We start from the raw sequence: 57,671 nt of genomic DNA, 5'->3' as shown, positions 1-57,671 counted from the left end.
GGGTTTCTTGATCATGAGGAGCCCGTAGACGTTGCAGGCGCGCTGGTCGGCACCCATGGGCACGTACGCCGCCCAGAGGCTGAAGACGGGCTGATCAGCACCTTCCGGTACGAGATCGAGGGTCTGGTACGGATACTCGGTGCGGATGGTCATCACGTCGCTGGAGCCGCCTGCGATGCCTTCGGCCGCCAGCATGCTGGCGCCGGCATTGCGCTTCCCGCCGGTGTGGGTGAACAGGTACCTGGCCTCCACCGAACGGGCACCGCTCCGGTGGCCGAGGAGTTCGGGACGGAGCCGCCCGACGACACCCTGGTGCAGGAACTGGTGGTTCATGTCCAGCAGGTTCTCGTGCATGAACGAGTAGTGGCAGCGAACCATCCGCGAGTACGTCAGCGTCTTGTAGCCGGGCGAGCCGTAGGCGGGCAACTCCGGCAACGCTGTGGCATGCGCCCTGTCCGGGTCGCCGGGGAAGAGGAAGACCAAGCCGTACGCCTCACGCACGGGATAGCTGCGAACGCCCCGGGGAGGCCTGCGGTCGTCCTTGGACAGGTACGGAATCTGCGAGATGCGGCCGTCGCCCCGGTAGGCCCACGCGTGATAGCGGCAGCGCAGGACCTCGCCTTCCACGACGCCCATGCTCAGCGGGACCTGCCGGTGCGCACACCGGTCCTCGAGGGCGTGTACGGCGCCGCTCTTCCCGCGGTAGAGCGCGAGGCGCTCCCCGGCGAACGCGGCCGCGACCGCCTTCCCGGCGCGCACATCCTTGGCCCGCGCCACGGGGTACCAGTAGTTTGGATCCGCGCCGACACGGCGCAGATCCACCGCCTCGGAGGGGTCCTGGCTGATCGGCGCCCGATCGGTCCCGACCGTGCCCGCATCGGTCTCGTTCATGCTTCTCCCTCACAGATGAGCCGCCCCCTCATCCTGGCCGTGCTCGCTCGGGCTGCCCTTTCAAGCGCGTCCGGTCAAGTGAACGGTCCGGGGCGAGCCGTCGCCGCGGGCCTGCGCGCCTCGCAGCCGCATCAGCCGGACGTTGACGGTGTCCGTCCGCGGCTTCGTCCAGTCGCCCGGGTCACCGGCCATGACGCACCCGGCGCTCGCCGGAGGTCCCCGTACCTCCGCGTCAGAGACGCCGGGCCCTCGCGACGGACAGGGCGTCCACGACCTCCCCGACGACGCGCTCCGCGTCCTCGGGACTGTTCACGACATCGGTTCTGTTCATGTCGATCACGAGGACGTCGCTGGCGGAATAGTGCTCGCGCACCCAGTCGTCGTATCCGGACCACAGTGTCCGGTAGTACTCGACGAGACCCTCGTCCTGCTCGAAGTCGCGCCCTCGCAGACCGATGCGGCGCAGCACCGTCTCGAAGTCCGCCCTGAGATACACCATGAGATCCGGCGCCTTGCGGTACGGCAGGCCGTCGATCTCTCGCATCATCTCCGCGAGCAGCCCCTCGTACACCTGCATCTCCAGGGAACTGATCCTGCCGAGGTCGTGGTTGACCTTGGCGAAGTACCAGTCCTCGTAGATCGACCGGTCAAGGACGTTGTCGTCCTGCCGGTACGCCTCCTTGATCGCTGCGAATCGTGTCTGCAGGAAGTAGAGCTGCAGCAGGAAGGGATAGCGCCTCGCCTCTATCTCCTCGGGGGCGGCCGTGTAGAAGAGCGGCAGGATCGGGTTGTCCTCCACGCTCTCGTAGAAGACCTTGCTCCCCAGCTCTTTGGCGATCAGCTCGGCCACACTCGTCTTGCCGATACCGATCATGCCGCCGACGCAGATCACTGCCATACCTCGCTTCTTTCCCGGGCGCCGTCAGCGGGGCGCGAGGCGATCTGGCACTCCTCTCCCGGGACGTCCGAAGGGATCATATCGGCGGGCGGCGGCAGCCGGATCCAGGCATTTGTGCCGACCGTCCGGCCTACGGGCTTGATCCCGCGCAGGCCGCCCGGGAAGCCCGGTGAGCCTGCCGGGTTCGTGCTGCTTCCGTTTGCCCACCGGCTTCCGCGGCAAGGCGATGACCGGCAAGGAGAAACAGCGCCCTTCGGGGCATGGGAGGACTTTTCCATGGACGCCGACATCAGCCCGGACGGGGCAGGTCCGCAGATCACCTCGGAGCCCGTACCGCCCTATCCCGAGCAGGGCCAACAGCCCCCCCCCGGCCTCGAACGGGACATGGATCCGGCGCCCCGCTACCGGGCGACGCGATACCGGGCGGCCGGCAAGCTGAGCGGCAAGGTGGCGTTGATCACGGGCGGGGACTCGGGCATCGGCCGGGCCGTCGCCGTGCTGTACGCGCGTGAGGGCGCGGACGTCGCCGTGGTCCACCTGCCGCGGGAACGGTCCGACGCGGAGGAGACCCGCCGTGCCGTGACGCAGGAAGGCCGTAGGTGTTTGCTGCTCTCCGGTGACCTGGCCGAACCGTCGTTCTGCCGGGAGGTGGTAGAGCAGACGGTGCGCGAGCTGGGCGGCCTGAACATCCTCGTGAACAACGCCGCTCACCTGAACAGCCAACTGGATCTGACGCAGCTTTCGTACGAGGACTGGGACCGGTCCTTCAAGGTCAACGTGTACGCCTACTTCCATCTGGTGCAGGCCGCGCGTCCGCATCTCAAAGCCGGGGACGCCATCATCGCCACCGCTTCGGAAGAAGCCCTCAAGGGCAGCGACACCATGATCGACTACGCCGCCTCCAAGGCGGCCCTGGTCAACTTCACCAAGTCGATCGCCTCCCACCTGGTCAAGGACGGCATCCGAGCGAACGTGGTGGCACCCGGCCCCACCTGGACGGTGCTCAATGTGGCCGACCCCAACATGCCCACGGACGATCTCGCCCGACTGGGCAGCGAGGACCCCCTGGGACGCGTGGCACAGCCCGAGGAGATCGCGCCCGCGTACGTCTATCTGGCCTCGGACGCCGACTCCAGCTACACCGTCGGCGAGGTCATCGCCGTCACAGGCGGCCTGACCAACACCCGTTGATGCGGCGGCCTGATAACGACGGCGGCCTGGACTGCGGAACGCTCCGCCCGGTGACCGGCGTGATCCGGTCCGTGCGGCAGGGCTGTGCCGGGCCGGCTACCAGCCGCGGCTCGGCTGCACCGGGCCGAGCTTCGCGGTGAGCGCCGCGAAGAAGGCCGGGATTCTGTCGACCATCGCCTTGGGGACCGGCGTGGACCGGACGGTGCCCGTACTCACGTCCTCCACGACGAGGGAGTACGTGCCGTTGTCCTCGATGAGTTCGGCAGCGAACAGCAGCGTCTGCGTGGAGGTTTCCATCAGCGCTCCTGCGAGGGTTCGTTGAGCCACGCCGACCATACTTCGGTGGCGTGCTGTTCGTCGGCGTCCTCGGCGAACAGATGGTGTCCGAGCCAGATCGGTACGTTCCAGGTGCTGCCGTTGAAGAACCGGTACAGCGCCTCCGGGCCGCGCAGGCCGACGAAGTCGGTGCTGAGCCAGTCGACGGTCACCTCCACCGGCTCGGGGGCCAGGAGCGTGAACCGGTCGCCGACTGCCGCGTCATCGGCGAGACCGAGGCGTCGGCGCACGGCGGCGAAGTCGGCCGGATCGGCGGTCGGTTCGGGGCGGTGGGCCGGTACGTACACGGCGCGGCGCCCGGCGAAATGGCGGAGGTATTCCGTCAGGGCGTGCTGGTGGAAGTCGACGTACTTTTCGGCCACGTCCGTCTTGGCGTCCCAGTTCCAGGCGTCGTCCACGACGCCCGTGTGCACCCAGTGGATGCCCATGCGCAGGTGGCTCGTGCCGCCGTCGCCCGGTTCGACGCGGTAGCTGAGCGTGTTGGAGAACCCGCCGTCCTGCGTGGCCCGGAGCGCGAGGTGGTGCGGCGGCTCCCAGGTCATGACGGTGGCATCGCCCCGGGTGACCTTTCCGCCGACGCGCGGTTCGATCTCCATCGGGTAGAGCCAGCCGAGGTTCCCGGCGGCGGTGGCGACCGCGTCCCACACCTGCTCGGGTGCGACGGGCAGGTCCTGCTCCCTGCGGACTCGGAATTCTCGGGCCATCGTCGGTGCTGCTCCTTCGTCGTCGTTCATGGTCAGTAGGTGAGCGGGAGGGCGTTCAGCCTTCGTTGCAGCGGGTTGGACCGCCAGGCCGGCTCCGCTCCCTCGGCCAGCCGCAGCCCCGGTAGCCGGCGGACCAGCGTGCCGACGGCCACCTCCGTCTGGAGCCGGGCGAGCGGCCCGCCGAGGCAGAAGTGCGGGCCGTGGCCGAAGCTGAGGTGACGGTTGCCGGGGCGGGTCAGGTCGAGCCGGTCGGGGTCCTCGAAGCGTTCGGGGTCGCGGTTGGTGGCGCCGAGGAAGAGGTACACCAACTCGCTCTCGCGCAGGGTCCGTCCGCCGATCTCCAGGTCCTGCGCGACGACCCTGACGATCGCCTGGGTCACCGTGTCGTAGCGGGCCAGCTCCTCGACGGCGCCGCGCATGAGTCCCGGGTCCTCGCGCAGCCGGGCCAGCTGGTCCGGGTGGCGAAGCAGGGCGAGCACGCCGTTGGTGATGAGGTGCGTGGTGGTCTCGTCGCCCGCGGTGATGAGGACGAAGCAGGTGGAGAGCAGTTCGGAGTCGGTGAGGCGGTCGTCCTGCGTCTGGGTGGCGACCAGGGCGCTGATCAGGTCGTCGCCCGGTTCGCGCCGGCGCTGCCGGATGAGCCCGGACAGGTAGTCCTCGTACTGGTCGATCGCCGTCTCGGACTTCGCGATGTCCTCGCTGAGCCGGCCGAAGCGGCGGAACCAGTCCTTGACCCGCGGCCGGTCCTCTTCGGGGATGCCGAAGAGCTCGCAGACGACGGACATGGGCAGCGGGGAGGCGACCGCCTCGATCAGCTCCATCTCCGGTCCGGCGGCGACCGCCGCGTCGACGAGCCGGTCCACGAGGTGCTGGACGCGGTCGCGCAGGGCCTCGACGCGGCGGGCGGTGAACGCCCGGTTGGCGAGTTTGCGCAGCCGGGCGTGGTCCGGCGGATCGGTGTTGCTCATCACCCGGCCGAGTCGGTCGGTGAGCCGGCTGAAGGCCTTGAGGTCGCCGCCGAGCGCGGTGTAGGCCCGGGTCATCCTGTCCCGGTCGTTGGACAGCCGCAGGTCGCCCAGCGCCGCCTCGACGTCGGCGTACCGGGTGAGGTACCAGACGCCCTGGGGGCTGCGGTGGACCGGGTCCTCGCGCCGCATGCGGGCGTAGAGCGGGTAGGGGTCGCGCCGGGCCTCGGGGGTGAGCAGGGCGGCGCCGAGGTCGTGGACCGGGGCGGGGCCCACGGTGTCGCGGGCCCCGGCCAGGGTGTCGGTGGAGGTCATGTCGCCGCGCTACCGCTGGGCGTCCATGGCATCGGCGAGGCTCTTGGGCCGCATGTCGGTCCAGTTCCGCTCGATGTGCTCCAGGCAGGCGGCGTGGGTGTCCGGACCGTGGGCGACGGTCCAGCCGGCGGGAACGTCGGCGAACTGCGGCCAGAGCGAGTGCTGGTTCTCGTCGTTGACGAGGACGAGGAAGGTGCCGTCCTGGTCGTCGAAGGGGTTGGTCATGGTCAGTCCTCCTGAGGGGAAAGGGTGATGTCACCGGTGTCACCGGTGGCCTCGGCGATCCTGGCAGCCAGGACCGGTCCGATCTGGGCCAGCGAACCGGCCCGGGTCATCTGGTCGTGCCGGGTGGTGATGTCGTGGGACTCGATCCGGCCCGTGATGTACGGGCGCCAGACGTCCGGTCCGGCGTCGTCCTGGCCCCGGTCGATGGTGGAGTTGAACAGCAGCAGGTCGCCGTCGTGGCTGCCGGGGACGAAGTCGACCGCCAGCTTCGCGTTGTTGATCATGATGTCCACGATGACCTCGACCTGCCGCTCGTCGAGCCCGGCGAGGGCGCTGCCGCGCCGGTTCAGCACCTCGGCGACCTCGGCGTAGGTGATGTCGCGGTCGCCCAGCTCGGACGGGTCGACGTCGAGCACACCGACGAGCACGTCCCGCACGGTGGGCACGGGCTCGTCCTCGAACCGGACGTCCTTCACCGGGTAGGCGTCGAGGACGGCCAGCAGCGCGGTCCGTTCGCCCCGCGACTTGAGTTCGCAGGCGAGCGCGTGGGCGATCAGTCCGCCCGCGGACCAGCCGAGCAACAGGTACGGCCCCTGCGGCTGGATCTTCTGGATGTGGTCGGCGTAGTCGGCCGCCATTTCCTCGTACGACTCCGGCAGCGGTTCGGGGCGTCCGAGGCCCCGCGCCTGGATGGCGTAGACCGGGTGCTGCGGGCCGATGTGGTTGAGCAGTCCGCTGTACGACCAGCTGATGCCGCCGCCGGGGTGGACGCAGAACAGTGGTGTCTCCGTCCCGGTCGAACGCAGCGGAAGCAGTACGTCGAGCGCGTCGTGCGGGTTGTTCATGGCGAGGCGTTCGGTGAGGCCGGCGACGGTCGGCGCCTCGAACAGCATGCGCAGCCCCAGTTCCAGGCCCAGGGTCTCGCGGACCCGGGCCGCCAGCCGGGCGGCCAGCAGCGAGTGTCCGCCCAGGTCGAAGAAGCCGTCGTCGATGTCCACCTGTTCGCGTCCGAGCACTTCGGCGAAGAGCCCGCACAGCAGTTGCTCCTGCGGGGTCCGGGGACCGCGCCCCCCGCCCGACGCCCCGTAGTCCGGAGCGGGCAGGGAGGCCCGGTCCAGCTTGCCGTTGGCGGTCAGCGGCAGCGCGTCCACGGTGACGAACGCCGCCGGGACCATGAAGTCGGGCAGTTCGCGGCGCAGCCGGCCGGACAGCTCGGCGGTCTCAAGCACGGTGTCGGGGGCGGGCACCAGGTAGGCGACGAGGCGTTTGTCCCCGGGCCGGTCCTCACGGGCGACGACGGCCGCCTGGGCGACGCCGGGGCAGCCCGCCAGGACGGCTTCGACCTCCCCGGGCTCGATGCGCTGGCCGCGCAGCTTGACCTGGTGGTCGACGCGTCCGGCGAACTCCAGCGTGCCGTCGGGGCGCCACCGGGCGAGGTCGCCGGTGCGGTACATGCGGCTCCCGGCGGGGCCGTACGGGTCGGCGGTGAAGCGCTCCGCGGTCAGGCCGGGCCGGCCCAGGTAACCGCGGGCGACGCCCGTACCCGCGAGGTACAGCTCGCCGACCAGGCCGGCCGGCAGCGGGAGCAGCCGGTCGTCCAGCACGTAGGCGCGCATGTTCGCCATCGGTCCGCCGATCGGCACGGTCGCGGCGTTCTCGGGGAGGCCGCGCACCGGGTGGCGGGTGGCCAGGGTGGTGGCCTCGGTGGGCCCGTAGCCGTTGACGACCTCGATGCCGGGGCAGGCGGCGAGCACCCGGGCGGCGGCGGCCGGCGAGACCACGTCACCGCCGGTCCACACCTCGCGCACCCCGGTGAGCAGCGCCGGGCGTTCCTCGGCGACGAGCCGGAACAGCCCGGCGGTCAGCCAGAGTCCGGTCACCCCGTGCGCGTCGAGGGTGTGCTGGAGCAGGTCGAGGTCGAGCTGTCCGGGCGGTGCGACCACGATCCGGCCGCCGCTGAGCAGCGGCACCCACAGTTCGTAGGTGGAGAGGTCGAAGGCGGTCGGGGAGTGCATCAGCACCCGCTCGTGTCCGCCGCCGCGCCACTCCGGGGTCAGTGCGAGGCCCACCACGTCCCGGTGGGTGACGGCCACGCCCTTCGGCCGCCCGGTCGAACCGGAGGTGTACATGATGTACGCCACCTGCCCGGGTTCGCACGGCACTTCCACGGCGTCCACCTCGTCCTGCCCGGACCGCTCCAACGCGGCCAGGACCTCCTGGGTGAGCACCAGGGCGGCGCCGCTCTCCCGCAGGATCAGGTCGATCCGGGAGGACGGGAAGCGCGGGTCCAGCGGGACGTAGGCGCCGCCAGCCTTGATGACGGCCAGGATCGCCACGACCAGTTCGGCCGAGCGGTCGAGCATGACGGCGACCGGGGTCTCGGGCCGCACGCCCTGGCGGATCAGGGCCCGGGCCAGCATGTCGGCCCGCCGGTCGAGCTCTGCGTACGTCAGCTCGGAGCCGTCCGCGACGACCGCGACGGCGTCCGGGGTAGCCCGCACCTGGTGGGCGAACAGCGCCGGCACCGCGTCCGGGCGCAGCTCCGAGAACGTGTCGTTGAACTCGTACAGCAGCCGGTGGCGTTCGGCGGCGGACATGAGGTCGATCCGGCTGACCGGCCGGTCCGGTTCGGCGACCGCCGCCCGCAGCAGACGGGCCCAGCGCTCGAACAGCAGCTCGACAGTGGCGGCGTCGAACAGGTCGGTGGCGTACTCCACCGCACCGACCAGCCCGTCGGCCCCGCCGTCCGGGCGGAACTGCTCGGCCAGGCTGAAGGTGAGGTCGACGCGGGAGGTCCCGGTCGGTGCCTCCAGGTGGCCCGTTTCCAGCCCGGGCAGTGCGAAGTCGCCCAGCGGCGCGTTCTGCAGGGCCAGCATGACCTGGAACAGCGGGTGGTGGGCCAGGGACCGCACCGGGTTGGCCACCTCCACCAGGTATTCGAACGGCACGTCCTGGTGGTCGTACGCGCCGAGCGCCTTCTGCCGGACCCGGCCGAGGAGTTCGGCGAATCCGGGGTCGCCGCCGGTATCGGTGCGCAGGACGAGGGTGTTGACGAAGAAGCCGACGAGCTCGTCCAGCGCCTGGTCGGTGCGGCCGGCGATCGGGCTGCCGATGGGGATGTCCGTACCGGCGCCGAGCCGGGTGAGCAGCGCGGCAAGCCCGGCCTGAAGCACCATGAACATGCTGGCGCCGCGTTCGGTGGCCAGGTCGCGCAGGGCCTGGTGCAGCTCGGGGTCGAACCGGACGACGACCCGGTCGCCGCGCTGGGAGGCGACGGGCGGCCGGGGCCGGTCGACTGGGAGCGGGAGCTGCTGCGGGATGCCCGCGAGCTCGTCCCGCCAGTAGGCGAGCTGCCGGGCGAACAGGCTGTCCGGGTCGCCGGCGTCGCCGAGCAGGTCGCGCTGCCAGCGGGTGTAGTCGGCGTACTGCACGGGCAGCGGGGCCCAGCCCGGTTCCTCGTCCCGGCAGCGCGTGGCGTACGCCGTCGCGAGGTCGGCGGAGAGCGGGCCCATGGACCAGCCGTCGGCGGCGATGTGGTGCACCACGACGAGCAGCACATGCCGGTCGGGGGCGAGCGCGAACAGCTCGGCCCGGACCGGGGGCTCCGCCGCCAGGTCGAAGCCGCGCTGTGCCGCTTCGGCCAGGCGTCCGGGCAGCGCGCTCTCGTCCAGCTCCACGACGGGCAGCGCGGGGTGCGCCTGCGCCGCGGTCAGCACGACCTGGTGCGGGGTGCCGTCGGTCTCGCGGAACACCGTGCGCAGGCTCTCGTGCCGGGCGATGACGTCCGCGAGCGCGGCCTGCAGCGCGGGCCGGTCGAGGCTGCCGGTCAGGCTCAGCGCGAGCGGCATGTTGTACGTGGCGCTCGGCCCGTCCATCCGGTGCAGGAACCACAGCCGGCGCTGGGCGAAGGACAGCTCCACGCGCTCCGGGCGCGGCCGGGCGGTCAGCGCGGGGCGAGCGGCTCCGGCCCCGTCCAGGCGGGCCGCGAGACCGGCCACGGTCGGGGTCTCGAAGAGGGTGCGGACCTCCAGCTCCGCGCCGAGGGTCGCCCGGACCCGGGCGGCGAGGCGGGTCGCGAGCAGCGAGTGCCCGCCGAGGTCGAAGAAACTGTCGTCGACTCCGACCTGGACGAGTCCCAGGACTTCGGCGTACAGCTCCGCGAGCAGCTGCTCCTGCGGGGTGCGGGGCGCGCGTCCGCCCATCGCGGGGCCGAGGTCGGGCGCGGGCAGTGCGCGCCGGTCCAGCTTGCCGCTGGCCGTCAGCGGCAGGGCGTCCAGCGCCATGAACGCCGACGGGACCAGGTAGTCGGGGAGTCGTTCGCGCAGCCAGTCGCGGAGTTCGCCGAGGAGGGCGCCGGTGCTCCGGCTGCCGGTCGGGCGGTTGGTCAGCGAGGACAGTGCCCGGTCGGCACACCCGGCCGGCCGGTACTGGACCGGGGAGCCGTCCGGGTCGGCGAAGACCACGTCCACGGCGTCGTCCGAGGTTGCCGACCAGGTGACGGACACCGCGCGGCGGTGCTCCCGCCCGAGGGCGTGGAAGTCCTCGGGGTCGGGGAGGCCGTTCTCCTCCTCCGGGGCATGCAGCCGTGCCAGCAGCTCCGCGAGGGCCCCGTCCTCCTCGTGCAGGGCACGGGCCAGGGCGGCTTCCCGCGCGACGCGGCGATTGGGGACTCCGGTGATCCGCAGTACGTCGGCGGGCGGCTCGGCGAGCAGGTCGCGCAGGGCCTCCGGGCCGGCGATGTCCCGTCCCCAGACCAGCTCGGCGGCCGGGGGCGCGGGCTCCGGGGCCACCCGTGCCTTGTGCAGCGTGACGTCGTAGCGGTAGCGGCTCAGTTCGTTGTGGTGGCGGCCGCGCTTGACCTCCACGGCCACCACGCCGATGTCCGTGCCGCGCGCCCGCAGGACGGTGAAGAAGTCCGGGTCGACGAGGAGTTCCTTCTCCACCCTGACCGCCTGCTCCACCGCACGGCGTACGGCGGCGGGGTCGGCGTCGTCGCCCGTCCGGTGCAGCTGGACGGCGGTGGCGAACGGACGCAGCAGCCGCAGGTTGCGTACGTCTCCGATGAACAGGACGCCACCGGGGGCGAGCAGCCCCATGAGCTTGCCGATGACGTCGGCGAGGTAGTCGGCGGAGGGGAAGTACTGCACCACCGAGTTGATGACGATGGTGTCGAACGCCCCGGCCGGCAGCCCGTCGGTGTCGTGCGCCGGACGGGTCTGGAGCACCACCCGGCCGGTGAGCCGTTCCTCCCGGGCCACCTGAGCGGTCAGCGCGTCGATGGCGGTGGCGGAGAAGTCGGTCGCCCAGTAGGTCTCGCAGTGGGGTGCGATCTGTGAGAGCAACAGGCCGGTGCCGACGCCGACTTCGAGCACCCGGCGCGGGCCGAGGTCGAGGATGCGGGCCACGGTGGCGTCCCGCCATTCCCGCATCTGCTCCTCGGGGATGGGTCGCGCGTCGTAACTGCTGTCCCAGCCGACGAAGTTGTCGCCGAAGGGTGCGGTGCCGGGGGCGATGGGCAGGGCGTCGTAGATGTCCTGCCACTCCCCCACCTGAACCGATTCGATCCCGCTGTCCCGGGCCGTGTCCTGGTGCGGGACGACGTAGCCGACGAGGCGGTCGTCCTGGGCGAGGACCGCGGTCTGGGCGACGGCGGGGTGTGCGGCGAGCGCGGCCTCGATCTCGCCGGGCTCGACGCGGAAGCCGCGCACCTTCACCTGGTCGTCGGCGCGGCCGGCGTACTCCAGCTGTCCGTCGCTCAGCCGCCGGACCAGGTCGCCGGTGCGGTACATGCGCTCACCGGGTGCGTACGGGCAGGCGACGAACCTGCCCGCCGTGAGCCCGGGCCGGTCGAGGTAACCGCGGGCGAGGCCCGCGCCCGCCACGTACAGCTCCCCGGTCACGCCGGGCGGCACCGGCCGCAGGCGGTCGTCCAGCACGTACACCCGGGCGTTGGCGATGGGCCGGCCGATCGGCGGCACGCCGGTCGCGGGGGTCAGCGGGTCGCTCATGGTCGCGCAGACCGTGGTCTCGGTCGGGCCGTACGCGTTGATCATCCGGCGACCGGGCGCCCACCTCGCCACCAGCTCCGGCGAGCACGCCTCCCCCGCCACCACCAGCGTCGACGCGGTCACTGCCCCGTCCGGCACGGCGGCCAGGACGGATGGCGGCACCGTGACATGGGTGATGCCGAGGCCCGGATCGGTGAGCGCGGCGAGGGCCCCGGCCGCCGGGGGCAGCACGAGGGCCGCGCCGCTGAGCAGGGCGGTGCAGATCTCCGACACCGAGGCGTCGAAGCTGGGCGAGGCGAACTGAAGGACCCGGCTGTCGGGTTCGACCGCGAAGCGCTCGATCTGCCCGGCGACCAGGCTCGCCACACCACCGTGTTCGACGACGACACCCTTGGGGCGGCCGGTCGAGCCGGAGGTGTAGATCACGTAGGCCGGGTGCCGCACACCGAGCTCGACCTGCGGGTCGGTCTCCGGCCAGTCGCCCTCCGAGACCATCGCGGGGTCGTCCACCACGAGGGCCGGACGCGCGTCGTCGAGCATGTACGCGATCCGCGCCCGCGGATACGCCGGATCCACCGGCAGATACGCCGCCCCCGCCTTCAGCACACCCAGCACCGCGACCACCGACTCCACCGACCTCGGCAGAGCCACCGCCACCACCTGCTCCGGACCCACACCCCGCGCGATCAACGCATGAGCGAACCGGCTGGATCGGCCATCGAGCTGCCGGTAAGTCAGCTCGTCGTCGCCGCAGACGAGCGCGACCGCGTCCGGTGTCGCCGCCACCTGCGCCGCGAAGGCCCGGGGCAGCGGGACCGCGCCGACGTCACGGGCGGTTGCGTTGTCCCGTTCCAGCAGCCGGTGCCGCTCCTCCGCGTCGAGGAGGTCGATCCCGCCGATCGGCTGTTCCGGGTCGGCGGTGACGGCCTTCAGCAGGAGCGTCCAGCGCCGGACCAGCGCCTCCACCGTCGTACGGTCGAACAGGTCCGTCGCGTACTCGACGGCGCCGACGATCCCGGCCGGGGCCCCGTCCGCGTCGAACTGCTCGACCATGCTCACGCCGAGGTCGAACTTCGCGGTGCCGGTCGCGACCGCGTAGGTCGTGACGTCCAGGCCGGGCAGCGAGAACCGGCCGGTCGGGGCGTTCTGCACAGCCAGGATGGTCTGGAACAGCGGGTGGTGGGACAGGGAGCGGGACGGGTTCAGCGCCTCCACCAGATGCTCGAAGGGCACGTCCTGATGCGCGTACGCCGACAACGCCGTCTCCCGCACCCGACCCAGCAGCTCACCGAAACCCGGATCACCACTCGTATCCGTCCGCAACACCAACGTGTTCACGAAGAACCCGACCAGATCGTCCAGCGCCTCATCCGTACGCCCCGCGATCGGACTCCCGATCGCGATATCCGTCCCCGCACCCAACCGCGTGTACAACGCCGCCAGACCCGCCTGCAACACCATGAACAGACTGGTCCCGGTCCGCCTGGCCAGTTCCGCCAGGGCGCTGTGCAGTTCTGCGCCGAGTTCCAGGCCGATGTGAGCGCCCTGCCGGCCGGCGACGGCCGGGCGGGGGCGGTCGGTGGGCAGAGGAAGCAGTTCCGGAAGGTCGGCAAGCTGCCGCTTCCAGTAGTCGAGCTGTTCGGCGAACCGGCTCTCCGGGTCGGCGGCATCACCGAGCAGGTCGCGCTGCCAGAGCGTGTAGTCGGCGTACTGGACCGGCAGTTCCGGCCTGTCCGCCGTCCGGCCTCCGCAGCGTGCCGCGTAGGCCTCGGCGAGGTCTCGGGCCAGCGGCCCGGTGGACCAGCCGTCGGCGGCGATGTGGTGCATGACGAGGAGCAGTACGTGCTCGTCCGGCGCGACCGCGAACAGCTCGGCCCGCAGCGGCGGTTCGGCCGCCAGGTCGAAGGGCTGCCGTGCCGACTCCGCGAGCCGGTGCGGCAGTTCGTCCGCCGGCACCCCGGCAGTGTGGGCCCGGAGTCGTACGGCAGCCGGTTCCAGCAGGCGCTGGCAGGGCACGCCGTCGGCTTCCTGGAACACAGTCCGCAGGCTCTCGTGCCGGGCCACCACATCGGCCAGCGCCTGGTCGAGCGCGCCCCGGTCGAGCGTTCCGGTCAGCTGGAGCGCCAGCGGGATGTGGTACGTGGCGGCGGTGGCGTCCATGCGGTGCAGGAACCACAGGCGGCGCTGCGCGAAGGACAGCGGCACCACGTCGGGCCGCTCGTACGCGGTCAGCGCCGGGCGCACCCCGTCCGCCGCCGCGAGCGCCCCGGCCAGGCCGGCGACGGTGGGCGCCTGGAAGAGGGCGCGCAGCCCGAGCTCCGCCCCGAGCACCGAGCGCACCCGTGCGACGAGCCTGGTGGCGAGCAGGGAGTGCCCACCCAGGTCGAAGAAGTCGTCGTCCACCGAGACCCGTGGCACATCGAGCACCTCGGCGAACAGCTCGACGAGGATCTGCTCCTGCGGCGTACGCGGCGCCCGGCCGCTGCCCGTGGACACGGCGTCGGGCGCGGGCAGCGCCCCCCGGTCCAGCTTCCCGTTCGGCGTCAACGGCAGCCCGTCCAGCAGCACGAACGCGGACGGCACCAGGTAGTCCGGCAGCCGCTCGCGCAGGTGGGCGGCCAGCTCTGCGGGACGTACGGCCGCAGCGGGATGCGGGACCACATAGCCGACGAGCCGGTCGACCCGGGCCACGACGGCGGCCTGGGCGACGCCCGGGTGCGCGGTGAGCGCGGCCTCGACCTCGCCGGGCTCGACACGGAAGCCGCGCACCTTCACCTGCTGGTCGGCGCGGCCGGCGTACTCCAGCTCGCCGTCGGCGCGACGCCGGACCAGGTCGCCGGTGCGGTACATCCGCGCGCCCGCCGGCCCGAACGGGCAGGCCGTGAACCGTGCCGCCGTCAGGCCCGGGCGGCCCAGGTAGCCGCGTGCCAGGCCGGGCCCGGCGACGTACAACTCGCCGGTCACGCCCGGCGGTACGGCGCGCAGCCGCTCGTCCAGTACGTAGGTCCGGAAGTCCGCGACCGGGCGGCCGATCGGCGGCACACCGACCCCCGGGACGAGCGGGTCGCTCATGGTCGCGCAGACCGTGGTCTCGGTCGGGCCGTACGCGTTGATCATCCGGCGACCGGGCGCCCACCGCCCGACCAGCTCCGGCGAGCACGCCTCCCCCGCCACCACCAGGGTGGAGGCCGTGAGGTCCGCGTCGCCCAGCGCGGCGAGGGCCGAGGGCGGCAGCGTCACATGGGTGACTCCGAGCCCCGGGTCCGTCAGGGCGTCCAGCGGGGCGTCGGCGGGGGCGAGGACGAGCGCCGCGCCGGTCAGCAGCGCACTGCACAGGTCCCAGAAGGACGCGTCGAAGCTGGGCGAGGCGAACTGGAGCACCCTGCTTCCCGCCGCCACGCCGAGCCGGTCGGCCTGCACCGCTGCCAGGCGCGACACGCCGCCATGACTCACGACGACACCCTTGGGGCGGCCGGTCGAGCCGGAGGTGTAGATCACGTAGGCCGGGTGCCGCACATCGAGCTCGACCTGCGGGTCGGTCTCCGGCCAGTCGCCCTCCGAGACCATCGCGGGGTCGTCCACCACGAGGGCCGGACGCGCGTCGTCGAGCATGTACGCGATCCGCGCCCACGGATACGCCGGATCCACCGGCAGATACGCCGCCCCCGCCTTCAGCACACCCAGCACCGCGACCACCGACTCCACCGACCTCGGCAGAGCCACCGCCACCACCTGCTCCGGACCCACACCCCGCGCGATCAACGCATGAGCGAACCGGCTGGCAAGGCAGTCAAGTTGCCGGTAAGTCAGTTCATGGTCGTCGCAGACGAGCGCGACCGCTTCCGGCGTCGCCGCCACCCGTGCCGCGAACAGCTCCGGGAAGCTCGCCCCGGCCGCCTCGTCCGCCAGGGCGGGCAGCAGCTCGCCGCGCTCCTCGGCGGACAGCAGGTCGATCGCACCGATCGGGCGCTCCGGCGCGGCGACGACCTCGGCCAGCAGCCTGGTCCACCGGGCGGCCAGCCCCTCGACCGTCGCACGGTCGAACAGGTCCGTGCTGTATTCCACGGCACCGCTGAGGCCGGCGGGCTCGCCGTCGGGGCCGTACTCCTCCGCGAACCCGAAGGTCAGATCGAGCCGCGCGGTCCCCGTGAGCACGGGCATCGCGGAGACCTGGAGGCCGGGGAGGCCGAAGGCGCCGCCGGGCGCGTTCTGCACGACGAGACCGGTCTGGAAGAGGGGGTGGTGGGACAGGGAGCGGGACGGGTTCAGCGCCTCCACCAGATGCTCGAAGGGCACGTCCTGATGCGCGTACGCCGACAACGCCGTCTCCCGCACCCGACCCAGCAGCTCACCGAAACCCGGATCACCACTCGTATCCGTCCGCAACACCAACGTGTTCACGAAGAACCCGACCAGATCGTCCAGCGCCTCATCCGTACGCCCCGCGATCGGACTCCCGATCGCGATATCCGTCCCCGCACCCAACCGCGTGTACAACGCCGCCAGACCCGCCTGCAACACCATGAAGAGGGTGGCTCCGGACCGCCGCGCCAACTCCGTCAACCGGGCGTGCAGTTCGGCATCGATGCGGACTTCCAGCACATCACCGCCGTACGACATGACAGCCGGGCGCGACCGGTCTGCCGGGAGTTGCAGCTGTCCGGGCATGCCCGTCAGCGCCCGCCGCCAGTACGCGACTTGGCGGGAGAAGAGGCTGTCGGCGTCGTTCTCGTCGCCGAGGATCTCGTGCTGCCACAGGGTGTAGTCGGCGTACGTCACCGGCAGCGGCGGCCATTCCGGTGCCCCGCCGCTCCGCCGGGTGGTGTAGGCGGCGGCCAGGTCGCGGGCGAGCGGGCCCATGGACCAGCCGTCGCCGACGATGTGGTGCATGACGAGGAGCAGCACGTGCTCGTCCGGCGCGACCGCGAACAGCTCGGCCCGCAGCGGGATCTCGGTGGTCAGGTCGAAGCCGCGCACGGCCGCGTCCCGCAGCAGCGCGGGCACCTCGGACTCGCCGGCCGTACGCACGGTCAGCGGTACGGGGACCTCGGCGGTGTCCAGCACGCGCTGGTGCGGGATGCCGCCCGTGTGCGGGAACACCGTGCGCAGGGTCTCGTGCCGGGTCATCACGTCCACCAGGGCGGCGCCGAGCGCGTCCCGGTCGAGGTCCCCGGAGAGCCGCAGGGCCAGCGGCATGTGGTAGGTGGCGCTCGGTGCCCCGAACTGCTGGAGGAACCAGAGGCGGCGCTGGGCGAACGACAGCGGCAGCAGTTCGCGGCGGGGCCGGGGCACGAGCGCGCGGCGGGCCGTGCCGGCGTCCTGCAGCCCGGCCGCCAGACCGGCCGGTGTCGGGGTACGGAACAGGGCACGCAGCTCCAGCTCGATCCCGAGGGCCGCCCGGACCCGCGAGACGAGCCGGGTGGCGAGCAGGGAGTGCCCGCCCAGCGCGAAGAAGTCGTCGTCGGCCCCGACCCGGGCGAGGCCGAGGACGTCGGCGAACAGCTCGCACAGGATCTGCTCCTGCGGGGTGCGCGGCGCCCGGCCGCTCCCCGTGGACACGGCGTCGGGCGCGGGCACCGCCCCCCGGTCCAGCTTCCCGTTCGGCGTCAACGGCAACGCGTCCAGCAGCACGAACGCGGACGGCACCAGGTAGTCCGGCAGCCGCTCGCGCAGGTGGGCGGTCAGCTCGGCCGGGGTCGTCGCGGCCGGGGCCGACGGGACGACGTAGGCGACGATCCGGTCCTCCCTGGCGAGCACCGCGACCTGGGAGACGCCCGGGTGCGCGGTGAGCTCGGCCTCGATCTCGCCGGGCTCGACGCGGAAGCCGCGCACCTTGACCTGGTGGTCGACACGGCCGGCGAATTCCAGCTCGCCGTGGATTCCCCAGCGCGCCAGGTCGCCGGTGCGGTACATGCGCGCACCGGCCGGCCCGTACGGGTCGGCGACGAAGCGTCCGGCGCTCAGGCCCGGCCGGTCGAGGTAGCCGCGGGCGAGCCCGGTTCCGGCGAGGTACAGCTCGCCCAGGATGTCGGGGGCGACCGGTCGCAGGGCCTCGTCCAGCACGTACACCCGGCAGTTGTCGACCGGGCGGCCGATCGGCACGGGCAGCGGGCAGTCGGCGGGCTCGGCCGGGAGCGCGTAGGCGGTGATGACGTGGGTCTCGGCGGGGCCGTAGTGGTTGTGCAGCACCCGGCCGGGCCTGGCGGCGAAGCGGCGCACGGCACCGCCCAGGCGCATCGCCTCCCCGGCCTGGGCGACGAGCCGCAGGTGCGGCAGGTCGAGACCGGCCTCCTCGGCGGCCTCGGCCAGCGCCTCGACCACCAGGTTGGGCGCGAACAGCTCCTCGACGCGGTGGCGGTCCAGCCAGTGGGCGAACAGTTCGGCGCTGTGGCGCTGCTCCTCTGTGGGCACCACCAGGGTCTTGCCGTACAGCAGCGCGGACAGCATCTCCTGCACGGAGACGTCGAAGCTGATCGCGGTGAACTGCGCGGTACGTGTGCCGGGATCGCCACCGACGGCGCGGTGGTGCCATGTCAGCAGGTTGAGCAGTGCGGCGGCGGGCATGACGACGGCCTTGGGCCGGCCGGTGGAGCCGGAGGTGTAGATGACGTAGGCCGGGTGGCGCGTGTCCGCGCGCACGCCCGGGTCGTGCTCCGGCAGCTTGCCGGACGGCGTTACGGCGGCGAGGTCGTCGAGCACCACGGCCGGGCGCGCGTCCTCCAGCATGTACGCGATGCGAGCGGCGGGGTAGTCCGGGTCGACCGGCAGGTACGCCGCGCCCGTCTTGAGCACCGCGAGCACGGCGACGACCAGCTCGGCGGAGCGCGGCAGCCGGAGTGCGACGACCTGCTCGGGGCCCGCTCCCCGCGCGATCAGCGCGTGGGCGAGGCGGTTGGCCCGGCGGTTCAGCTCGCCGTACGACAGCACGGTGTCCTCGAACACCACGGCCGGGGCGTCCGGGGTGGCCCGGACCCGCTCCTCGAACAATCCGGGCAGGGTGGCGTCGGCGGTTGGGCGGGCCGTGTCGTTGCGGGCGACCAGCAGCTCATGCCGTTCGCCGGCGGTGAGTACGTCGATCCGGCTCAGCGGAAGCCCCGGCGCGGCGACGACCGCCGTCAGCAGCCGCAGCCACCGGGCGACGAGTACCTCCACGGTGACGGGGTCGAACAGGTCGGTGCTGTACTCGACACGCCCGACGATGCCCTCGGCGGCGCCGGGGCCGCCGCGCTCCAACAGGTGGAAGCCGAGGTCGAACATCGTCGTCGGTGTCCCGACCAGGACGGGTTCGGTGGCCAGACCACTCAGCGCGAAGTCGGTGCGAGGCACGTTCTGGAGCGCCAGCAGCACCTGGAACAGCGGCTGGCGGGTGAGCGACCTGGACGGGTTCAGCGCCTCCACGACCTGCTCGAACGGCAGGTCCTGATGGGCGTACGCGCCGAGCGCGCTCTCCTTGACCCGGCCCAGCAGTTCGGCGAACGTCGGGTCGCCCGAGGTGTCCGTGCGGAGGACCAGGGTGTTGACGAAGAACCCGATGAGGTCGTCAAGGGCCTGGTCGGTGCGGCCGGCGATCAGGCTGCCGACCGGGATGTCCTTGCCCGCACCCAGCTTGTCCAGCAGGGAGGCCAGAGCGGCCTGGAGCACCATGTACACGCTGGCGCCGTGCTCGCGGCCGAGCCGGACCAGTCCGGCGTGGAGTTCCGCGTCCAGCTCGATCGCGAGCCGGCCGCCGGAACTGGAAGGGGCGGCGGGGTGGGGGCGGTCGGCGGGGAGCCGGATCTGTTCCGGCAGGCCGGCGAGCGTCCGGGTCCAGTAGTCGGTCTGCCGGGCGAGGAGGCTGTCCTCGTCGGACGAGTCGCCGAGCAGTTCGTGCTGCCAGAGGGTGTAGTCGGCGTACTGCACGGGAAGCGGCGCCCATTGAGGGGCCTCGCGACGGACGCGTGCCGCGTACGCGGTGGCCAGGTCGGCGGCCAGCGGGCCGAGCGACCAGCCGTCACCGGCGATGTGGTGCATCACCAGGAGCAGCACGTGCTCGTCCGCCGCGACCTCGAACACCTCGGCGCGCAACGGCGGCTCGGAGGCCAGGTCGAAGCCGCGCGCGGCGGCGGCCGTCAGCAGGTCCGGCAGCGCCCGGCCGTCGGCCGGGGTCACCAGCAGGGCCGGCTGCGCCTCTCCGGCGGCCGGCACGTGCTGGTACGGCACCCCGTCCTGGGCCGGGAAGACCGTACGCAGGGTTTCGTGCCGGTCCACGAGATCGCCCAGCGCCGCTTCGAGGGCCGCAGGGTCCAGCGGACCGGTGAGCCGCCAGGCGAGGGGCATGTTGTAGACGGATTCGGCGCCCTCCAGCTGGCGCAGGAACCAGAGGCGACGCTGGGCGGACGACAGCGGCACCCGCTCGGGCCGCTCCGCCCGTTCGAGTGCGGGCCGGGCCCGGCCGGCGTCGCCGAGCCCGGCGGCCAGTCCGGCCACGGTCGGCGTACGGAACAGGGTGGGCAGGGCCAGCTCCACGCCCAGCGTCGTACGGACGCGGGCGACGAGCCGGGTGGCGAGCAGGGAGTGCCCGCCGAGGTCGAAGAAATCGTCGTCGGCACCGACCCCTGGCACCCCCAGCACCTCGGCGAACAGCCCGGCCAGCACGTGTTCCTCGGGCGTACGCGGCGCCCGGCCGGCCGTCATAGTGGTGTCGGGTTCGGGCAGGGCGCGCCGGTCCAGCTTGCCGTTCGGGGTCAGCGGCAGTGCGTCGAGCGGGACGAAGGCGGCCGGCACCATGTACTCCGGCAGCCGCTCACGCAGGTGCGCCCGCAGCTCCTCGGTCTGCGGCGCGGCATCGGCGGCGGGTTGCACGTACGCGACGAGCCTGGGCCCCTGCGCGCCGTCCCGCCGGACGACCACGGCGGTGCGGGCGAGGTCCGGGTGCTCGGCGAGGACGGCCTCGATCTCGCCGAGCTCGATACGGAAACCGCGTACCTTGACCTGGTCGTCCGTACGGCCGAGGAACTCGAGGTTCCCGTCCGCGTTCCAGCGCACCAGGTCACCCGTGCGGTACATCCGCGAGCCTGCCGCACCGAACGGGTCGGCCACGAACCGCCCGGCCGTCAGCCCCGGCCGGTTGAAGTAACCCCGCGCCAGTCCCGTACCCGCGATGTACAGCTCACCCGCCACACCACCCGGCACCGGCCGCAGAGCGCCATCGAGCACGTAGAGCCGGGCACCCCCCATCGGCCGGCCGATCACCTGGCGCGGGCTCGACGCCAGGGGCGCGACGACCGAGTCGACCGTGCACTCGGACGGGCCGTAGTAGTTGAGGGCGCGAACCCCCTCCGCGACCCTCAGCCGCTCCCACAGCTGCTCAGGCACGGCTTCCCCGCCCAGGGCGACCAGCGCGGGGCGCCACCGGGGGTGGTCGAGCAGGCCGTGCTCGACCAGGACGTGCAGGTAGGACGGGGTGCCGCCGATGGTGTCCAGCCCGTTCCGCACGGCGTACGCGAGGTAGGCCGCCGGGTCGGTCCAGGTCGCCTCGTCCAGGACGTGCAGCTCATGCCCGGCGAACACGGCGAACAGCTGGTCGCAGGAGGCGTCGAACGACACGGACGTGGTCAGCCCGACGCGCAGCCGCTCCCCCGTCGGGGAGACCAGCGGGCCCTGGTTGGCGTACAGGTTGACCAGGCTGCTGTGCGTGACGACGACGCCCTTGGGGCGGCCGGTGGACCCGGAGGTGTAGATGACGTAGACCGGCTGGGCCGGATCGACCGGCACCATCGGGTCGGTGACGGGGCAGCTTTCGATCAGCCCGGACGTATCCGGGTCGTCGAGTACCAACCGGTCGCCAGCCCCATCCGGCAGTTGGGCAAGGGTGCGGGTGTCGGTCACCGTCAGGACCGGCCGGGCATCGTCCAGGAGATACGCGATCCGGGCGGCCGGATACTCCGGATCCACCGGCACGTACGCCGCACCGGACTTCAGCACCGCGAGAATCGCGACCACCAGCTCCGCCGACCTCGGCAACGCCACCGCGACCAGCCGCTCCGGACCCGCGCCCCGCGCCATCAGCGCATGAGCCAACCGGTTCGCCCGCGCATCCAACTCCGCGTACGGCAAAGACACCTCGCCACACACAAGCGCCGTCGCATCCGGAGCCCTCCGCAGCTGCTCCCGGAACAGCTCCGGCAGCGTCCCGGTACGGACCGGGGCCGCCGGGCCGGTGCCCAGCGCCGCAAGCGCGTCGTGCTCGTCGGCGGTGAGCAGGTCGAGCCGGCTGAGCCGCTGCCGGGGGTCGGTGACAGCGATGCGGAGCAGCCGCTCCCACCGGGCGAGCATCGTCTCGACGGTGGCCGGGTCGTAGAGGTCGTCGGCGTACTCGACGGACCCGTCGAGCCCGTCCGGGGAACCGTCCTCCGCGTGCCGCTCGGCCATGGTGAAGATCAGGTCCAGCTTGGCCGTGGCCGACGCGGACGGCACGTCCTCGACGCGCAGCCCGGGCGGAGCGAAGTCGGCCCGGGGCGCGTTCTGGAGCACCAGCATGACCTGGAAGAGCGGGTGGTGCGCGAGTGACCGGGACGGGTTCAGCGTCTCGACCAGGTATTCGAACGGCACGTCCTGGTGGGCGTACCCGGCGAGCGCGGTGTCCCGGACCCGGTCCAGCAGCTCGGCGAACGTCGGGTCGCCCGAGGTGTTGGTGCGGAAGACAAGGGTGTTGACGAAGTAGCCGACCAGCTCGTCCTGCGCCTGGTCGGTCCGGCCGGCGACCGGGCTGCCGACCGGGATGTCGTCGCCGGCCCCCAGCTTGCTCAGCAGGGCGGCCAGTCCTGCCTGGAGCACCATGAAGAGGCTCGTCCCATGGGCACGGGCCAGTTCACGGAGCCCTCGGTGCAGCTCGGCGTCCAGGCCGGCGCGCACGGAGCCGCCCCGGTGCGAGGCGACCACCGGGCGGGGCCGGTCGGCGGGCAGCTCGATCAGCTCGGGGAGCCCGGCGAGCCGGCGGGTCCAGTAGTCGGCCTGGGCGGCGAGCAGGCTGCTCCGGTCGGTGGAGTCGCCGAGGAGTCCGTGCTGCCACAGGGTGTAGTCGGCGTACTGGACGGGAAGCGGCGCCCACTGCGGGGCCTCGCCGCCGAGGCGCGCCGTGTAGGCGTCGGTCAGGCCCTGCGCGAGGGGGCTCAGCGACCAGCCGTCGCCCGCGATGTGGTGGAGCACCAGGTGGAGGACGTGCTCGTCCGGGGCGAGTGCGAACAGCTCGGCGCGCAGGGGCATGTCGGCGGCTAGGTCGAACCGGCGGTCCCGCGCCGCCGCCATCAGGGCCGGAAGCCCGGCCTCGGTGGTCCGGTGCACGGGCAGGCGCGGGCGGGCGTCGTCCACGTCCAGCACACGCTGGTGCGGGACGCCGTCCACCGCCGGGAACACGGTGCGCAGGCTCTCGTGCCGGGCGACGACGTCCGCGACGGCGCACTCCAGGGCCCGCCGGTCCAGGTCGCCGGACAGCCGCCAGGCGAGGGAGATGTGGTAGTTCGCGCCCGCACCTTCCATCTGGTGCAGGAACCACAGCCGGCGCTGCGCGAACGACAGCGGGATCATCTCGGGGCGCTCACGGCGAGCCAGGGCGGTCTGCGCCGGGCCGGCGGCGCACAGGGCGGCGGCCAGGGCCGCCGGGGTCGGAGCCTCGAACAGCGTGCGCAGCGGCATCTCCACGCCGAGCGTCACGCGGATCCGGGCGGCGAGGCGGGTGGCGAGCAGGGAGTGCCCGCCGAGGTCGAAGAAGCCGTCGTCCACGCCGGCCGAAGGGGCGCCCAGGACCTCGGCGAACAGCTCGCACAGGATCTGTTCCTGGGCGGTGCGCGGGGCGCGGGACGTGGTTGCCGGCGTGAGGTCGGGGGCGGGCAGGGCGCGGTGGTCCAGCTTGCCGTTGACGGTCAGCGGCAGGGCGTCCAGCGTGATGAACGCCGAGGGCACCATGTGCTCCGGCAGCCGCTCGCGCAGGTGCGCGCGCAGACCGGCGGGGCCCGGTGCGGCGTCGGCGGCCGGTACGAGGTACGCGGCGAGCCGGGTGTCGTCGGCGCGGTCCTGGCGGGCGAGCACGGCGACCTGCGCGATGTCCGGGTGTGCGGCCAGGGCCGCTTCGATCTCGCCGAGCTCGATGCGGAAGCCGCGCACCTTCACCTGCTGGTCGGCCCGGCCGACGTAGCGCAGGGTGCCGTCCGCGGCGCGGCGGACCACGTCGCCGCTGCGGTACATGCGTGAGCCCGCGGGCCCGTACGGGTCGGCCACGAAGCGCCCCGCGGTGAGCCCGGGACGGTTGAGGTAGCCGCGCGCCAGGCCGGCGCCCGCGACGTACAGCTCGCCGGGGACGCCCGGGGCGACCGGGCGCAGGCCGGCGTCGAGGACGTACGCCCGGAGGTCGGGGAGGGCGGTGCCGATGTCGCCGGGGGCGGTGGAGGTCCGGCCGAGTTCCGTGTGTGTGACGTGCACCGTGGTCTCGGTGATGCCGTACATGTTGACCAGGCGCGGCGCGTCCTCCGGGTGGCGCTCGTACCAGCTGGCCAGCCGGGCGTGTTCCAGCGCCTCACCGCCGAAGACCACCGTGCGCAGGGCGAGCCGGCGGCCGGTCGCGCGGTCCTCGGCGTCGGCCTGCATCAGCTGGTAGAAGGCGGACGGCGTCTGGTTGAGCACCGTCACCCGCTCACGGGCGAGCAGGTCCAGGAACCGGCCGGGCGAGCGGCTGGTCTCGTGGTCCACGACGACCAGGCGGCCGCCGTGCAGCAGGGGCCCCCACAGCTCCCAGACCGAGAAGTCGAAGGAGTAGGAGTGGAAGAGCGTCCACACGTCGTCGGGACCGAAGCCGAACTGCGCGCGCGTGGTGTCGAAGAGGCGCACCACGTTGCGGTGCGGGATCACGACGCCCTTGGGGTTGCCGGTGGAGCCGGAGGTGTGGATCACGTAGGCGGCGTGGGCCGGGTCGACGGCGATCCCCGGGTCGGTGTCGGGCAGTCCGTCGAGATCGGCGGTGTCCAGCAGCAGCTGTTCCACGCCCTCCGCGTCCAGCTGATCTGTCGTCAGGATCAGGGACGGCCGGGTGTCCCGGAGCAGGTAGGCGATCCGGGCGGCCGGGTACTCCGGGTCCACCGGCACATACGCCGCACCCGCCTTGAGCACCGCGAGCACCGCCACGACCAGCTCCACCGAGCGCGGGAGCACCAGTGCCACCAACTGCTCGGGACCAATGCCCCGTTCGATCAGGGCGTGCGCCAGCCGGTTCGCGCGGGCGTTCAGACCGCCGTACGTGAGGGTGGTCGCGCCGTCCGTGAGGGCGATGGCGTCCGGATCGGCCCGCACCTGCCGCTCGAACAGTGCGGGCAGGCTGTGCTGCGGCGGTTCCGCGCGCTGACCGGCCGGCAGCAGTGCCCGGAGTTCGTCGGCGGACACCACGTCCACCTGGCCGATGCGCCGTCCGGGGTCGGCGGCGACGGCGCGCAGCAACCGCAGCCAGCGCTCGACGATGCCGGTGACGGTGGCCGCGTCGAACAGGTCCGTGCTGTACTCCACCACACCCGACAGGCCGCCCCCGCCGGGCCGTTCGGCCAGGACGAAGGTCAGGTCGCACTTGGCCGTTCCGGTGGGGACCAGGTCGGACGCCACGCGCAGCCGAGGCAGGTCGAAGGTGCCGGACGGCGCGTTCTGAAGGGTGAGCATCGTCTGGAAGAGGGGGTGGTGCGCGAGGGTCCGCGCCGGGTTCAGCGCCTCGACCAGGTGCTCGAACGGCACGTCCTGGTGCGCGTAGGCGGCCAGTGCCTCGGAGCGCACACGGGCGAGGAGTTCCGTGAACGTCGGGTCGCCGGACAGGTCGGTGCGCAGCACCAGTGTGTTGACGAAGAAGCCCACGAGGTCGTCCAGGGCCTCGTCGGTGCGTCCTGCGACGGGCGTGCCGATCGGGACGTCGGTGCCGGCGCCCAGCTTGCCGAGCAGCGCGGCCAGACCGGCCTGGAGCACCATGAAGAGGCTGGCCCCGCCGTCGCGGGCGAGGGCGCGCAGGCCCTCGTACAGTTCGGGATCGACGCGCACCGGCAGCTGGGCGCCCCGGTAGGACATCGCTTCGGGCCTGGGCCGGTCGAAGGGCAGCTCGACCTGGTCGGGCAGGCCCGCCAGCCGCTCGCGCCAGTGGGCGAGCTGGGCGCCCAGCAGACTGTCCGGATCGCGGCCGTCGCCCAGGAGTTCGCGCTGCCACATCGTGTAGTCGGCGTACTGGGCCGGCAGCGGCGACCACTGCGGCTTCGCGCCCTCGCTCCGGGCCGCGTAGGCGGTCGTCAGATCCTGCGAGAGCGGGCCCGCCGACCAGCCGTCACCGGCGATGTGGTGGACGACGAGCAGGAGTACATGTTCCTCGTCGCCGAGCCGGAACAGCTCGGCGCGCAGCGGCGGTTCGCCGGAGAGCTCGAAGCCCTGCCGCGCCGACTCCGCAAGCCGGTCGGGCAGCTCGCGCTCGCGGGTCTCGGTCACCCGCAGCCGGGGCCGGGCCGCGTCGGGGTCAAGCACCCGCTGGCACGGCACCCCGGCGACGGCCGGGAAGACGGTGCGCAGGGTCTCGTGGCGTTCGACCACGTCCGCCAGGGCGGCTTCGAGGGCGCGCTCGTCCAGGCTCCCGGTCAGCCGAAGTGCCAGCGGAATGTTGTACGTGGCGCTCGGGCCCTCCATCCGGTGCAGGAACCACAGCCGGCGCTGCGCGAAGGACAGCGGCACGGTCTCGGGGCGCTCGCGCCGGCCCAGTGCCGGGCGCGCGTAGCCGGCCGCGTCCGCCCTGGCCGCCAGACGGGCCACGCTCGGCGCGTCGAACAGGTCGCTGAGCCGCAGCTCCACGCCCAGCACGGACCGGGCCCGGGCGATGAGCCGGGTGCCGAGCAGGGAGTGTCCGCCGAGGTCGAAGAAGCTGTCGTCCAGGCCGACTTGGGCGACGCCCAGCACCTCGGCGAACAGCCCGGCGAGCAGGTGTTCGACCGCGCTGCGCGGGGCGCGGCCCAGCGCGGTGGGCCCGTTCTCCGGGGCGGGGAGGGCGCGCCGGTCCAGCTTGCCGTTCGGGGTCAGCGGCAGGGCGTCGAGCACCACGATCGCCGACGGCACCATGTAGGCGGGCAGCCGATCGCGGACCCAGGTCCGCAGGGCTTCCGTCCGGACGTCCTGTCCGGCGGCGGGCACGACGTAGGCGACGAGGAGGGGTTCCTCGTCGGTGCGCACGATGACGGTGGTGCGCGTGAGGTCCGGGTGCTCGGCGAGGACGGCTTCGATCTCGCCGAGCTCGATACGGAAACCCCGTACCTTCACCTGATCGTCCGTACGGCCGAGGAAATCGAGGTTCCCGTCCGCGTTCCAGCGCACCAGGTCACCCGTGCGGTACATCCGCGAGCCTGCCGCACCGAACGGGTCGGCCACGAACCGCCCGGCCGTCAGCCCCGGCCGGTTGAAGTAACCCCGCGCCAGTCCCGTACCCGCGATGTACAGCTCACCCGCCACACCACCCGGCACCGGCCGCAGAGCACCGTCCAGCACATACAGCCGGGCGTTGGTGACGGGCCGGCCGATGACCGGGCGCGGGCTCGACGCCACGGGGGCGGTCACCGCGTTGACCGTGCACTCGGAGGGTCCGTACAGGTTGATGCAGTGCGTGCCGTCAGCCGCCTGCAACCGCTCCCACAGCTGCTGCGGGACAGCCTCGCCACCGGCGGCGACCAGCGCGGGTCTGTCTCGCGCATCGCTCAGCAGGCCGTGTCGCACGAGATCTTGGAGGTAGGAGGGGGTGGCCTCGACATAGTCCAGCCCACGGTCTCCCGCGTACGCGACGAATGCTTCCGGGTCCGTCCAGGTCGCGTGGTCCAGGACGTGCAGCTCATGGCCCGCGAAGGGGGCCATGAGCTGGTTCCAGGAGGCGTCGAAGGACACCGAGGTGGTGAGCGCGACGCGCAGCCGCTGCCGGTCCTTCAGCAGTGGCGCGAACAGGGCCTTCCGGTGGTCGGTGAGCAGGTCGGCCAGGCCGCTGTGTGTGGCGACGACGCCCTTGGGGCGGCCGGTGGATCCCGAGGTGTAGATGACGTAGGCGGGATGACTGGCATCGAGGACCACCACCGGGTCGGTCACCGGGCGGCTTTCGACCTCCGCCACCGTCTCCGGGTCATCCAGCACCAACCGGTCGCCCGTGGTGCCCGGAAGCCTGTGGCCGGCATGGGTGTCGGTCACCGTCAGCACCGGCCGGGCGTCTTCCAGGAGGTACGCGATCCGAGCTGCCGGGTACTCAGGGTCCACCGGCACGTACGCCGCGCCGGACTTCAGCACCGCGAGAATCGCGACCACCAGCTCCGCCGACCTCGGCAACGCCACCGCGATCAACTGCTCAGGACCAGCACCCCGCGCCATCAGCGCATGCGCCAACCGGTTCGCCCGCGCATCCAGCTCCGCGAACGAGAGCGACACGTCGCCACACACGAGCGCCGTCGCGTCCGGGCCCCTCCGCACCTGCTCCCGGAACAGCTCCGGCAGGCTTGCGGCGGGGGGCGTGGCGGTCGGCCCGGTGCCGAGCTCCGCCAACTCGCGGTGCTCCTCGGCCCTGAGCAGATCGACCCCGCCCACCGCCTCTTCCGGGTCGAGGTCCGCGACGGCGTCGAGGAGGGCGAGCAGCCGTCCCTGATGCGCGGCGAGGTCGTCGTCGCCGTACGCGTCCGGCGCGCCGTGCAGCCTGAGCAGCGGCGGGTTGCCGTCCCGGTAGTCGAACAGCCAGACGGCCAGGTCGGTGGTCGAGCCCGACACGAAGTGGTGCACGGACGCGGGGTGTCCGGCGAAGCCGGGCCTGGCGTTGAAGGCCATGATGTTGACGATCAGCGGGAACGCCGTGCCGATGCCGCCGGGTGCGCCGAGGTCGCGGAGCAGGTCCTCGCTGCGGTACCGCTCGTGCGCGACGGCCGCCTCGACCTCGCACGCCACCTGGGCCACGAGCTCGCCCCACGGCATGTCCGGCCGCACGGTCAGTCGGAGCGGTACCACGTTGGACATCGTGCCGGGCACGGACATCAGGTCGCGGTCGGAGCCCCGACGGGCGGTGACGGGCAGGGCGAGGACCACGTCCTGGGCACCGCTCAGCCGGTGGGCGTAGAGCGCGGTCGCCGCGATCACCACCCGGGACCACCTGACACCGGCCCGGGCCGCCGCCGCCCGCAGTGCCTCCGGGTCCCGCAGCTCCCGCTCCCCGGCCACGCGCAGGACCTGATGGGGGTCGGTCGCGGCGGTTTCCGTGAGCCGTGTCGGGGCGGGCAGATCGGTGAAGCGTTCATTCCAGTAGGTGCGGTCCGCGTCGAAGGCGTCGGAGGCGCGGTAGTCGGCGTCGCTGTCGACCAGGTCCCGCAGCGCGCCGAACGGGGACGGCGGGACGGAGGCGTCCCCGGCCAGCGCCGAGTACACCTCGCCGACCCGCTGGCGGACCATCGAACTACTGATCGCGTCCAGGACCAGGTGGTGGTACTTCAGGTACCAGAAGTGCTCCGTGGGTGAGAGCCGGATCAGCGCGTGGCCGAACAACGGATCACGGGTCGGGTGGAGCGGGCGGGCGAGGTCGCGCTCCATCCACTCCCCGGCGGCCGCCCGGGGGTCCGGCTCCGCCCCGAGGTCGAGGTGCACCGGTGCCCAGTCCCAGGTCTCGCGGAGGATCTGGCGCGGGCCGTCCCCTTCGTCGGTGAAGGTCACGTGCAGGGCGTCGACCTCGTCCACCACCCGGCGCAGCGCGGCTTCGAACAGCTCCGGATCGACCGGCCCGTGGATCTCCAGGCACTCACCGACGCGGTAGCCGGGAATCGGCGTCGGCGAGCTCTGCTCGGCGAGCCAGATCTCCCGTTGGGCCGCGGTCAGGCGAAGGACGTCGCCGTCACGACGGGACATGGGGGTACCTCCAGAGGTGGGAGAGGGCATGCGCGCAGGGCGCGCCGGCCGCGGTGGTGTCACACGGCCGGGCGGCGGAGCGGATTCCTGCGGTCAGGCGGCGACTTCGCCGGCCTGGAGCTGCCAGAGGGATGCGTAGAGCCCGTGCTGGGCCAGGAGTTCGTCGTGGGTGCCCTGTTCGGCGACGATGCCGCCCTTGTCCAGGACGTAGATGCGGTCGGCGTGGCGGACCGTGGAGAGGCGGTGGGCGATGACGACCATGGTCCGGTCGGCCGCGAAGCTGTGCAGCGTGCGCTGGATGGCGGCCTCCGTCTCGTTGTCCACGGCGGAGGTGGCCTCGTCCAGGATGACGACGGGCGAGTCCTTGAGGATCGCGCGGGCCAGGGCGATGCGCTGCCGCTGACCGCCGGAGAGCGCGGCGCCGCGTTCGCCGATGAGGGTGTCGTAGCCGTTCGGCAGGGTCGTGATGAAGGGGTGTGCCTCGGCCATGGCGGCGGCCCGGACGACGGCCTCGTCGGAGGCGCCGAAGCTGCCGTAGCGGATGTTGTTGGCGATGCTGCCGTCGAAGAGGAACGGGTCCTGGGAGACGAAGCCGATGGCGTGGCGCAGGTCGTGCCGCCGCAGGTCCCGGAGGTCCCGGCCGTCTAGCAGGACCCGGCCGGACTCGGCGTCCTGGAAGCGCATGAGCAGTCTGGCGATCGTCGTCTTGCCGGAGCCGGTGGCGCCGACCAGGGCGGTGACCCGGCCGGCCGGGATGGTCAGCGAGAGCTTGTCCAGGGTCGCCGGGCGGCCGGGATAGGCGAAAGTGACCTCGTCCAGGACAACCTCGCCGCGCACGGAGGCCAGTTCGAGCGTTCCTTCGCCGCTGTCGGCCTCGACCGGGAGTTCGCGCAGTCGCTGGACCCGCTCGTAGGAGGCGACGGTGCGCTGGTACTGGTCGGCGATGCCGCCGAGCCGGCTCATGCGCATGAGCAGCATCTGGGGGAGGCCGATCAGGGGGCTGAACACCTCGAAGCGGAGGGTGCCGTCGAGGACCGCCCGGCCGCCGATGAGCAGGGTGCCGGCCATCGACGCGGTGGTGCAGGCCCGGACGGCCTCGCCGTGGCGGAGGGTGCCGCGGTCGGTGCGGTGGTTGCTCTCCTGGACCGCGTCGCTCAACTGGTCGACGCGCTCGGCCTCGTACGCCTCGGTGCAGAAGCTCTTGACGGTCGCGCCGGCTTCGAGCGAGTTGATCACCTGGCTGCCGAGCCTGGCCCGGTCTTCGCCGGTGGTGGCGTAGTCCGTCGCGGCCCGTTCCTGATGGCGCAGCGACAGCCAGGCGATGACCGGAATCGGGAGGAAGGCGATCCAGGCGATCTGGGGCGCCAGCAGGAGGAAGGCCGGTACGAGCAGGGCCAGGCTGGTGCCGAGTTGGAGGACGTCGTTGGCCGGGCCGGCGAAGAAGGCGCCGAGCTGGCCGACGTCGTGAGTGAGGGTGCCGGCCACCCTGCTGGTCCGCTCGCCCTCCAGCTGGCTCAGTTCGAGGTGCTGGACGTGCCGGTAGGTGCGGCCTCGCCAGTCGTGCTCGATGTCCTGGCCGAGCCGGCGCCATTGGAGGTTCGAGGCGTACGAGAGTCCGGCGACGGCGGCACAGGCGACGGCGACCAGCCCGGCCAGGCCCCAGAGTTGGGCGGACGCCGTGGTCAGGCCGAGGCCGGCCAGCGGGGCCGCCTCGCCCTTGATGAGGACCAGGCCGGTCCATCCGAGGAAGGTGCCGAGCGCCATCTCCGCGGCCTGGCAGGCGACGGACAGGGCGGCGGCCCGGTAGAGGCGGGGGCGGTGCGGTCCGACGATCTCCAGCAGGGGGTGCCGCTCGGCCTCGGGGCCGGCCGCCTCGGCCGTTCCGCGCCATGCCTTCCGCAGGACGACCGCGGTCGCCGCCGCCACTCCGCCGACGGCCACGAGCTGTCGGGTCAGGGCCGACCCCTTGACGAGCGCGGCACCGGCGGCGACCCCGCCGCCGACGGCGAGCACCGGGCGTACGACGAGGCCCCGGTCCGCCCGGGGGGCCGGCACGGATCGGTCCGTCGCCGCTCGTCCGGTGCCGGCCGCTTCCCGGGCGAGCCGGGCGACGGTGCGGCCGATGATCCGGCCGACGTCCGCGGCGCACAGCCGTGCGTCGTGCCGGACGAGCACCCCGCCGGTGACCGGGCTGGCCTGGGCCTCGGTGATCCCGGGGATGTGGCGCAGCGCGGCGGCGAGGATCTCGGCCGTCCGGGGACGCCCGACGACGAGCCCGACGTCCCAGCGCTGGCGGCCCGGTGTGACCGAGCGAGGGCTCGCGGCCGGTTCCGCGGAGCGGAATCCGGATGCGGCTCCCAGTAGCGATGGCATGTGTACGTTCACCTGTTTGCGGAGGTCGCGGAGGGCCGTCACGGAGTCGACGGATCAGGGCGACGGAGCGGGAAATGAGATACGGGGCGGGCCGGCGCCCGCGCCGGAGGGGTGCGCGGACGGGTCGGCCCGCGAACGGCCGCCACCGTGACGCGTTCCGCCGCAATCGATCGGCGGGCGCGCCGGGTGGCGGCCGCGGGTCGCACAGGCCGTCAGAGCGTCTTCCCGGCGACGTTCTCGGCGGTCGCGCGGATCTTCGGAGACCTCCGGTCCCCCTTGGCGCCGGCCCCGGTCGTGTGCTGACCGGGCACGGAGTGGCTTTCGGTGTCGCTGGCGGCAATCTGGGCGGCGACCACGTCAGCGGCGACCTCGGCCGCGAGGTCGTGGATGTTCTCCCCGGCCTCGTGGGCGGCCTTCTTCACCTCCATCGCGATACCGACGGACGCTTTGACGACTCCACCCACCAGTGGCTTCAGCAGACGCTTGGCCAGCGGCGCGACGATGAGCCCGACGAGAAACGGCGGTACTACAGGCGGCATGACGCTCCATCCTCTCCACGCATACGTATGACAGGGGACCCGGGCACGACGAGAAATGGGAGCGGCGCACCGCCGGGCGGAATCAGGCGATTCCGTTTCGGAATTCCGGCACGGACCGGAAAATCCGGCACGGTCCGGAAGTCGAATTCCCGGACGACTGGAACACGCCGTCCGATCCCTTGATCACGGTAGTCGAACGCCGCCCACCTGAGCCAAATGGATTCCTCAGGGTTCACTCGTGTGAGTGTCCGTGGCCATTTATCGTGTCCGGAATTAGACGCACCCCGACACCCTTGGGGAATTATCATCCGATTATCGTTTTCGAAACGTGCCGTCTGGCACATGCCCCAGAGTCCTCGCCCCGACTCGTACGGGTGAATCGGGTCCGGCCGCCCCGGCCGGTTCCGCCCGCGCCGGGCCCGGCGGCGGGGCGATTGCGACCGCTCGAACAGGCTTTTCGCGCACGGCAGTTGGGTCATCACAACCGCTCCCCGGTGGCACTATTGCGCCATGCCCCGACGCACCCCGCCGGCCGTTCTCATGGCCGCGCTCACCGCCTCGGCCCTCGCGCTGAGCGGCTGCGGCGGCGTCGCCCGCTCCTCGACGGCCACCCCCCTGGTGCACCGCGGCACCGTCCGGATCGCCGAGGCCAGCGAGACGCCGAGCTTCGACCCGTATTCCACCTTCGGCGCCTCCCAGGCCCGTTACGCCTACGACTCCCTGGTGAACCTCGCCCCCGACGGCGACCTGGTCACCGGCCTGGCCACTTCCTGGCGGGCGACGGCCACCAAGGCGGTGTTCACTCTCCGCCCAGGTGTCACCTGCTCCGACGGCACCCCTCTCACCGCCTCGGCGGTCGCCCGGTCGCTGACCTACGCGGCCGACCCGGACCACCAGCTCGCCGGAGCCCGTACGGTCCTCCCGAACGTCCCGTTCACGGCGCGCGCCGACAACCGGACGCGCAGGGTGTCGGTGTCCGCCGACGCCCCGTTCCCCTTCCTGATCCGCACCATCGGCCTGCTGCCGATCGTCTGCCCGGCCGGCCTGGACCGGCCCGCCACGCTCGCCCGCGCCACGCAGGGCACCGGCCCCTATGTGCTGACCCGCTACTCCCCCGGCGGCCCGTACGAGTTCACCGTCCGCGACGGCTACACCTGGGGTCCCGCCGGTGCGACGACCGCCGAGCGCGGGCTCCCCGAGCGCATCGAGCTCTCGGTGGTGCCCCAGACGTCCACAGCGGCGAACCTCCTGCTGACCGGGGGCGTCGACATCGCACGGGTGAGCGGACCCGACCGCGCCCGGCTCGACGGCCACGGCCTGGCCGTCTCCGAGGTCGCGACCGTCATCGGGCTGACCTTCTTCAACCAGCGCCCCGGCCGGGTCCTCGCCGACAGTGCCGTGCGCCGGGCCCTGGTCTCCGCCCTCGACCGCCGGGGGCTCGCCAACGTCGCCGTGGGCGGCACCGGCCGCCCCGCCGAGGACTTCGGCGCCGAGGGGGCGGTCTGCCATGCCGGCCTCGCCGACGCCAACCTGCCCACCCGGGACGCCGCCGAGGCTCTGCGGGACGCGGGCTGGACCCGCTCGGCCGGCGGTCCGCGGACCAAGGACGGCCGGCCGCTCCGCCTCCGCCTGATCACCAGCCCCGATCTCGGCCCGACCCTGGCATCCGTCGCCGAGTTGATGGCCCGGGAGTGGACGGCGCTCGGCGCCGAGGTCGACCTGGTCACCGAGAGTTTGCCCGCCCTGGTCAACGCGATGTACACGACGGCCGACTTCGACGTGGTGGTCGGCAGTACGCCGGGCTTCGCCCTGCCGGCGGGCTTCATCCCCTTCTTCTCGGGCCCCGCCCCCGCCGAGGGTCTGAACTTCGCGGGGGTGGTCAATCCCGAGTACGACGCCCTGGTCACCCGGGCCCTCCGGGAACCGGACACGACGGGGTGCGCGACGTGGAACAGGGCCGCCGCCGCGCTCTTCCGCTCGGCCGACGCGCTGCCGATCGCCGAGGGCCGGAGCGGCGTGTACGGCCACCGGACCACGTTCACCACCACGTTCGGCGGCCGGCTCGTCCCCACCAGCGTCCGCCTCCACCAGTGACTCCGGGGCCCACCATGACCGTTCACCCACTGCTGCGGCACCCCTGGACGGTGTTCCTGGGCCGCCGCTGCTTCCGGCTCCTCGTATCCCTCGCCATCGTGCTCACCGCGTCGTTCGCGATGATCCGCCTCATCCCCGGCGACCCGGTGCGGGCCGCGCTCGGTGTGGACGCCGCCCCCGACCTGGTCGCCGCCCGGCGGCACGCGCTCGGCCTCGACATGCCGTTCCTGGCCCAGTACCAGCAGTACCTCGGCGGCCTCCTGCACGGCGACCTCGGGACCTCGCTGGTCACCGGGGCACCGGTCGCGGAGCTGGTCCGCACCCGGCTGCCGGCCACCTTGGAGATCGCCGGCCTCGCCTTCTTCACCGCGCTCGCCGTCGCCCTGCCCGGCGGTCTGCTCGCCGCCGTCCGCACCCGCGACGGCCGCCGCCCGCGCACCGAGCTCGCGTTCACCACGGTCACCGCGGGTCTGACCGGGGTGCCCGACTTCGTGCTGGCCGCCGGACTCACCGCCCTGCTCGCGGTCGGGCTCCAGCTGTTCCCGGTGGCCGGTGCGGCGGGCGTCTCCTCTCTCGTCCTCCCCGTCCTCGCACTCTCCCTCACGCCCACCGCCGTACTCCTTCGCATCGTCAGGGTGGAGGCGCTGAAGGTGCTGAGCGAGGACTATCTGCGGACCGCCCGGAGCAAGCGGCTGTCCGCCGCACGCCGCTATCTGCGGCACGCGGCACCGAACATGGCGTCCGCCGCGCTCACCGTCGCCGGAAGCCTGCTGCCCGCCCTGATCGCGGGCACGGTCCTGGTCGAGAAGGTGTTCGCCTGGCCCGGCATCGGCTCCGCGATGGCGCAGTCCGTGGTCGCGCAGGACTATCCGGTGGTACAGGCCATGGTGCTGGTGCTCGGCACCACCGTGCTGCTCGCCGGTCTCCTGGTCGACGTGCTGCTCGCCCTGCTCGACCCCCGCTCGGCGATCCGGGAGATGTGATCATGAGCCTTCCCGCCGGTCTCCGGCGCTCCCCCATGGCCTGGGTCACCGGGTTCATGCTGGCGTCACTCATCGTGCTCGCCGTGGCCGGTCCGCTGTTCTGGGGCGCGGCGGCCGACCGCCCGGACCCCTCCGCCGTGCTCCGGGGGCCTTCGGCGACGCATCCGGTCGGCACGGACGGCCTCGGCCGGGACCTGCTGGCCCGCATCCTGGCGGCCGCCCGGCCCTCGCTGCTGCTCGCGCTGGCGTCGGTCCTGCTCGGTGCGACCACGGGCGTGCTCCTCGGGGCCTGCACCGCCGTCGTCGGCCGGCGCGCCCGCCGGCTGGCCGCCGGGCTGATCAACCTCCTGCTCGCGTTCCCGGCGCTCCTGGTCGCGATGTTCCTCGCGGTGGTGTTCGGCGCGGGCACGGCCGGGGCGGTACTGGCCCTCGCCGCCGCGGGTGTGCCCGGGTTCGCGCGGCTGGCCCAGACCCTCGCGGCGGGCGTGGCGGGCACCGACCACCTGGCCGCCGCCCGGGTCCTCGGACTGGGTCGCCTCCGGCTGCTGTGGCGCCACGTCCTGCCCAACATCGCCGAGCCGCTGCTCCTGAGCGTCACCACGGCGGCGGGCACCGCCCTGGTCGCGCTCTCCGGGCTGAGCTTCCTCGGTCTGGGCGTACAGCCTCCGGGATACGACTGGGGGCAGCTGCTCAGCCAGGGGCTCGACCGGATCTACGCCGAGCCGCTGCCCGCGCTCGCCCCGGGCCTGGCGCTCCTGTACGCGGCCCTGACGTTCCAGCTGCTGGGCGAGGTCCTGGCCGGAAGCGCCGCCCGGCGCGGCCCGGTGGTGCGCATCCCGGCACAGCGGTCCGCTCCGAGCGGCCCCGCCGACGACGGACAGGTCCTCCAGGTCGACGGCCTCACCGTCGAACTGCCGACGCCCGCCGGTCCGGTCCGGCCGGTGCGCGGGGTGAGCCTGTCGCTGGGGAAGGGCGAGATCGTCGGGCTGGTCGGCGAGTCGGGGTCGGGCAAGTCGCTGACGGCGCTCGCCATCGCCGATCTGCTCCCGTACGGCGCCCGGGTGTCCCGGCGTACGCTGCGCCTGCTCGGGGCCGACCTCGGCACGCTGACGCGGAGGGAGCGGGACCGGCATCTCGCGACGGGCCTGTCGGTGATCTTCCAGAACCCGGCATCGGCGCTCAACCCGTCCCTGCGGATCGGCACCCAGCTCACCGAGGCGGTCCGGGCCCATCGCGGGGCGAGCCGCGCCAGGGCCGTCGCGCAGGCCGCCGAAGCGCTGCGCCGCGTCGCCCTGCCCCCGTCGCTGCTGCGCTCACGCCCGTACGAGCTCTCCGGCGGCCAGCGCCAGCGGGTGATGATCGCCGCCGGGCTGATGGTGCGGCCGGGGCTGATCATCGCGGACGAGCCGACGACCGCGCTCGACGTGACCGTGCAGCGGCAGATCACGCGGCTGCTCGTGGACATCCGGCGGGACACCTCCGCCGCGATCCTGTTCATCAGCCACGATGTCGCGCTGGTCGCCGAGTTCTGCGAGCGGGTGCTGGTCATGTACGCGGGCACGGTGGTCGAGGCCCTTCCCGTAACCCGGCTCGCCGCGGGCGCCCGGCACCCCTACACCCGGGCGCTCGTCGCGTCGGTCCCGGACCTCACCGCCGACCGCGACCGCCCGCTGCCGACGGTCGAGGGCTCCCCGCCCGATCCGCTCGCGCCCTCCCCCGGCTGTGCGTTCGAGGCCCGCTGCCCGCGCCGCCGGGACCGCTGCGCCGACGAGGCTCCGCCGCTGGACGACCTGGGCTCCGGCCACCGGGTCGCCTGCTGGTACCCGCTGCCGGTGACGCCGGCCCCGGAGACGGTGACCGCGTCGTGACGGCACTTCGGGTGGACGGCCTCACCGTCCGGCGCACCGGCCCCCGCGGCTCCTTCGCCGCCGTGGACGGGGTCTCGCTGGAGATCGCGTCCGGGACCACGCTCGGCCTTGTCGGTGAGTCGGGCTCCGGGAAGTCCACGCTGGCGGGCGCGATCGTCGGCCTGGTGCCGGTGCGGGGTGGCCGGATCCTGGTCGGCGGCGAGGAGGTCCGCACCCGTACCGTCCGGGACCGGCGCCGGCTGGGCCGCCGCGTCCAGGTGGTCCTCCAGGATCCGGACACCGCGCTCGATCCCCGTATGACCGTCCGTCAGGCGCTGGTCGAGGCCGCCACGGTGTTCCGCCGGCTCGACCGCGCGGGGCGCGCGGCGCGCGTCGCCGAACTGCTGGACCTGGTCGGCCTGGACGCCCGGCTCGCCGACCGCCTGCCCCGGCAGCTGTCCGGGGGGCAGCGGCAGCGGGTCGCCCTGGCCCGGGCGCTGGCCGTCGAGCCGGGTCTGCTGATCGCCGACGAGATCACTTCGGCGCTGGACGTCTCGGTCCAGGCGTCTGTCCTGAACACGGTCCGCGGGCTTCAGCAGCGGCTCGGTCTGAGCATGCTGTTCATCGGCCACAACCTGCCGGCGGTCTGCCATGTCTCCGACGCGGTGGCGGTCATGCGGAACGGCCGGATCGTGGAGACCGCCCCCACCGGGATGATCCTGGGCGCACCGGCGCACCCGTACACCCGGACGCTGCTCGACTCCGTACCGTCCCTGCGTACTCCCACGCCCGGGGAAAAAACGCCGTGACCGCCGGGGATGCATTTCCGCCATTCCTATGTCAAGCCGGCGCACAATTCCTCACGCGCACGGATTACCGCACACTATTCCTGCGAATATTCCGTGAGACGATGCGGCGGCTTCGGAATGTGACGGGGCCTTTCTCGAACCTCTTTCGAAAGGTACGGAATATGGGAGTTCTCGCGCCCGACCAGACCCTGTTCCACCAGACCGGTGTCGGCCTGTCCGTGCCGTTCGCCGTCGCTGGGACCGGTATGCACCTGCCGCCGGCGGTCGTCACCAACGAGGAGCTGACGCGCACCCTGGACACGAGCGACGCGTGGATCACCAGCCGCACCGGCATCCGCGAACGCCGCTGCCTGGCACCGCACTTGGCGACCTCCGACATGTGCGTCGCCGCCGCGCGTCCGGCGTTGGAGGCGGCCGGGGTCGAGCCGTCGGGGCTGGACGCGGTCATCGTCGCCAGCTACACGGGCGACCAGCCGCTCGTGTCGACCGCGCTGATCGTCAAGGACGCCCTCGGCGCCCACCGCGCCCTGTCTCTGGACGTCACCCAGGCCGCCTGCGCCTCGGGCATCCAGGCCGTGCTGATCGCCGCCCACCTTCTCCAGAACCCCTCCATCGACACGATCCTGGTCCTCGCGGCCGACTGCGCGTCCAGGATCACCGACCCCGCCGACCGCACGACGCGCATCTTCTTCGGGGACGCGGCGGCGGCCGTCGTCCTCACCCGGAGCGAGACGCCCGGAGCCGGTCTGCTCTCGTACGACCTGGGCTCCCAGCTCTCGTACGACGTCCAGATCCCCGCCGGGGGCTCCCGGCTGCCCGCGAGCACCGCCACCGTCGCCGCCGGGGAGCACTACCTGTCCATGGACGGGCGTGCCGTGTGGAACACCGCGACGGCACGGCTCCCCGAGAGCATCCGCAGCGCCGCGCACCAGGCCGGCGTGCCGATCGACCAGGTGCGGCACTTCTTCCTGCACCAGGCCAACCTGAACATCCTGAACGAGACCCTGAGCGCCCTCGACGTCCCCCGCGAGCGCGCTGCCGTCACCATCGACCGGCTGGGCAACACCGGTTCGGCGGGCGTCTTCACCGCGTTGCACACCACGGTGGCCGAGGGTGCCCTGCTTCCGGGTGACGTCTATGTGCTCTCCGGCATCGGAGCGGGCTTCCAGTGGGGCAGCCTCTGCCTCCGCCACGCCTGACCGGGGCCGAAGTCATCCTGGGTCGTTCACGGACGGGTGAACTCCCGGCCTTCCGTGGCGCACCCTCTGTCGCGAACGTCAGCATGGACGCATGATCATCATGCGCACCCGGGCCGAACGGGCCGCCCAGGCCCGGGCGGCCGAAGCCCAGCTCGCCACCGACGGAATCGACGGGGTGGTGTTCGGCTGGGTCGACAACGCCGGGCTCACCCGGGTGAAGTCCGTCCCCGTCAGCCGGCTCGCCGACGCCGCCGAGTGCGGCGTCGGCGCTGTGCCCTGCTTCGATTTCGCCCTGGTGGACGACTCCTTCACCACCGCGCCCTCCAGTACGGGCCCGGTGGGCGACCTGCGGCTCGTCCCCGATCTCGACCGGCTCACCCGCCTCGCGGCCCAGCCCGGCTGGGCCTGGGCCCCGGCCGGCCGCTACACCCAGGACGGCTCCCCGCATCCCGGCTGCCAGCGCGGCTTCGCCCGCCGGGCGGCGGAGGCCGTCGAACGGCGCGGACTGACGGTGCGAGCCGGGATCGAGATCGAGTGGGTGGTGGCCGACGCCGCCGGCGATCCGGCGACGACCGGGCCCGGTTTCGGCATGACCCGCTTCATCGAGCACTCCGACTACCTCCGCGATGTGCTGCGGGCTCTCACCGCGCAGGGGATCGAGGTGTCACAGCTCCATCCCGAGTACGCCGCTGGGCAGTTCGAGGTCTCCGTGGCCGCCGAGGGCCCGGTCGAGGCGGCCGACACGACGATGCTGGTCCGCCACACCATCCGGGCCGTCTCCGCCCGGCACGGTCTGCGCGTCTCGTACGCCCCCGTCTTCACCGAGGGCGCGCTCGGCAACGGCGGCCACCTCCACCTCAGCCTCTGGCGCGCGGGCCACAACCTCAGCCACGGCGGCTCCGGCCCGCACGGGCTGCACCCCGAGGCGGAGCACTTCCTCGCGGGCGCGCTGGCGGAACTGCCCGCGCTGCTCGCCCTCGGCGCACCGGGCGTCACCTCCTATCTGCGCCTGGTCCCGGCCCACTTCGCCGGGGCGTACCGGTGCTGGGGGCTGGAGAACCGTGAGGCGGCGCTGCGCCTGATCACGGGCTCCGCCGCCGGGCAGGCGAACGCCGAGTTCAAGTGCTTCGACGGCGCCGCCAACCCGTATCTGGCGGTGGGCGGTGTGCTGGCCGCCGGGCTGGCCGGCCTCGACGCCGGCCTGCCCCTCCCTCCCGAGACCAGGGGCGACCCGGCCGCCCTGGCCTCCGCCGAACGCCTCCCGGTCAGCCTGTCCGAGGCGGCCGACGCGTTCGAGAAGTCCGCGCTGCTGCGACAGGCACTGGGCCGCGAGCTGTACGAGGCGGTGCTGGCGGTGCGGCGGGCGGAGGCGGATCTGTTCGCGGGCCGCCCGGACGCGGAGGTCATCGAGGCGACGCGCTGGCAGCACTGACGGGTCATCGGTCCGAGACGTCCAACTCCTGCGCCATGTAGACCGCGTCCCGACCGTAGCTCGCGGGCAGCGGGGTACCGGGCCGGGCACGGTAGCCCAGCGCGGACCACATTCTCTCCGTGCCCTGCACGGCTACCAGGGAGAGGGTCCGGTATCCGGCTGCCCGCCCGGCCGCTGACAGGTGCCGCTGCATCCGCCGGGCCAGACCGCGGCCTCGTACCCGCTCGGCGATCACCAGGTCGTGGAGGTGCAGATTGCTGCCCGCCGCCCTGTCTTCTTCGGCCCGGCTCAGGTCCGGGCAGCGGCCGACCGGGTACGGCAGAGCGAGCAGGTAGCCGGCGAAGGCCCCCTCGTGATCCAGCACGAAGCAGGTCGGTGGCGATGCGCTGTGCCGGGACCGCAGCACCTCCTCGCCCTCGGACAAGCCGCTTGCCGAATAGGCGCGTTGCTCCAGCCCCGCGATCTCGTGCCAGTCCTCTTCCCGGAGCAGGCGGATCAACCCCGGATCCGTCATGAGCCACCGACGCAGGTGTACGGCAGGGGCGCGAAGCCGTTGAAGCCCCGGGTGGTATAGGCGGTGGCGTACGCACCGCAGGAGTGGACCCAGACCGGGTCCCCGGAGGCAACCGCGTGCGGAACGCGGACCGCGCCACCCTCCCGTGCGTACGCGTCGTCACTGTCGCAGGTCGGTCCGGCCACCAGGGCCTCGACGAACCGGCCGTCGGGATGGGACGGGAACTCCAGCCGGTACCGCAACTGGTCCATCTCATAGAGGCCGTTGAACTTGCCGCAGCTGAGGTAGAGCCAGTCCTCGCGGGTGCCGTCGAGCCGCTGGCGGGAGGTGAGCCGGGCGACGTGGGCCCGGATCGCACCGTGGTCCGCGACCAGGTGCCGGCCGGGTTCCAGCAGGAAGCGCAGGGGGCCCGCGTTGACGGCGCTCAGCCGTTCCATGCCGTCGCGGATCGCCCGGAACATCTTGCCGACCGGCGGTTCCAGCGGTCGGCCGGACCGGTCGAGGACGCCGAGCGCCGGCAGCCCGCCGCCGAGGTTGATCCGGTCCGGCACGATGCCTTGAAGGTTGACCGCGTCCAGCAGGGCGGCCAGCGTCTCGATCGCCTCGACCCACGCTTCCGCCGTCATCTGCTGGGAGCCGACGTGCACCGACAGTCCGGACGGCACGAGCCCGGCGGCCCGGGCGTCTCCGAGCACGCGCAGGACGTCCTCGGGCGAGCAGCCGAACTTGTGGCTGAGCCCCCACAGCGCACCGCTCCCGGTGGTGGAGACCCGGCAGAACACCCGTGACCCGGGGGCATGTTGGGCGACCGCGGCGACGTCCTCGCGGCTGTCGGTGGCGAAGTCGCGTACGCCCAACCGGTACGCCTCGGCGATGTTGCGGTCGGACTTGACGGTGTTGCCGTAGTGGATCAGCCCCGGCTTCACGCCGGTGCGGAGCGCCTGGGCGATCTCCTGCGGACCGGCCGCGTCGAAGCCGGAGCCGAGCCGGGCAAGCTGGACGAGCACCTCGTCAACCGGGCACGCCTTCATCGCGAACCGCACTTCGACGCCGGGCAGTTCGGCAGTGAGGGCGGCATACTGGCGCCCGATGCCGTCCAGGTCGTACACCAGGGTGTCCTCGGACGCGGCGGCCAGCGCGGCGCGCAGCGCGGACTGCTCGGTCAGGGTGCGTCTGCCGGTTCTGCCCCGGTCGCCCGCCCGGCGCTGCGCGGCGATCTGACGCGTGTCGGAGCACTCAAGCGTCACGTACGAACTCCCAATCCGGTGGACGACCGGCGCCAAGGTCCCTCTGGCAGCCACGAGATGAAGGAGGGAACGCCCGGACCGGCTGAGCCACCGCCCCGTGTCTCCTCCTCATCACACTCTATGGAGGTTTGGCGCCTCGCCGGTCCGGTGTCGGGGATGGCAGATGCATGCGACGCCGCTCCCGCGTGCCCGAGGCCGCCGCGCCGCCCCAGGCGGAGTCGTCCGTGTGACCGACAGGGGAACCACCCGAACGGCGCCGGTGCGCACCTCCCCGACCTTGACGATCTTGGCTATCGGCCCGGAACGGCGGCCCTGGGATCCCGGCCAAGCGCTCGCGCTCACGCGGACTACGACGGCGCAGGGACCACCACCGCTCAGCGCACCCGCCCCCGCGGCTTCAGCGCCACATCGGGCAGCGCGGGCGCCGGGATCGGCGGGCCGTCGTAGCCGTGTACGGTGCCGAAACGGTCACCGCCCATCCAGTCCTCGCGGGCCCGCTCGATCTCCTCCTGGCTGCGGCCCACGAAGTTCCACCACATCACCAGCTCCTCCTCGAACGGCTCGCCGCCCAGGAGCATCAGGCCGGCGTCCGACTCCGCGCGCAGCGGCAGCTCCGTGCGGCCGCAGCCGAGGTAGAGCATGGAGCCGGGCAGCACCGGGACGCCGTCGACCTCGGCCTCGCCGGACATCGAGAGCACGGCGTACTCGAAGTCGGGGTCCAGCGGCAGCCGTGCCTCGGCGCCCCGGGTCAGGGAGAGGTCGGCGCCGACGATCGGTGTGTACGCGGTGCCGGGCGAGGTCGCGCCGTCGAGTTCGCCGAGGATCACGGTGGCCGTGAGGCCGGGCGCGGTGACCGTGGGCAGGTCGCTGTGGTGCTGGAAGTGCGGCTCGGTGAACCGGTGCGCCTCGGGCAGCGCCACCCAGAGCTGGGCGCCGTGGAGCAGGGCCGCGTGCTGCTTCGGGCTCTCCTCGGAGTGGCTGATCGCGCGGCCCGAGGTCATCAGGCCCAGTTCGCGCGGGCGGACGGTCTGGAGGCTGCCGATGCTGTCGCGGTGCAGCACCTCGCCCTCGTGCAGCCAGCTGACCGTCTGCAGACCCATGTGGGGGTGGGGCGGCACCTGCATGCCGGGCTCGTCGGCGATGTCGTCGGGGCCGTAGTGGTCGACGAAGGCCCAGGCGCCGACCATCCGGCGGCCCAGGTTGGGCAGCAGCCTGCGGACCTCCGTGGACTCGCCGAGCCGCACCTTGCGCGGGGCGAGCAGTTCACGTACGGGTTCCGCGACGACGAAGCCCCGGCCCCCGCAGACGGTGGGGACGGCCTGGCGATCGAGATTGCTCATGGCGCTCAACCTATTCCGCCGCGGGTGGGGGCGGGTGATGCCCACGCCGGATAATTAGTGGAATGTTAAACAACCTGCACGTGTTGTGGGGATCGGATGCCTGTGGGAACGCCCCGGCGACCGCTCGACCGAGGAGATGACATGAGCGACGGCTACTTCGAGTTCGGCACCCCCGCCGAGCGCTGGGAGCGCGCGGGGTTCTTCTTCGACGCGAAGGAGTACACGACGGCGGCCCGCATACTGCGCGGCCTCGTCGAGGAGGCCCCGGAGCAGGTCGCACCCCGGCTGCTGCTGGCGCGCGCCTACTACCACTCGGCGAGCCTCGGGCGCGCCGAGACGGAGCTGCGGGCGGTGCTGGAGCGCGACCCCGTGGAGCATTACGCACGGCTGATGCTGGGCCGCACGCTGGAGCGGCAGGCCCGGCAGGCCGAGGCGGACACACAGTTGCGGCTGGCCGCCGCGCTGTCCGGGGACTTCGGACCGGCGTAGCCACGCGGGGACCTGGCCACGGCACGCATAGCCGCGGCCGGGCCCTCTATTCAGATGCCCCCACGAACCACCCCGTGATACCCACAACACCATGACCGACCTCGAAACACCCCGCCTCCTGCTGCACCCCATGACCCCCGCGGACGCCCGACACGTCGTGGCCGGTGCGCCCGAGGACGGTGCACGGTGGGCCCCCGGATATCCCTCCCCCGGCGAGCAGGGCGCCGCCGGGCGTTTCCTTACCACGTGCGCGGACACCGGCGATCCGAGCCCCTTCGGCCCGTACGAGATACGGCTCCGCGCCGACGGCGTCGTCATCGGTGGCATCGGCTTCCACGGGGCGCCGGACGAACGGGGCAGCGTGACCATCGGTTACGGGCTCGTGGAGTCGGTGCGCGGGAAGGGGTACGCCTCCGAGGCGCTCCGGGCGCTGCTCCGGTTCGCCCGGGAGCAGGGCGTCGCCCGGGTGCGCGGGGACGCCGACACCGGCAACGCCCCCTCCCAGCGCGTCATGACGGCGGCCGGGATGCGCCTCGTGAGCGAGGACGCGTCGCTGAAGTACTTCCTCGTCGAGTGGGCTGCGTAGAACGGGTGGAGCCCGCCGGTGACCACCCGGCGGGCTCCACCCGTTGCAGCGTGTGCGGCGGCCGTCATCCCACGGCTGCGGCCGTCCGGTTCGTCCGGCCGCCGGCGCGCGCGTCGGACCTCGGCACCAGCAGGCGTTCGGTGAGGCGGCCGAAGACCAGGCCGAACGTGGTCCAGAGCGTGACCTGCACGGCGAGCGTGGCCAGACGGAACTGCCACAGCAGCGTCGCCGGGAAGTCCTTGCCGACCTCGTTGAACGAGGGCAGGAACACGTAGGCGAGGCCGATCGGCAGTGCGTAACCGGCCGCCGCCGCGACCGTCGCGTTCCAGTTGCCCAGGCGGGGCGCCAGCCGCTTGCCGACGATGACGGCGGCGACGGCGAGCAGCACGCTGAGGGCGACCATCAGGAAGAACAGCGCGGTGCGTCTGCCGATCGTGTCGGGGTTGCCGACGGCCGGCGGGTTGGCCGGGTACTTCAGGAACGGCACGACGTACACGCTCAGCAGCGCGGCGCCGGCGATCAGCGCGGCCGTGGCGCGTGGGCCGAACCGGCCCATCCGGCCCAGCGCGTAGCAGAAGACGAGCGCGGCGATGCCGCCGACCGCGACGCCGAACACGAGCACACCGGTGGCCAGGCCGGCGGTGGACTGCATGCCGCGGCTGACGAGTTCCTCGCCGGCGCCGTGGTCGTGGCCGTGGGCGCTGTGGGCCGCCTCCTCGAGCGCGATGGCCGCGTCCACGCGGGACTCGCCGAGGAAGTAGGCGACGACCAGGGCGAGCGTGCCCGCGACGAGGCCGGCCAGCATGCCGCGTACCAACAGGGCTCTGACAGATATGGAGTTCATGAGGGATTCCCCTGACTCAGCCGATGGATCAGTGGCAGGGGAAACCGAGGAGGTGACGGCCGTCGTGCACCCACTCGTGGACGCCCTCGCCCGAGATGAGGGCGGTGGCGCCCTGCTCGGCGCCGACGAAGTAGAGCAGGACCAGCATGAGGATGCCGAAGAACACCGCCCAAGGAGCGATGGCCTTCAGGGAGATGGGGGTGATGGCGGATGCGCCGGTGGCGGGGGCAGCAGTCTGCGCCATGGCAGAACCTCCTGTGGGAACACGCGTCCCGATCGTGGTGCCTGAGACGAAGGTGCCGGGTCTGACTTCCCGCACGCGTGCGGGTACACAGTGGCGCGACCGTGCCGGATTCTCACCGGACTTCCGTCACACCCTCGTCATGTCGCGGCGACCATACCCCCTGGACACCGCGCACCGCCATGGCCCCTACAAGTGGCCCGTGGCGCCCGGATGCCATGGTCTGCTTGGCCGTGAGGTCCATGTTCCGGGAGTTGAGGGCGGGTATGACGGTACGGGTGATGTTGATCTCACCGGCGATGAACGCGGCGCTGCGGGAGGCCCGGTTCGCCGGGGACGCCCCGCTCGACGAGTCGGGGCTGAAGGCAGCCGGGACAGCAGCGCCGTACGTGCCTGCCGCGGACCTGGCCGTGCACGGGCCGTCCGAGCGCTGTGCACGGACAGCGGATGCGCTGGGAGTCCGCTCGGCGGGTGAACCCGCGCTGCGTGACTGGGAGTTGGGACGCTGGTCGGGTGCCCGGCTCGACGAGGTGAGTGCGCGGGAGCCGGAGGGGGTCGCGGCGTGGCTGGCCGACCCCGCGGCCGCTCCGCACGGTGGCGAGTCGTTGCTCGATCTGTGCGCGAGGGCGGGGGCGTGGCTCGACTCGCTGCACGGTGACGGCGGCGGACGGGTGCTGGCCGTCGCCGAGCCGTCCCTGGTCCGCGCGGCCGTCGTCCACGCACTGGCTCTCCCGCCCCAGGCGTTGTGGCGGCTGGACGTCGCCCCGCTCACGCTGACGGAGCTGGGCGGCCGGTCTGGGCGGTGGAACCTGCGCGTCGGCCGGCCGCTCGCAGCGCGACCTGTCGGCCGGCCGGCTTGAGGGGTTCCCCTGGGACCGTGCGAAGGGGTGCCGACCGCCACATACCCTTGTCGTGCGGCTTCTTGTAGCGTCCGGGTGGACCGCACTGGGGAGGGACGGCGTGCACGTGGGGACAGGGGAATCGGGCACGGAGCAGGTGCTGCTCATGGGCGTCGAGCAGTTCCCCACCACGACGGACCCGTATGCCGAGCCGGAAGCGGGTCGCACCGACTGGCCTCGGCTCGGCTTCGTCCCGGATCTGATGTCCCGACTGGACCTCGCTTACAAGCGCGTCGGGTACGACGTGCTGTCGGTCGCCGAACCGGACAGAAGGGCCGTGACACTCCACAGCGACGACGCCGTCACGTCCGGCACCACGAGGATCGTGCATACCATGTCGCACGGCGCTACGGCGGCAGATCTCCACCGCTCGCCGGCGGCGGCCGGTCAGGAACACATCCACATGGTTCCCACGTGCGGGACGCTCGGCACCGGCACCGATGTGAGCCAGTGGGTGAGAACCGCCCACCAGCAGCCGGGACCCACTCTGTTCGTCGTCGACCTGTGCCGTGCCGGTCGCGCCGCCCGCCTGTCCGAACTGACCCGGGTCCCCGACGGCGAGCTGAACGCATGGGTGATCGCGGCGACGAGCCCCGATCTCCCCGCCTACGACGGCCGCTTCAGCGAGGCCGTGGCGGATGTCCTCGAACAGATCGCCGACCACGGTCTCGACACGTCGCCCTCGATCCGCTTCGTGCGTTGGGACCGGATCACCCGAGCCATTCAGAGGAGTCTGGACGCACTCGGCAGCAGGCAGGTCATCCACACCACGCGTGTGGACGTCTCGCAGGAGCTGCCCGAGCTCCCCTTCTTCCCGAACCCGCGCTGGCGCCCCGACGTCCGGATGGAAAGGCTGAACGACGTCATGCCTCCGGTCCGGGCCTTCGTGGCGGACCTGGACGCCGAGCACTTCATGAGCCGAGTGGGCGATCATTTCGTGGGCCGCCAGTCCCAGCTGGAGTGGCTGGCGGCTTGGCTGGACGACGACCGAGTCGGCGGACTCCGCGTGGTCACGGGCGCGCCCGGTTCCGGCAAGTCGGCCCTTCTGGGCGCTCTCGTCTGTTCGGGACACCTGACCGTCATCGACGCCGCCCCCGACATCCGCGCCTACCTGAGCGCGCAGAATCCGGAAGGAGTGTGCTCCCCCAACCCGCTCCTGGCCGCGATCCACTCCCGCGGCCGCGACATCGACTCGATCCTGACCTCGATCGCACTTCAGTGGAGGCTGCCGATCAAGCCGGAGCGACAGTGGACCGTGGCCGACCTGATCTCCGAAATCAGCGCACTCCCCGCCGTACCCGCCCTCGTATTCGACGCCCTGGACGAGGCGGAGAATCCCGACGACCTCATGAAGTCACTGCTGATTCCGCTGGCCGGGGCGGTGCGTGCGGACGGACGGTCATTGGTGCGGCTGCTGGTCGGCACTCGCCGATGGAGATCCGGCCCCTTGCTTACCCTGGCCGATCGGGACGGCGGTCTGCTGGACCTGGACGACGTCCCGGTCGAGGAGATCCGCAGTGACCTACGAAACCACGTACTGCGCAGGCTCTCCTCCCTGCCGCACTACAGCGCTCCCGAGCAGCGGCCCGTTCGCACGGCACTGGCCGAGACGGTGGCCGCGGCACTCACCGAGGAGGAGGACCGCATGCATGAGTGGGGGCCGTTCCTCGTGGCGCGCATCTTCGGCCACGTCCTGGCCGGCGAGCCGGCGCCAGGCAGCGTGGATGCCGCGGTCGCGCGCGGCCGCACGGTGCCCAGGAGTCTGCCGGGCGTCCTCGAACTCGACATCGACAACCGACCCGACAGCGCGGACCTCCGTGCGGTGCTGGCCGCGGTCGCATTCGCCAAGGGCGACGGATTCCCGACCGAGGCGGTAGCGGCCGTCGCGCCCGAGTTCGCGCCCGAACCGGCGGCGGCACCGGGCAGCGGCCTCCGGGGGGCGACCGGCCAGAAATTCCTGCAGCACGTCCGCGGGCTGCTCGACGCCGGGTCCTTCTACCTGCGCACGGGCGTCGAAACCGATGGCTCGGTCCTGTACCGCCTCTTCCACCAGGGCCTCGCCGACTACCTCCAGGACCACCCGTACCCACTCGACAGCGAGGCCACATGAGAATCCTGGGCATCCACGGCATCGGAAACCTCCGCGTGAACGAGGACCCCGCGGCCGTCGCCGGCCATATGTCGGCCCTCTGGGGGAAACACCTGGCCGCCGGCGGCACGCCGGACGCCGATGTACGTGTCGCCTACTACGCGGACCTGCTCCAGGACAGCGGCCACCAGGGCGAGGACGGCCGTCTGGAAGAGCTCTCGGGTTCCGAGGAGGCGATCCTGGCGGACATGTTCGCGCTCCTGGAATCGCCCGCGGCCCCGGCAGGTGTCGCCCAGGGCTGGCTCACCTACCTGCTGCGCTCCCAGCTCCAGGACATCGTCGCCTCCAAGGCGTGCTCCCCCGGTCTCATGGAATGGTTCGTGGTCCGATTCGCCAAGGAAGTCCACCGCTACCTGGAGCCCGGCCCGGCCCGACGCGCCGTCCAGGAGCGAGTGCGTGCGGAGCTCACCACGCATCGGCCCGATGTGGTGATCGCGCACTCGCTGGGCAGCGTCGTCGCCTACGAGGCCCTCCACGACTGCGGAGACCTGGACGTGCCGCTCCTGATCACGCTGGGCTCGCCGCTGGCTCTGCCGAAGGCGGTCTTCCACCGGCTGACGCCGAGCCCCGAACGCGGCCGGGGCCAAAGACCGCAGGCGCTGCGGCGCTGGGCCAACCTCGCGGACCCCGGCGACCTCGTCGCGCTGCCGGTCCGTGGCATCTCCGCCGTGTTCGACGGAGTGGAGACCGACCGGCACTGCTCCGTTCACCGGACGTATCGCTTCCACCATGTGGAGGAGTACCTGAAGACACCGGAGGTGGCCGAGCTGCTGGCCGCTCCGTGGGCCGAAGGGGCACAACAGGCGTGAACGTTCCGCCCGACGACGTCGACGACGACGGGAGCGCCGCCCCTCGCGAACGAGTGGCGCAGCGTGTCTTCGACCTGCTGACCGCCGAGGTGGCGGACGGAGACGTCCTCCGCTGGGACAGGGCGTCGCCGTACCTCCTGCGGCACGGGGCCGAACACGCCGCCGAGGCCGGTCGCCTGGGCCTGCTCCTCGACGACTGGGAGTTCCTCGTCCACGGTGACGCGCGGGGCATCCTCGCCTCGTCACCGGCCGGACGGCAGGACCACACTTCTCTCACTGTCTATCGCACGTCGTTGCCGCACCACGCCACGGCACGGGCCGCACAGCGACGCCACATCCTGGCAGTGGACGCCGTGCGCCATCAGCAGCCCGGCATCAGCCGCGCCCTCTACGCCCCGCCGGGCGAGCAGAGCCCGACCTGGCAGTGTGCGTGGTCCACCGCTGCCAATATCTCGCCGGCGCTGCGGGCCTCGTTCACCGGACACAGCCGGCCCCTCCACCATCTCGCCGTCGCGGAGGTCGACGGCGAGGCCTTCGCCGTCACAGCGGGTGCGGACGAGACGGTCCGCCTCTTCCATGCCGGCACCGGCGCCCTGCGCCATGCCTGGAAGGGCCATGGCGGGGGTGTCACCTCGCTGGCCTCGCACGCCCGTGGCAGTGGTGCCCTCATCGTCACCGCGGACGCCTGCGGGTGGCTGCGTGTGTGGGACGCGCGGACCGGCCGCGCCGCTTGGGCCGTCGAGGCGCACGACGGCCCGGTGACCGGACTGGCGACGCTTCGCCATGACGGACATCTGTGTGCGGTGAGCGTCGGCCACGACGGGACACTCCGTGTCACGGACTTCGAACGGAGGCGCTCCCGGGTGCTTCTCACCGCCGCGACCGGGGCGCTGCGCGGGCTGCTCGCCGTCACCGGGACGCCGGGCGAGCCCGTCGCGCTCACCGCCGTATCCGCGACGGACGAGGAGCCGGCACAGGTCGTGGCCGTCGGTATCGAGGAGGGGCGTACCCTCTACGCGCTCCGGTGCACCGCGGAGGTGACGGGCCTTCAGTGCGGGGAGTCCGACGGGAATCGCATCGCGGTGGCGGCCTTCGCCGACGGAACCGGACGACTCTGGGACGCCCTCACCGGCGGCTCCCCGCTGACGTTCAGCCGCAGAGGGCGTCCTGGCGACCTGGACGTGCTGCATCTGACGGCCGAGAACGACGTGGACCCCTGCGTGGCGGTCACCGGCGGCGCCGACGGCACGATCCGGATCTGGGACCTCGACACAGGCGAGCGACTGCACCAGTTGGAGGGCCACCACCGGGCTGTTCTGGCCCTCGACTCCGTCCACATCCCGTACGCGACGCAGGACGTCACCGATCCCGAACTCGACGAGCGGCACATGGACCGGAGCGCCTTCCGCCAACATGTCCGATCGGTGACCCAGAGGCGCAACAGCCGCCTCACCCCGGCCGACCTCATCATTCTGTCGGCCTCGGCGGACGACACCGTCCGAAGCTGGCACGCCGAGAGCGGCGGGGAACTGCACACGTACACGGGTCATACGGGCCCCGTCCGCCGGGTCGTCGCGTTCGACCCTCCGGCGGACTCCGACCGGTGGCAGGCGGTCAGCTGCGGCGACGACGCGACGGGTCGCGTCTGGGACCTCTCCGACCGGACGGAACACGTCGCGGGAGCCATCCACCCGGGGCGCATCGAAGCGCTGGCATCGGACACCTTCCGGGGCCGCCCCCTCGTGGTCACCGCATGCGGCGACGACCGGCTGCGGGTCCTGGACAACCGCACCGGCAGTCTCCTCAGCGCACGCATGGCCGGGGACAGTCCCGTGTACGCGGTAGCGCTGGGAGCGACGCGCGAAGGCCCCGTGTCCGCTTCCGTCAACTCGGGAAAGGGCATCGTCGTTCGTCTGGCCGAGACCGGGGCCGTCCTGTGGAGCCATCGGCCGGACAGTCCCGTCGTCGCCCTTTCGGCAGGAGGATCACGCAGACGGCCGGTGCTGGCGGCCCTCGACGTCCGGGGCCTGATCCACGTGTGGGAACTGGGCTCGGGCCGCCCCCGCAGCGGTCCTCTGAGCCGGTACGAGGGGGTGTCGGCCATGGACCCGGGCCGAATCCGGGACGCGCCCGTGATCGTCACCGGCCGCGCCGACGGAGAGATCATCCTGTGGGATCTGCTGTCGGGCGCCGTCCGGCGCGTGCTGAGCCCGGCAGGCGCAGCACCGTACGTCGACGCCGTGCGCTTGCACGCGGGCCCCTCCGGCCCGCGTGTTGCCTCCCAGCACCTGCGGGCGGGCCGTCACGGCGTGCGCGTCACCGATGCCGAGACCGGCCGCCTGCTCAGCACCGTACGTCTCGGCGCTCCCGTCGAAGGCGGGGCCGCCCCCGTGCTCGGGCTCGGGAGCACACCGGACGGAACCGTGGTCGCGGTCGGCGGTCCGGACAACGGGGTACGCATCTGGGACGCGGACTCCGGCGAAGGCAACACCGAACTGTGGCTGCCCGACACCGTCCAGGCGCTCTCGTTCGACCACCACATGCTGACCGTGGCCTACGGCCGCGAGCTGGCGGCCTTCACCTCCGCCGCTCACCCGCTGCCCCTCCGCGAGGACGAAGGACCTCCGCGTCCCGTGCAGCGGAAGGCGTCCGCCGCCGCCACCCGACGCCGTCGCGGCCGCTCTTCCCTCCAGACGACCATTCTGCGGCTCCTCCTGGAGTGGGAGGGCCACGACGGCCCGAGGCTCGCATCGCTCCTCTGCCGGTGCGTGCGCCAACCTGTCGTGAGATCAGCGATCCGTGCCTTGATCCAGGAGGGGCTCATCCGCCCGATGCGCACCGGCTCCCTCGGCTACGCGCTCGAACCGAAGGGCCGGTCCCTGGTCGCTCCCGTGCCGTCCGCGAGGAACGACACAGCACGCTCCGTGCCCCTGCAGAAACTGCGCAACATGCACGGCACACCGTGCATCCCCTGCAGCCACCGCAGGTTCCACCTGCCGACGGGGAACTAGAAGGGGCGAGGGCGGATGCCGGGCACGACCTCGCCCCCCGTGGCTCCTCAGCCCCGGTGCGTCTCCAGCAGTCTCAGCCAGACCTCGCTGATCGTCGGGTACGACGGGACGACGTGCCACAGCCGGGCGATCGGGATCTCGCCCGCGACGGCCATCGTCGCCGAGTGGAGGAGTTCGCCGGTGCCGGGGCCGACGAAGGTGACTCCCAGCAGGACTTCGCGGTCGAGGTCCACCACCATGCGGGCGCGGCCGCGGTACCCGTCCGCGTACAGGCCCGCGCCGGCCACGGACGCGAGGTCGTAGTCGACGGCGCGGACCCGGTGCCCGGCCTCCTCCGCCTCGGCCAGGGAAAGGCCCACCGACGCGGCCTCCGGGTCGGTGAAGACGACCTGCGGGACGGCGGCGCGGTCGGCGGTCGCCGCATGGGCGCCCCAGGGGGCGGTGTCCAGCGGCTTGCCCTGCGCGCGGGCGGCGATCGCGTCGCCCGTGATGCGGGCCTGGTACTTGCCCTGGTGGGTCAGGAGCGCGCGGTGGTTCACGTCGCCTGCCGCGTAGAGCCAGTCCGTGCCCTCGACCCGGCAGGTGTCGTCGACGGTGAGCCAGGACCCGGGTTCCAGGCCCACGGTCTCCAGTCCGAGGTCGTCGGTGCGCGGGGCCCGGCCGGTGGCGAAGAGGACCTCGTCGGCCTCGACGCTCTCGCCGTTGTCGAGTTCCACGGTGACCGGGCCGTCGCCGCCCGCGCGGCGTACGGCGGTGGCCGAGACCCCCGTACGGATGTCCGCTCCGGCCTCGGTGAGCGCGTCGGCGACCAGCTCACCGGCGAAGGGCTCCATCCGGGGCAGCAGCCCCTTGCCGCGTACGAGCACGGTGACGTCCGAGCCGAGCGCGTTCCACACAGTGGCCATCTCCACTCCGACGACTCCCCCGCCGACGACGAGGAGCCGGCCGGGGACCTCCTTGGCGCTCGTCGCCTCGCGGCTGGTCCAGGGGCGGGCGTCGTCGATCCCTGGCAGGCCGGGCACCACGGCCCGGCTGCCCGTGCAGACGGCGACGGCGTGCCGGGCGGTGAGCCGGCGCTCCGTGCCGTCGGGCGCGGTGACGGTGACCTCCTTGGGCCCGGTCAGCCGGCCGTGGCCGCGGAGGATGTCGGCGCCGATCCCCTCGAGCCAGGCGACCTGGCCGTCGTCCTTCCAGTGCGAGGCGTACTCGTCGCGGTGGGCCAGGACGGCGGCGGCGTCGAGGGGCCCCTGCACGGCGCCGCTGAGGCCGGGGACGCGGCGGGCGTCGGCGCGGGCGATGACGGGGCGCAGTAGTGCCTTGCTGGGCATGCACGCCCAGTAGGAGCACTCCCCGCCGATCAGTTCGGACTCGACGACGGCGGTGGTCAGCCCGGCGGCCCTGGCCCGGTCCGCCACGTTCTCGCCCACCGGGCCGGCTCCGATCACCACGACGTCGTACGCGACTGGCTCCGCTGCATGTGTCATGCGCCCATTCTGGCCATGGGTGTGGGTGTCGGCCACATGGGCAGGGGCGGAATAGCACGAAGAGGGGCAGCGTTGTCCCGGAAACGTCTCATACGGGCACAGGAAGAGGTAGGAACGCATGAGCACCGTAGAGCTCACCAAGGAAAACTTCGACCAGGTCGTCAGCGACAACGAGTTCGTCCTGATCGACTTCTGGGCTTCCTGGTGCGGCCCGTGCCGGCAGTTCGCCCCGGTCTACGACGCGGCGTCCGAGCGCCACGCGGACCTGGTCTTCGCGAAGGTGGACACGGAGGCGCAGCAGGAGCTCGCGGCGGCCTTCGAGATCCGGTCGATCCCCACGCTGATGATCGTCCGGGACAACGTGGCGGTCTTCGCGCAGCCCGGCGCGCTGCCGGAGGCGGCCCTGGAGGACGTCATCGGCCAGGCCAGGAACCTGGACATGGACGAGGTCCGCAAGTCGATCGAGGCAGAGCAGAAGGGCAAGGCGGAGGGGCAGCAGTAAGCAGTCGCCGCCCCTCGCACGCGGCGGCCGATTCAGCCGTTCGCGTCCCGTTCGGCGACGCGGGCCGAGAGTCCGTAGGCGAGTTCCGAGCCGTCGACGAGCAGGCCCTCGACGGCCAGGGTCCTGGGGTCGATGTCGGCCACCATGCCCTCCCCCGCGTACCGGGGGTAGCCGGTTTCGCCGGTCTCGCCCGTGGCGGTGACGACGGCGGACCGGACGGCGGCGCCGGGACTCCAGCCCTTGGATCCCTTGGCCGCCGCTCCCCTGACGCTGGCCCCCGTGGCGCCGTTTCCGGTCCCGGGGGCCTTGTCGTCGGTGAATTCGGGGACGATGAGGATTTCGTAACTCTGCGGATGGCTCATGGTCATGACGCTAGGCACGGGCCGTGCGCGGCGCACGTCGCCGCGCTGGCCCGTCCGTTCAGCTGGATTCGCGGTGTACGGCGAGGGCGCGCAGCAGGTCGTGGCGTTCGGGCGGGGTCCTGGGGTGCCGTACGAGGCGGTCCACCAGGTCCGCGAGGGGCTGCGCGGTGGCCAGTTCCATGCGTACGCTGCTGAGCCTCGGCCGCAGCAGCCGCCCGAGCATCGAGTCGTCCGCGCCGACCACGGCCGCCTCGGCGGGCACCTCGGTCCCGGCGTCGTGGAGCGCCCGCATCAGGAGCATCGCGTACGTGTCGTCGTACGCGAAGACGGCGTCGAGGCCGAGCGCGGGCCAGCGGGCGGCCAGTGACGCGGCCGACTCCTCGTCGTACCGCAGCGGCAGGGCCTCGACGTGGGCGCCGCCGGTCAGGGCGGCTTCCCGGGCTCCGGCGAGTCGCGGGGCGGCGAAGAGGGCGGTGCCGGGGTCCTCGGGCATCACCACTCCGATGCGGCGTCGGCCGCGTTCCAGCAGGTGGCGCACCGCGCAGCCGCCGACCTCCCGCTGATCCATGATCAGGGCGTGGGCCCCTTCCACGGGCTGGGGCCCCAGGGTGATGACGGCTTTGGCTCCGGAGCGCCGGAGCACGGCTATGCCGGCCGGGGCGAGCGGGACGGAGCCGGGCACGATGACCGCGGCCGGGCGCAGTTCAGCCCAGGCACGGGCGGCGTCGTCGACGCCGAGACCGAGCGAACCGTACTGGACGACCGTGTAGTCCAGGCGCCGTAACCCCGCCTCCAGTTCGCGCAGGAAGCGCAGGTGCAGGGGCCCGGTCGGCAGGTGGCCGGTGGGCAGCAGCACCATGCGGGAGTGGCCGGCGCGCAGGGTGCGGGCCGCGGCGTGGGGCACGTACCCGAGTTCGTCGGCGGCCTTCCGTACCCGGCGGCGGGTCTGATCACTGATCCGCACCTGCGCGTTGTTGTTGAGGACGTAGGACACGGTGGCCCGGGAGACGCCTGCGAGCCGCGCGACATCGGCGCTGGTCGGGACGGGGCCTTCGGTGGGCTGCTCGGGTAACTGACTCATGGCTGCGGGCAGTCTTCCAGACCCGCGCGACGCCCCGGCGCGGCGGCCCTGGGCCGGGGTTGCGGAGGGCCTAGGCCCTAGGGTGTTGCGATGACGATCCAGCACCGTACCGACAGCAATGAGGCCGGCTTCCCCGGCCGCACCGGTTCCACAGCCACCTCCCAGGCCGACCCGCGCGACGTCGGCCCGGTCCGCACCTCGTACGCCCCCGACCGGGACGGTGCCCCCGACCCCGGGGAGATCGTCTGGACGTGGGTGCCCTTCGAGGAGAACGACGGGCGCGGCAAGGACCGTCCGGTTCTCGTCGTCGCGCGCGAGGCGGCGGGCACGCTGCTGGCCGTGCAGCTGTCCAGCAAGCAGCACGACATGGACCGGGAGTGGGTGTCGCTGGGCGCCGGCCCCTGGGACAGCTCGGGCCGCCCGTCCTGGGTGGACCTGGACCGGGTGCTGCGGGTCCACGAGGACGGGATGCGGCGTGAGGCGTGCGCCCTGGACCAGGGCAGGTTCGACCTGGTCGTCGGGCGGCTGAGGGAGCGCTACGGCTGGGCGTGACGGCGTCCGGCGGCCCCTGCCCTCACCCTCGGCTTCAGGGTGAGGGTCAGCGCCGGTCGGCGAACACCCGGTCGAACGCCACCCGAGTGGGCGAGTCCTCATCGCGGCCGAGGATGCCGAAGACGACCTGCTCGAAGTGGCCCGCGAACCGGCCCTCGCCGGTGAGCAGCGCGTGGAACGACCCGGCCACCACCGCCGGGTCGTTCTGGAAGACGCCGCAGCCCCAGGCGCCCAGGACGAGCCTGCGGTAGCCGCAGACCGCAGCGACCTCCAGCACCCGTTCGGCCCGCGCGGCGAGCGCGGCGGGGACGCGGTGCGCCTCCTGGGGGGCCTTGGCGCGGATCACCCCGGCGTTGGGGGCGGGCGAGGTCAGGAAGCCGGCTTTGTACGGCGTGTCGAGGAGGCGGCCCCGGTCGTCGCGGAAGACCGGCACGCCGGGCGAGTGGATGACCCGGTCGGTGTAGAACACGCTGCGTTCGGCGCGGTGGTGGGCGTAGAAGTCGGGGACCCGCAGCAGCGTGGCGTACAGCGCGGAGGCCCGGCACAGGGCCTCCTCCTGCGCCTGGGCGCCGTTGAGGTAGCCGCCGCCGGGGTTGCGGGCGGACGCGTAGTTCAGGACGGCGGTCTCGCCGGCCCCCTCGCGGGTCATCCGGGCGGCCGCTTCCAGGCTGCTCTCGCCGGTGACTTCGATGACCGGTGTCCGGTCCCGGTCCAGCACGGCGATCGGCACCGGCTCGGGGCCGTACAGCCGTGTGCCGGTGAGGGCGGCGGCCAGGTCCTTTTCGACGCTGATTTCCCGGCCGTTTCCCGTGCGGTAGGAACCCGCCTCGACGATGTTCTCCGTCTCGCGCGCG

Annotated in this window: 33 protein-coding genes and 1 riboswitch (2 of these 34 cut by a window edge); of the genes, 15 read left to right on the top strand and 18 right to left on the bottom strand. The window is 72.7% G+C overall.

Annotated features, from left to right (window positions below; translation table 11 throughout):
• Together OG242_RS30305 and OG242_RS30300 are read right to left on the bottom strand one after the other, a co-directional pair.
• Nucleotides 1-891, bottom strand: partial view of a Rieske 2Fe-2S domain-containing protein gene (locus tag OG242_RS30305; RefSeq protein WP_405901194.1) — the 5' portion only. The gene continues 264 nt to the left of window position 1, outside the view; only the first 891 of its 1,155 coding nucleotides appear in the window; it begins with the start codon at nt 889-891; its stop codon lies off the left edge, out of view.
• A gap of 232 nt (nt 892-1,123) precedes the next feature.
• Nucleotides 1,124-1,789 (bottom strand): deoxynucleoside kinase, encoded by a 666-nt coding sequence (locus tag OG242_RS30300; RefSeq protein WP_405901193.1) that lies wholly within the window; start codon nt 1,787-1,789, stop codon nt 1,124-1,126.
• A 276-nt stretch (nt 1,790-2,065) separates the two neighbouring features.
• On the opposite strand from OG242_RS30300, the gene OG242_RS30295 reads away from it, so the two are divergent.
• Nucleotides 2,066-2,980, top strand: a complete 915-nt coding sequence (locus OG242_RS30295; protein WP_405901192.1) for an SDR family oxidoreductase — start codon at nt 2,066-2,068, stop codon at nt 2,978-2,980.
• Between the two features lie 96 nt (nt 2,981-3,076).
• Here OG242_RS30295 and OG242_RS30290 read toward each other — a convergent pair whose 3' ends face one another.
• From OG242_RS30290 to OG242_RS30260, 7 genes are all read right to left on the bottom strand, one after another.
• Nucleotides 3,077-3,277 carry a hypothetical protein gene (locus OG242_RS30290; protein WP_405901191.1) on the bottom strand — a complete coding sequence of 67 codons (201 nt, stop codon included), beginning with the start codon at nt 3,275-3,277 and terminating at the stop codon, nt 3,077-3,079.
• Nucleotides 3,277-4,020, bottom strand: coding sequence for an SRPBCC domain-containing protein (locus tag OG242_RS30285; RefSeq protein ID WP_405901190.1), 744 nt, complete (start codon nt 4,018-4,020; stop codon nt 3,277-3,279). Before OG242_RS30285 ends, OG242_RS30290 begins: the two co-directional genes overlap by 1 nt.
• A gap of 32 nt (nt 4,021-4,052) precedes the next feature.
• Nucleotides 4,053-5,300, bottom strand: a complete 1,248-nt coding sequence (locus OG242_RS30280) for a cytochrome P450 (RefSeq protein WP_405901189.1) — start codon at nt 5,298-5,300, stop codon at nt 4,053-4,055.
• Nucleotides 5,301-5,309: 9 nt separating this feature from the next.
• On the bottom strand, nt 5,310-5,525 hold the full coding sequence (locus tag OG242_RS30275; RefSeq protein ID WP_164398960.1) for an MbtH family protein: 216 nt from the start codon (nt 5,523-5,525) through the stop codon (nt 5,310-5,312).
• 2 nt (nt 5,526-5,527) lie between these two features.
• Nucleotides 5,528-29,431: a non-ribosomal peptide synthase/polyketide synthase gene (locus OG242_RS30270; RefSeq protein ID WP_405901188.1), complete on the bottom strand. Its 23,904-nt coding sequence runs from the start codon at nt 29,429-29,431 to the stop codon at nt 5,528-5,530.
• A 93-nt stretch (nt 29,432-29,524) separates the two neighbouring features.
• Complete coding sequence (locus OG242_RS30265; protein ID WP_405901187.1) at nt 29,525-31,804, bottom strand: ATP-binding cassette domain-containing protein; 2,280 nt, start codon at nt 31,802-31,804, stop codon at nt 29,525-29,527.
• A 212-nt stretch (nt 31,805-32,016) separates the two neighbouring features.
• Complete coding sequence (locus OG242_RS30260; RefSeq protein ID WP_405901186.1) at nt 32,017-32,343, bottom strand: DUF5132 domain-containing protein; 327 nt, start codon at nt 32,341-32,343, stop codon at nt 32,017-32,019.
• A gap of 510 nt (nt 32,344-32,853) precedes the next feature.
• On the opposite strand from OG242_RS30260, the gene OG242_RS30255 reads away from it, so the two are divergent.
• From OG242_RS30255 to OG242_RS30230, 6 genes are all read left to right on the top strand, one after another.
• Nucleotides 32,854-34,437 carry an ABC transporter substrate-binding protein gene (locus OG242_RS30255; RefSeq protein WP_405901185.1) on the top strand — a complete coding sequence of 528 codons (1,584 nt, stop codon included), beginning with the start codon at nt 32,854-32,856 and terminating at the stop codon, nt 34,435-34,437.
• A 14-nt stretch (nt 34,438-34,451) separates the two neighbouring features.
• On the top strand, nt 34,452-35,420 hold the full coding sequence (locus OG242_RS30250; RefSeq protein WP_405901184.1) for an ABC transporter permease: 969 nt from the start codon (nt 34,452-34,454) through the stop codon (nt 35,418-35,420).
• 2 nt (nt 35,421-35,422) lie between these two features.
• Complete coding sequence (locus OG242_RS30245) at nt 35,423-37,288, top strand: dipeptide/oligopeptide/nickel ABC transporter permease/ATP-binding protein (RefSeq protein ID WP_405901183.1); 1,866 nt, start codon at nt 35,423-35,425, stop codon at nt 37,286-37,288.
• A complete protein-coding gene (locus tag OG242_RS30240; RefSeq protein ID WP_405901182.1) occupies nt 37,285-38,076 on the top strand; it encodes an ABC transporter ATP-binding protein in 792 nt (263 codons plus the stop codon). The genes OG242_RS30245 and OG242_RS30240 overlap by 4 nt, the downstream gene beginning before the upstream one ends.
• A gap of 161 nt (nt 38,077-38,237) precedes the next feature.
• Nucleotides 38,238-39,275, top strand: coding sequence for a 3-oxoacyl-ACP synthase III family protein (locus tag OG242_RS30235; RefSeq protein WP_405901181.1), 1,038 nt, complete (start codon nt 38,238-38,240; stop codon nt 39,273-39,275).
• 91 nt (nt 39,276-39,366) lie between these two features.
• Nucleotides 39,367-40,707 carry a glutamine synthetase gene (locus OG242_RS30230; RefSeq protein ID WP_405901180.1) on the top strand — a complete coding sequence of 447 codons (1,341 nt, stop codon included), beginning with the start codon at nt 39,367-39,369 and terminating at the stop codon, nt 40,705-40,707.
• A gap of 4 nt (nt 40,708-40,711) precedes the next feature.
• Here the strand turns inward: OG242_RS30230 and OG242_RS30225 are convergent, their stop codons facing one another.
• The 3 genes from OG242_RS30225 to OG242_RS30215 all read right to left on the bottom strand — a co-directional run bounded on the left by OG242_RS30225 (nt 40,712) and on the right by OG242_RS30215 (nt 43,808).
• Nucleotides 40,712-41,206: a GNAT family N-acetyltransferase gene (locus tag OG242_RS30225; protein WP_405901179.1), complete on the bottom strand. Its 495-nt coding sequence runs from the start codon at nt 41,204-41,206 to the stop codon at nt 40,712-40,714.
• An 11-nt stretch (nt 41,207-41,217) separates the two neighbouring features.
• Entirely contained in the window at nt 41,218-42,387 is a 1,170-nt protein-coding gene (locus tag OG242_RS30220) for a type III PLP-dependent enzyme (protein ID WP_405901765.1), read from the bottom strand.
• A gap of 455 nt (nt 42,388-42,842) precedes the next feature.
• Entirely contained in the window at nt 42,843-43,808 is a 966-nt protein-coding gene (locus OG242_RS30215; protein WP_405901178.1) for a pirin family protein, read from the bottom strand.
• Nucleotides 43,809-43,949: 141 nt separating this feature from the next.
• On the opposite strand from OG242_RS30215, the gene OG242_RS30210 reads away from it, so the two are divergent.
• Both OG242_RS30210 and OG242_RS30205 read left to right on the top strand, forming a co-directional pair.
• Nucleotides 43,950-44,297 (top strand): tetratricopeptide repeat protein, encoded by a 348-nt coding sequence (locus OG242_RS30210; protein ID WP_405901177.1) that lies wholly within the window; start codon nt 43,950-43,952, stop codon nt 44,295-44,297.
• A 91-nt stretch (nt 44,298-44,388) separates the two neighbouring features.
• Nucleotides 44,389-44,883, top strand: coding sequence for a GNAT family N-acetyltransferase (locus tag OG242_RS30205; protein WP_405901176.1), 495 nt, complete (start codon nt 44,389-44,391; stop codon nt 44,881-44,883).
• 64 nt (nt 44,884-44,947) lie between these two features.
• Here OG242_RS30205 and OG242_RS30200 read toward each other — a convergent pair whose 3' ends face one another.
• Together OG242_RS30200 and OG242_RS30195 are read right to left on the bottom strand one after the other, a co-directional pair.
• Entirely contained in the window at nt 44,948-45,727 is a 780-nt protein-coding gene (locus tag OG242_RS30200) for a CbtA family protein (protein WP_405901175.1), read from the bottom strand.
• Between the two features lie 28 nt (nt 45,728-45,755).
• Nucleotides 45,756-45,971, bottom strand: a complete 216-nt coding sequence (locus OG242_RS30195) for a CbtB-domain containing protein (protein ID WP_018523122.1) — start codon at nt 45,969-45,971, stop codon at nt 45,756-45,758.
• A gap of 45 nt (nt 45,972-46,016) precedes the next feature.
• Nucleotides 46,017-46,110, bottom strand: a riboswitch (adenosylcobalamin (AdoCbl) riboswitch).
• A gap of 124 nt (nt 46,111-46,234) precedes the next feature.
• On the opposite strand from OG242_RS30195, the gene OG242_RS30190 reads away from it, so the two are divergent.
• From OG242_RS30190 to OG242_RS30175, 4 genes are all read left to right on the top strand, one after another.
• Nucleotides 46,235-46,828 carry a histidine phosphatase family protein gene (locus OG242_RS30190; RefSeq protein ID WP_405901174.1) on the top strand — a complete coding sequence of 198 codons (594 nt, stop codon included), beginning with the start codon at nt 46,235-46,237 and terminating at the stop codon, nt 46,826-46,828.
• Nucleotides 46,829-46,928: 100 nt separating this feature from the next.
• Nucleotides 46,929-48,977 (top strand): hypothetical protein, encoded by a 2,049-nt coding sequence (locus OG242_RS30185; RefSeq protein ID WP_405901173.1) that lies wholly within the window; start codon nt 46,929-46,931, stop codon nt 48,975-48,977.
• Nucleotides 48,974-49,825 carry a serine peptidase gene (locus OG242_RS30180; protein WP_405901172.1) on the top strand — a complete coding sequence of 284 codons (852 nt, stop codon included), beginning with the start codon at nt 48,974-48,976 and terminating at the stop codon, nt 49,823-49,825. The genes OG242_RS30185 and OG242_RS30180 overlap by 4 nt, the downstream gene beginning before the upstream one ends.
• On the top strand, nt 49,822-52,836 hold the full coding sequence (locus tag OG242_RS30175) for a WD40 repeat domain-containing protein (protein WP_405901171.1): 3,015 nt from the start codon (nt 49,822-49,824) through the stop codon (nt 52,834-52,836). Before OG242_RS30180 ends, OG242_RS30175 begins: the two co-directional genes overlap by 4 nt.
• 47 nt (nt 52,837-52,883) lie before the next feature.
• On the opposite strand, the gene OG242_RS30170 is transcribed toward OG242_RS30175, so the two are convergent.
• Entirely contained in the window at nt 52,884-54,320 is a 1,437-nt protein-coding gene (locus OG242_RS30170) for a dihydrolipoyl dehydrogenase family protein (RefSeq protein WP_405901170.1), read from the bottom strand.
• Nucleotides 54,321-54,438: 118 nt separating this feature from the next.
• On the opposite strand from OG242_RS30170, the gene trxA reads away from it, so the two are divergent.
• The gene (gene trxA / locus OG242_RS30165) at nt 54,439-54,822 is read left to right on the top strand and encodes a thioredoxin (RefSeq protein ID WP_405901169.1); all 384 of its coding nucleotides are present in this window, start codon (nt 54,439-54,441) and stop codon (nt 54,820-54,822) included.
• A gap of 32 nt (nt 54,823-54,854) precedes the next feature.
• Here the strand turns inward: trxA and OG242_RS30160 are convergent, their stop codons facing one another.
• Nucleotides 54,855-55,190 (bottom strand): hypothetical protein, encoded by a 336-nt coding sequence (locus tag OG242_RS30160; RefSeq protein ID WP_405901168.1) that lies wholly within the window; start codon nt 55,188-55,190, stop codon nt 54,855-54,857.
• 52 nt (nt 55,191-55,242) lie between these two features.
• Complete coding sequence (locus OG242_RS30155; RefSeq protein ID WP_405901167.1) at nt 55,243-56,265, bottom strand: LacI family DNA-binding transcriptional regulator; 1,023 nt, start codon at nt 56,263-56,265, stop codon at nt 55,243-55,245.
• A gap of 90 nt (nt 56,266-56,355) precedes the next feature.
• Here OG242_RS30155 and OG242_RS30150 point away from each other — a divergent pair, with 90 nt between their 5' ends.
• Nucleotides 56,356-56,817 (top strand): type II toxin-antitoxin system PemK/MazF family toxin, encoded by a 462-nt coding sequence (locus tag OG242_RS30150; protein WP_405901166.1) that lies wholly within the window; start codon nt 56,356-56,358, stop codon nt 56,815-56,817.
• Between the two features lie 46 nt (nt 56,818-56,863).
• Here the strand turns inward: OG242_RS30150 and OG242_RS30145 are convergent, their stop codons facing one another.
• Nucleotides 56,864-57,671: the 3' portion of a TIGR02452 family protein gene (locus OG242_RS30145; RefSeq protein WP_405901165.1), read on the bottom strand. The gene runs 23 nt beyond the window's last position; the window shows 808 of its 831 coding nt (coding positions 24-831); the start codon falls outside the window, past its right edge — the gene reads right to left on this strand; its stop codon occupies nt 56,864-56,866.

The sequence above is a fragment of the Streptomyces sp. NBC_00727 genome, assembly GCF_045161745.1.
Taxonomy (GTDB): Bacteria; Actinomycetota; Actinomycetes; order Streptomycetales; family Streptomycetaceae; genus Streptomyces.
This window is presented reverse-complemented; position numbering and strand designations above follow the sequence as displayed.

What these genes read in the sequence shown, in the direction of transcription:
- OG242_RS30255 (WP_405901185.1), top strand. Translation starts at nt 32,854, where the DNA reads ATGCCCCGACGCACCCCGCCGGCCGTTCTCATGGCCGCGCTCACCGCC.
- OG242_RS30195 (WP_018523122.1), bottom strand. Translation starts at nt 45,971, where the DNA reads ATGGCGCAGACTGCTGCCCCCGCCACCGGCGCATCCGCCATCACCCCC.
- OG242_RS30215 (WP_405901178.1), bottom strand. Translation starts at nt 43,808, where the DNA reads ATGAGCAATCTCGATCGCCAGGCCGTCCCCACCGTCTGCGGGGGCCGG.
- OG242_RS30245 (WP_405901183.1), top strand. Translation starts at nt 35,423, where the DNA reads ATGAGCCTTCCCGCCGGTCTCCGGCGCTCCCCCATGGCCTGGGTCACC.
- OG242_RS30170 (WP_405901170.1), bottom strand. Translation starts at nt 54,320, where the DNA reads ATGACACATGCAGCGGAGCCAGTCGCGTACGACGTCGTGGTGATCGGA.
- OG242_RS30280 (WP_405901189.1), bottom strand. Translation starts at nt 5,300, where the DNA reads ATGACCTCCACCGACACCCTGGCCGGGGCCCGCGACACCGTGGGCCCC.
- OG242_RS30205 (WP_405901176.1), top strand. Translation starts at nt 44,389, where the DNA reads ATGACCGACCTCGAAACACCCCGCCTCCTGCTGCACCCCATGACCCCC.
- OG242_RS30200 (WP_405901175.1), bottom strand. Translation starts at nt 45,727, where the DNA reads ATGAACTCCATATCTGTCAGAGCCCTGTTGGTACGCGGCATGCTGGCC.
- trxA (WP_405901169.1), top strand. Translation starts at nt 54,439, where the DNA reads ATGAGCACCGTAGAGCTCACCAAGGAAAACTTCGACCAGGTCGTCAGC.
- OG242_RS30270 (WP_405901188.1), bottom strand. Translation starts at nt 29,431, where the DNA reads ATGTCCCGTCGTGACGGCGACGTCCTTCGCCTGACCGCGGCCCAACGG.
- OG242_RS30260 (WP_405901186.1), bottom strand. Translation starts at nt 32,343, where the DNA reads ATGCCGCCTGTAGTACCGCCGTTTCTCGTCGGGCTCATCGTCGCGCCG.
- OG242_RS30265 (WP_405901187.1), bottom strand. Translation starts at nt 31,804, where the DNA reads ATGCCATCGCTACTGGGAGCCGCATCCGGATTCCGCTCCGCGGAACCG.
- OG242_RS30190 (WP_405901174.1), top strand. Translation starts at nt 46,235, where the DNA reads ATGACGGTACGGGTGATGTTGATCTCACCGGCGATGAACGCGGCGCTG.
- OG242_RS30250 (WP_405901184.1), top strand. Translation starts at nt 34,452, where the DNA reads ATGACCGTTCACCCACTGCTGCGGCACCCCTGGACGGTGTTCCTGGGC.
- OG242_RS30155 (WP_405901167.1), bottom strand. Translation starts at nt 56,265, where the DNA reads ATGAGTCAGTTACCCGAGCAGCCCACCGAAGGCCCCGTCCCGACCAGC.
- OG242_RS30235 (WP_405901181.1), top strand. Translation starts at nt 38,238, where the DNA reads ATGGGAGTTCTCGCGCCCGACCAGACCCTGTTCCACCAGACCGGTGTC.
- OG242_RS30180 (WP_405901172.1), top strand. Translation starts at nt 48,974, where the DNA reads ATGAGAATCCTGGGCATCCACGGCATCGGAAACCTCCGCGTGAACGAG.
- OG242_RS30295 (WP_405901192.1), top strand. Translation starts at nt 2,066, where the DNA reads ATGGACGCCGACATCAGCCCGGACGGGGCAGGTCCGCAGATCACCTCG.
- OG242_RS30275 (WP_164398960.1), bottom strand. Translation starts at nt 5,525, where the DNA reads ATGACCAACCCCTTCGACGACCAGGACGGCACCTTCCTCGTCCTCGTC.
- OG242_RS30285 (WP_405901190.1), bottom strand. Translation starts at nt 4,020, where the DNA reads ATGGCCCGAGAATTCCGAGTCCGCAGGGAGCAGGACCTGCCCGTCGCA.
- OG242_RS30290 (WP_405901191.1), bottom strand. Translation starts at nt 3,277, where the DNA reads ATGGAAACCTCCACGCAGACGCTGCTGTTCGCTGCCGAACTCATCGAG.
- OG242_RS30300 (WP_405901193.1), bottom strand. Translation starts at nt 1,789, where the DNA reads ATGGCAGTGATCTGCGTCGGCGGCATGATCGGTATCGGCAAGACGAGT.
- OG242_RS30160 (WP_405901168.1), bottom strand. Translation starts at nt 55,190, where the DNA reads ATGACCATGAGCCATCCGCAGAGTTACGAAATCCTCATCGTCCCCGAA.
- OG242_RS30150 (WP_405901166.1), top strand. Translation starts at nt 56,356, where the DNA reads ATGACGATCCAGCACCGTACCGACAGCAATGAGGCCGGCTTCCCCGGC.
- OG242_RS30210 (WP_405901177.1), top strand. Translation starts at nt 43,950, where the DNA reads ATGAGCGACGGCTACTTCGAGTTCGGCACCCCCGCCGAGCGCTGGGAG.
- OG242_RS30230 (WP_405901180.1), top strand. Translation starts at nt 39,367, where the DNA reads ATGATCATCATGCGCACCCGGGCCGAACGGGCCGCCCAGGCCCGGGCG.